General features: G+C 69.2%; 45 protein-coding genes, 3 tRNA genes and 1 pseudogene (1 of these 49 running past the window's edge). 37 read left to right on the forward strand and 12 right to left on the reverse strand.

The window, feature by feature from the left end; genetic code table 11:
• The 4 genes and pseudogenes from HNV26_RS15555 to HNV26_RS15570 form a co-directional block, all read left to right on the forward strand.
• Positions 1-334 (forward strand): annotated as a pseudogene (locus HNV26_RS15555) (hypothetical protein); the annotation flags it as partial.
• A complete protein-coding gene (miaA, locus tag HNV26_RS15560; RefSeq protein WP_171441568.1) occupies positions 327-1,253 on the forward strand; it encodes a tRNA (adenosine(37)-N6)-dimethylallyltransferase MiaA in 927 nt (308 codons plus the stop codon). The pseudogene HNV26_RS15555 and the gene miaA, both read left to right, overlap by 8 nt.
• Before the next feature lie 222 nt (positions 1,254-1,475).
• Positions 1,476-2,048: an HdeD family acid-resistance protein gene (locus HNV26_RS15565; RefSeq protein WP_436410047.1), complete on the forward strand. Its 573-nt coding sequence runs from the start codon at positions 1,476-1,478 to the stop codon at positions 2,046-2,048.
• Between the two features lie 118 nt (positions 2,049-2,166).
• The gene (locus HNV26_RS15570; protein ID WP_171441566.1) at positions 2,167-3,093 is read left to right on the forward strand and encodes a bestrophin family protein; all 927 of its coding nucleotides are present in this window, start codon (positions 2,167-2,169) and stop codon (positions 3,091-3,093) included.
• Here HNV26_RS15570 and HNV26_RS15575 read toward each other — a convergent pair.
• The 3 genes from HNV26_RS15575 to HNV26_RS15585 form a co-directional block, all read right to left on the reverse strand.
• Positions 3,081-4,814 (reverse strand): response regulator, encoded by a 1,734-nt coding sequence (locus HNV26_RS15575; protein ID WP_171441565.1) that lies wholly within the window; start codon positions 4,812-4,814, stop codon positions 3,081-3,083. The genes HNV26_RS15570 and HNV26_RS15575 overlap by 13 nt on opposite strands.
• A gap of 48 nt (positions 4,815-4,862) precedes the next feature.
• Positions 4,863-5,819: a diguanylate cyclase gene (locus tag HNV26_RS15580; protein ID WP_171441564.1), complete on the reverse strand. Its 957-nt coding sequence runs from the start codon at positions 5,817-5,819 to the stop codon at positions 4,863-4,865.
• 399 nt (positions 5,820-6,218) lie between these two features.
• Complete coding sequence (locus HNV26_RS15585; RefSeq protein WP_171441563.1) at positions 6,219-6,962, reverse strand: tetratricopeptide repeat protein; 744 nt, start codon at positions 6,960-6,962, stop codon at positions 6,219-6,221.
• A gap of 96 nt (positions 6,963-7,058) precedes the next feature.
• Here HNV26_RS15585 and HNV26_RS15590 point away from each other — a divergent pair.
• From HNV26_RS15590 to HNV26_RS15615, 6 genes are all read left to right on the forward strand, one after another.
• Positions 7,059-7,144, forward strand: a tRNA-Leu gene (locus HNV26_RS15590).
• A gap of 102 nt (positions 7,145-7,246) precedes the next feature.
• Positions 7,247-7,921, forward strand: coding sequence for a response regulator (locus HNV26_RS15595; RefSeq protein WP_171441562.1), 675 nt, complete (start codon positions 7,247-7,249; stop codon positions 7,919-7,921).
• A 101-nt stretch (positions 7,922-8,022) separates the two neighbouring features.
• A complete protein-coding gene (locus HNV26_RS15600; protein ID WP_171441571.1) occupies positions 8,023-9,309 on the forward strand; it encodes an RsmB/NOP family class I SAM-dependent RNA methyltransferase in 1,287 nt (428 codons plus the stop codon).
• 56 nt (positions 9,310-9,365) lie between these two features.
• Entirely contained in the window at positions 9,366-9,767 is a 402-nt protein-coding gene (locus HNV26_RS15605) for a hypothetical protein (RefSeq protein ID WP_026114128.1), read from the forward strand.
• 56 nt (positions 9,768-9,823) lie between these two features.
• A tRNA-Ala gene (locus HNV26_RS15610) sits at positions 9,824-9,896 on the forward strand.
• Positions 9,897-9,974: 78 nt separating this feature from the next.
• Positions 9,975-10,047: transfer RNA gene (locus HNV26_RS15615), tRNA-Ala, on the forward strand.
• A 62-nt stretch (positions 10,048-10,109) separates the two neighbouring features.
• Here the strand turns inward: HNV26_RS15615 and HNV26_RS15620 are convergent.
• Positions 10,110-11,033 (reverse strand): class I fructose-bisphosphate aldolase, encoded by a 924-nt coding sequence (locus HNV26_RS15620; RefSeq protein ID WP_171441561.1) that lies wholly within the window; start codon positions 11,031-11,033, stop codon positions 10,110-10,112.
• Between the two features lie 247 nt (positions 11,034-11,280).
• On the opposite strand from HNV26_RS15620, the gene HNV26_RS15625 reads away from it, so the two are divergent.
• Both HNV26_RS15625 and HNV26_RS15630 read left to right on the forward strand, forming a co-directional pair.
• The gene (locus tag HNV26_RS15625; protein ID WP_171441560.1) at positions 11,281-13,074 is read left to right on the forward strand and encodes a TolC family protein; all 1,794 of its coding nucleotides are present in this window, start codon (positions 11,281-11,283) and stop codon (positions 13,072-13,074) included.
• A gap of 55 nt (positions 13,075-13,129) precedes the next feature.
• Positions 13,130-13,735 (forward strand): MlaC/ttg2D family ABC transporter substrate-binding protein, encoded by a 606-nt coding sequence (locus tag HNV26_RS15630; RefSeq protein ID WP_171441559.1) that lies wholly within the window; start codon positions 13,130-13,132, stop codon positions 13,733-13,735.
• A 68-nt stretch (positions 13,736-13,803) separates the two neighbouring features.
• Here HNV26_RS15630 and HNV26_RS15635 read toward each other — a convergent pair whose 3' ends face one another.
• From HNV26_RS15635 to HNV26_RS15645, 3 genes are read right to left on the reverse strand one after another with little or no spacing between them, the layout of a single operon-like run.
• On the reverse strand, positions 13,804-14,805 hold the full coding sequence (locus tag HNV26_RS15635; RefSeq protein ID WP_171441558.1) for an NAD-dependent epimerase/dehydratase family protein: 1,002 nt from the start codon (positions 14,803-14,805) through the stop codon (positions 13,804-13,806).
• 28 nt (positions 14,806-14,833) lie between these two features.
• Positions 14,834-16,006 carry a GNAT family N-acetyltransferase gene (locus HNV26_RS15640; protein ID WP_171441557.1) on the reverse strand — a complete coding sequence of 391 codons (1,173 nt, stop codon included), beginning with the start codon at positions 16,004-16,006 and terminating at the stop codon, positions 14,834-14,836.
• Positions 16,007-16,013: 7 nt separating this feature from the next.
• A complete protein-coding gene (locus HNV26_RS15645; RefSeq protein ID WP_171441556.1) occupies positions 16,014-17,552 on the reverse strand; it encodes an aminotransferase class I/II-fold pyridoxal phosphate-dependent enzyme in 1,539 nt (512 codons plus the stop codon).
• Positions 17,553-17,827: 275 nt separating this feature from the next.
• Here HNV26_RS15645 and HNV26_RS15650 point away from each other — a divergent pair, with 275 nt between their 5' ends.
• From HNV26_RS15650 to HNV26_RS15675, 6 genes are all read left to right on the forward strand, one after another.
• Positions 17,828-20,485, forward strand: coding sequence for an efflux RND transporter permease subunit (locus HNV26_RS15650; RefSeq protein ID WP_171441555.1), 2,658 nt, complete (start codon positions 17,828-17,830; stop codon positions 20,483-20,485).
• Positions 20,486-20,520: 35 nt separating this feature from the next.
• Positions 20,521-21,429: a phosphatase PAP2 family protein gene (locus tag HNV26_RS15655; RefSeq protein WP_171441570.1), complete on the forward strand. Its 909-nt coding sequence runs from the start codon at positions 20,521-20,523 to the stop codon at positions 21,427-21,429.
• A gap of 36 nt (positions 21,430-21,465) precedes the next feature.
• Positions 21,466-22,656 (forward strand): aminotransferase class I/II-fold pyridoxal phosphate-dependent enzyme, encoded by a 1,191-nt coding sequence (locus tag HNV26_RS15660; protein WP_171441554.1) that lies wholly within the window; start codon positions 21,466-21,468, stop codon positions 22,654-22,656.
• On the forward strand, positions 22,653-23,381 hold the full coding sequence (locus HNV26_RS15665; protein ID WP_171441553.1) for a class I SAM-dependent methyltransferase: 729 nt from the start codon (positions 22,653-22,655) through the stop codon (positions 23,379-23,381). The genes HNV26_RS15660 and HNV26_RS15665 overlap by 4 nt, the downstream gene beginning before the upstream one ends.
• Positions 23,374-24,351 carry a hydroxymethylglutaryl-CoA lyase gene (locus tag HNV26_RS15670; RefSeq protein ID WP_171441552.1) on the forward strand — a complete coding sequence of 326 codons (978 nt, stop codon included), beginning with the start codon at positions 23,374-23,376 and terminating at the stop codon, positions 24,349-24,351. The genes HNV26_RS15665 and HNV26_RS15670 overlap by 8 nt, the downstream gene beginning before the upstream one ends.
• Before the next feature lie 155 nt (positions 24,352-24,506).
• Positions 24,507-26,066 carry a methyl-accepting chemotaxis protein gene (locus HNV26_RS15675; RefSeq protein ID WP_171441551.1) on the forward strand — a complete coding sequence of 520 codons (1,560 nt, stop codon included), beginning with the start codon at positions 24,507-24,509 and terminating at the stop codon, positions 26,064-26,066.
• 75 nt (positions 26,067-26,141) lie between these two features.
• Here HNV26_RS15675 and HNV26_RS15680 read toward each other — a convergent pair whose 3' ends face one another.
• Complete coding sequence (locus HNV26_RS15680) at positions 26,142-28,106, reverse strand: TIM44-like domain-containing protein (RefSeq protein ID WP_171441550.1); 1,965 nt, start codon at positions 28,104-28,106, stop codon at positions 26,142-26,144.
• Between the two features lie 104 nt (positions 28,107-28,210).
• On the opposite strand from HNV26_RS15680, the gene HNV26_RS15685 reads away from it, so the two are divergent.
• Positions 28,211-28,987, forward strand: a complete 777-nt coding sequence (locus HNV26_RS15685; protein ID WP_011553770.1) for an enoyl-CoA hydratase-related protein — start codon at positions 28,211-28,213, stop codon at positions 28,985-28,987.
• Positions 28,988-29,085: 98 nt separating this feature from the next.
• On the opposite strand, the gene HNV26_RS15690 is transcribed toward HNV26_RS15685, so the two are convergent.
• Complete coding sequence (locus HNV26_RS15690) at positions 29,086-29,445, reverse strand: YtxH domain-containing protein (RefSeq protein WP_171441549.1); 360 nt, start codon at positions 29,443-29,445, stop codon at positions 29,086-29,088.
• A 203-nt stretch (positions 29,446-29,648) separates the two neighbouring features.
• On the opposite strand from HNV26_RS15690, the gene HNV26_RS15695 reads away from it, so the two are divergent.
• From HNV26_RS15695 to HNV26_RS15755, 13 genes are all read left to right on the forward strand, one after another.
• Complete coding sequence (locus HNV26_RS15695) at positions 29,649-31,178, forward strand: acyl-CoA carboxylase subunit beta (RefSeq protein ID WP_090492600.1); 1,530 nt, start codon at positions 29,649-29,651, stop codon at positions 31,176-31,178.
• A 71-nt stretch (positions 31,179-31,249) separates the two neighbouring features.
• Complete coding sequence (locus HNV26_RS15700) at positions 31,250-32,395, forward strand: acyl-CoA dehydrogenase family protein (protein WP_090492602.1); 1,146 nt, start codon at positions 31,250-31,252, stop codon at positions 32,393-32,395.
• Positions 32,395-33,258, forward strand: a complete 864-nt coding sequence (locus HNV26_RS15705; protein ID WP_171441569.1) for a hypothetical protein — start codon at positions 32,395-32,397, stop codon at positions 33,256-33,258. Before HNV26_RS15700 ends, HNV26_RS15705 begins: the two co-directional genes overlap by 1 nt.
• Positions 33,255-34,037 (forward strand): ribonuclease III, encoded by a 783-nt coding sequence (rnc, locus tag HNV26_RS15710; RefSeq protein WP_171441548.1) that lies wholly within the window; start codon positions 33,255-33,257, stop codon positions 34,035-34,037. Before HNV26_RS15705 ends, rnc begins: the two co-directional genes overlap by 4 nt.
• A 47-nt stretch (positions 34,038-34,084) precedes the next feature.
• Positions 34,085-34,792, forward strand: a complete 708-nt coding sequence (locus tag HNV26_RS15715; protein WP_171441547.1) for a peptidylprolyl isomerase — start codon at positions 34,085-34,087, stop codon at positions 34,790-34,792.
• A gap of 3 nt (positions 34,793-34,795) precedes the next feature.
• Entirely contained in the window at positions 34,796-35,392 is a 597-nt protein-coding gene (locus HNV26_RS15720) for a peptidylprolyl isomerase (protein WP_090492608.1), read from the forward strand.
• 121 nt (positions 35,393-35,513) lie between these two features.
• On the forward strand, positions 35,514-36,458 hold the full coding sequence (era, locus tag HNV26_RS15725; RefSeq protein ID WP_090492610.1) for a GTPase Era: 945 nt from the start codon (positions 35,514-35,516) through the stop codon (positions 36,456-36,458).
• Position 36,459: 1 nt separating this feature from the next.
• Positions 36,460-37,839, forward strand: coding sequence for a ribosome biogenesis GTPase Der (der, locus tag HNV26_RS15730; protein ID WP_171441545.1), 1,380 nt, complete (start codon positions 36,460-36,462; stop codon positions 37,837-37,839).
• A gap of 71 nt (positions 37,840-37,910) precedes the next feature.
• Positions 37,911-38,714 carry a tetratricopeptide repeat protein gene (locus HNV26_RS15735; RefSeq protein WP_171441544.1) on the forward strand — a complete coding sequence of 268 codons (804 nt, stop codon included), beginning with the start codon at positions 37,911-37,913 and terminating at the stop codon, positions 38,712-38,714.
• An 11-nt stretch (positions 38,715-38,725) separates the two neighbouring features.
• Positions 38,726-39,889 carry an outer membrane protein assembly factor BamB family protein gene (locus HNV26_RS15740; RefSeq protein WP_171441543.1) on the forward strand — a complete coding sequence of 388 codons (1,164 nt, stop codon included), beginning with the start codon at positions 38,726-38,728 and terminating at the stop codon, positions 39,887-39,889.
• Positions 39,886-40,314 carry a (deoxy)nucleoside triphosphate pyrophosphohydrolase gene (locus tag HNV26_RS15745; protein ID WP_171441542.1) on the forward strand — a complete coding sequence of 143 codons (429 nt, stop codon included), beginning with the start codon at positions 39,886-39,888 and terminating at the stop codon, positions 40,312-40,314. Before HNV26_RS15740 ends, HNV26_RS15745 begins: the two co-directional genes overlap by 4 nt.
• On the forward strand, positions 40,314-41,195 hold the full coding sequence (locus tag HNV26_RS15750; protein ID WP_140862882.1) for a ribonuclease H-like domain-containing protein: 882 nt from the start codon (positions 40,314-40,316) through the stop codon (positions 41,193-41,195). Before HNV26_RS15745 ends, HNV26_RS15750 begins: the two co-directional genes overlap by 1 nt.
• Positions 41,196-41,351: 156 nt before the next feature.
• Complete coding sequence (locus HNV26_RS15755) at positions 41,352-42,164, forward strand: DUF3014 domain-containing protein (RefSeq protein WP_171441541.1); 813 nt, start codon at positions 41,352-41,354, stop codon at positions 42,162-42,164.
• 28 nt (positions 42,165-42,192) lie between these two features.
• Here the strand turns inward: HNV26_RS15755 and HNV26_RS15760 are convergent, their stop codons facing one another.
• The gene (locus tag HNV26_RS15760; protein ID WP_171441540.1) at positions 42,193-42,798 is read right to left on the reverse strand and encodes a PHP domain-containing protein; all 606 of its coding nucleotides are present in this window, start codon (positions 42,796-42,798) and stop codon (positions 42,193-42,195) included.
• Between the two features lie 283 nt (positions 42,799-43,081).
• On the opposite strand from HNV26_RS15760, the gene HNV26_RS15765 reads away from it, so the two are divergent.
• Positions 43,082-45,502 carry an ABC transporter permease gene (locus tag HNV26_RS15765; RefSeq protein WP_171441539.1) on the forward strand — a complete coding sequence of 807 codons (2,421 nt, stop codon included), beginning with the start codon at positions 43,082-43,084 and terminating at the stop codon, positions 45,500-45,502.
• Between the two features lie 304 nt (positions 45,503-45,806).
• Complete coding sequence (locus HNV26_RS15770) at positions 45,807-47,900, forward strand: S46 family peptidase (protein ID WP_171441538.1); 2,094 nt, start codon at positions 45,807-45,809, stop codon at positions 47,898-47,900.
• A 122-nt stretch (positions 47,901-48,022) separates the two neighbouring features.
• Here the strand turns inward: HNV26_RS15770 and guaA are convergent, their stop codons facing one another.
• A complete protein-coding gene (gene guaA, locus HNV26_RS15775) occupies positions 48,023-49,576 on the reverse strand; it encodes a glutamine-hydrolyzing GMP synthase (protein ID WP_171441537.1) in 1,554 nt (517 codons plus the stop codon).
• A gap of 86 nt (positions 49,577-49,662) precedes the next feature.
• Between guaA and HNV26_RS15780 the strand changes: the two genes are divergently transcribed.
• Positions 49,663-50,310 (forward strand): hypothetical protein, encoded by a 648-nt coding sequence (locus HNV26_RS15780; RefSeq protein ID WP_140862888.1) that lies wholly within the window; start codon positions 49,663-49,665, stop codon positions 50,308-50,310.
• A 111-nt stretch (positions 50,311-50,421) separates the two neighbouring features.
• Here HNV26_RS15780 and guaB read toward each other — a convergent pair whose 3' ends face one another.
• Complete coding sequence (gene guaB / locus HNV26_RS15785; RefSeq protein ID WP_171441536.1) at positions 50,422-51,879, reverse strand: IMP dehydrogenase; 1,458 nt, start codon at positions 51,877-51,879, stop codon at positions 50,422-50,424.
• 174 nt (positions 51,880-52,053) lie between these two features.
• Here guaB and HNV26_RS15790 point away from each other — a divergent pair, with 174 nt between their 5' ends.
• Both HNV26_RS15790 and HNV26_RS15795 read left to right on the forward strand, forming a co-directional pair.
• The gene (locus tag HNV26_RS15790) at positions 52,054-54,366 is read left to right on the forward strand and encodes a TIGR02266 family protein (RefSeq protein ID WP_171441535.1); all 2,313 of its coding nucleotides are present in this window, start codon (positions 52,054-52,056) and stop codon (positions 54,364-54,366) included.
• A 142-nt stretch (positions 54,367-54,508) separates the two neighbouring features.
• Positions 54,509-57,671, forward strand: part of the annotated coding region (locus HNV26_RS15795; RefSeq protein WP_171452825.1) for an AMP-binding protein (this coding region is incomplete at its 3' end). Its footprint extends 594 nt past the window's final position; 3,163 of its 3,757 annotated nt are in view.

The following is a 57,671-nucleotide window of genomic DNA, read 5'->3' on the forward strand; positions in this document are numbered from 1 at the left end:
GTCCGATGAGTTGGTGGCCGTGTGGCCGGAGCCCGGCCAGGGCTGGCGGGCGGCGGGGACTCCGTGGAACGTGGGGCAGGCCGCCGAGGCGGCGCTGAGCGCGGTGGGGACGCTGGCATGGGACGGCGTGTCGCGGTGGGAGCCGCAGGCCGCTGGCGACGTCGGACGGATGCTGCTCGTCAACGCCCTGCTGCCCGAGGCGACGCCCGTGGGGCGGGGTGGGTTGCTTGGCGCGGCGGGACGGTTGCTGTCGGAGGTTTCGCCCGTGCGGTTGGTGTTCGCGCGTGATGCGTCCGCGGCGGCGGTGATTCAGGGAGCGTTGGCGAATGGGTGAGGGGGGAGCGCAGCGTCCACTGTTGACGGTGATTGCCGGGCCGACGGCGTCGGGGAAGACGGCGCTGGCGATTGCGCTGGCTCAGCGTGCTGGTGGCGAGATTGTCAGCGCGGACTCGCAGCAGGTGTACCGGCACTTCGATATCGGCACGGCGAAGCCCTCTTCGGAGGAGCTGGCCGCGGTGCCTCATCACCTGGTGTCCGCCGTGGACCCGATGGAGGCGTTCTCCGCTGTCGAGTACCAGCGCCGTGCGGACGCCGTCATCGCGGAGATTGCCGCACGCGGCCGGCCTGTCTTCGTCGTGGGCGGCACCGGGCTGTATTTGCGTGTGTTGCTTCACGGTGTGCTCGAGGCGCCCGGGGCCTCGCCGGAGTTGAGGGCGGAGCTGGAGACGCTGGCGGCCGGCGAGGGGCGCGAGGCGGTGCATCGGAGGCTGGCGGAGGTGGACCCGGAGACGGCGGCGAAGCTCCCTCCGCAGGACCTGGTCCGCGTCATCCGGGCGCTGGAGATTCATGCGCAGACAGGCGTGCCCGCCTCGGCGTTCCGGAAGGCCCATGCCTTCGCGCCGGACCGTTATCCCTTCCACCTGTACGTCCTGTCGCCGCCGCGCGACGTGCTGTACGGGCTCATCAACACGCGCACGCGGATGTTGTTCGAGCGCGGGCTCGTAGAGGAGACCCGCGAGCTGCTGGCGCGGGGGTACGCCGATGCGGCGCCCATGCGCAGCGTGGGCTATGTGCAGGCGCGCGCCGTCGTTGAGGGGCGGATGACGCGCGAAGAGGCCATTCACGACACCGCGCAGGAGACGCGCCGCTACGCCAAGCGGCAGTTGACGTGGTTCCGGAAGGAGCCCGGTGCTGTCTTCCTGGCTCCCCCGTACGAGGCGGCGCTTCCGCTCGGCGGCGGCTGCTCCCCCTGACGGCCCAGAGGTCGGGGCGGGCGGGGGACGGAGCGGCGTGAGCGAGCGTTGTCGGCCCCCGTGCGGGGGCCCATGTTCGGCGATGGATGTGCCGGGTTCCTTTGTCGCCTGCCGACAGGCGGGCGACACGCAAGGCGGCTCGGCCTCCGAAGTGCACTCGCTTCGGGAGCAGTCACCATGGCCTTCACCGATGAACGCAAACCGGAAATCCTGACCCCTGACATGAGGACGAGGGTGAACTCGGCGGCCTGGGGTGGCCCCTTCATCATGGGGATTCTGATGACGCTGCTGGGGATTGTCGCGCTGGGAGCCGCCTTCTTCACCAGCCTGGTGTCGGCCATCCTCTTCGGCGCGATGCTGGCCGTGGCAGGCGTCATGGAAGTCATCTCCGCCTTCCGGACGCGCAAGGAGGGGGGGCCGTTCTGGCTGTACCTGCTCAGCGGCATCCTCTCCGTCGTCGTGGGTCTGTTCGTGCTCGTCTACCCGGCGGCGGGACTGGGGGCCATGACCTTGCTGCTGGCGGGCTACTTCTTCGCCAGCGGGCTCTTTCACGCCGTCACCTCGGTGATGGATCGCTATCCCCGGTGGGGCTGGGACTTCCTCTACGGCGCCGTGTCCATCTTCCTGGGCATCATCGTGATGCGGCAGTGGCCCATCTCCGCCGTCTGGCTGGTGGGCACGCTGGTGGGAGTCGCCATCTTCTTCCGGGGCGTGGCGCTGATGGCGGGCGCCCTCACCGTGCGCAAGGTGCTCCGCTCGGGCGGTCCGACGACGCCTGCCTCCATCTCCCACTGACGGGCTAGCGGCCGAGGGCACCGGCTCCCGTCCAGGGCGGACACATCCCACGTGTCCCCCTGGATTGGCGCTTGCCATGCCCCGCGCAGGCGCGGCAGCGTAGGCGCCCTGCGACAATATGATCGACTACGACCCGCACCGTTGGTGGAGCTACTTCCATTACCTTCGCGGTTCCATGGTCCGCGAGATTGTGGCCCGGGTCCTCGTCTGTGTGTTGTGGGCCGTGGGCGTCACCGCGGTCCATCATCACACCAGGCCCCTGGACATCCCGGCCACGGTGCACACGCTGGCGGGTATCTCGCTCAGCTTGTTGCTCGTCTTCCGGACCAACGCCTCCTATGACCGCTTCTGGGAAGGCCGGAAGCTGTGGGGCGGCATCGTCAACGAGACGCGCAATCTGGCTCGTGCATCCAGCGTCTTCATGCGTCGGGACGCCGCGCTCTACGGCACGTTGCTGCGGTGGATCAGCAGCTTCCCCTATGCCGCCGCCGCGTCACTGCGAGGGGAGCGCGATCTGGGCCCCGTCGCCTCCGAGCTGCCGCGCGACGAAGCGGACGCCGTGCTGGGCAGCCAGCACGTGCCGCTCGCGGTGTCGCAGAAGATGTCCGCCGTGCTCGATGAGGGCCGGCTGCGGGGCTACTACCCCGAATACGTCCAGATGCAGCTCGACCAGAATGTCCAACTGCTCATCGACTACATCGGCGGTTGCGAGCGCATCCACAAGACGCCCATGCCGTTCGCCTACATGATGCACCTGCGGCGAGCGCTGATCGTCTACTGCTACACGCTGCCGTTCGCGCTGGTGGATTCGTTCGGCTGGATAACGGTGCCGGCCACGTTCGTCGTCGCCTACGTCTTCTTCGGCATCGAGGAGATTGGCGTGGAGATCGAGGACCCGTTCGGCCACGACGACAACGACCTGCCGCTGGAGCGGATCTGCGAGACGATCCGCGGCAACCTCAAGGCGCTGATGCCCGGGAGCGCCGAGGCCATCCACGCCCCGGTCTCCGTGGCCGCCATTCCCGGCGGTGCTCAGGACGCGTAGCGGTCCGCGGCCAACTCGCGCGTGTCGTCCGAGGCGTGCGGCGCGGGCGCGGACTCCAGGACGGGGACCCGGCCGGTGAGGATGCGCAGCAGCCGGTCTGGGTCCACGGGCTTGGGCAGGAAGGCCTCGGCCCCCGCGTCCAGGGCCCGCTGCCGGACATGTGGCCGGTTAAGGCCGCTCATCACCAGCACGCGGGTGTTCCGGGTGAGGGGATGCTGCTTCAGGCCCTCGGCCAGCCGCAGGCCATCCACCCAGTGCAGCACCACGTCCAGGAGGATGGCCGTGGGAGGCCGCCGGGCCACCGCGCAGAAGAGGGCCAACTCGTCGGCGAAGGACACCACCGTCGCTCCGGTACTCTCCAGCAGCGCGGTGAGCGCCTCGCGTGCGTCCGGGTCGTCATCCACGACGTAGTAGAGGTCCGGCTCCAACTCCGGCACCACCGAGGGCACCGGCTCCACCGTGGTGCGCAGCCAGGAGCCCACCAGCCCCTTGAGCCCCTGCCAGCGCGCGGCGCCCAGGAGCGTGATGGGCGTGGGGCCGCTCAGGCCCAGCACTCCGCCGCCGAAGGTACCACCCAGCGTTCGTCGCCCCTTCGCCCTGACGAAGGCCTCCGGCGCTCGGGGCCCTGCTCGGCGCAGCCAGGTCATCGTCCGGGCTCCCGCGGCGGCGTCCTCCAGCATTTCGCCCAGGCCTTCGCGCACGTAGCGGCGCTCCAGGAGGCCCGTGTCCAGCCCGCCGTCGAGCAGCGCCACCGCCGCGCGGCTGCACGAAGCCAGGGTCTCCGACAGTCCCACCTGGAGCGGGTGGCCGAAGGCCGCGGGCCCTACCGCGACCTGCCCCGGCGCCACCAGCGTCCGGCCCGGTCCGTAGGGCAGGCGAGTGGTCTCCAGGGCCGCCAGTTCGAAGCCTTCCTCCACCAGCCCGTCACGCGCGGCCATCATCAGCACCTGGCACAGGTCCGCGGGCGTCACCGCCGGCCCGAAGGCCAGCGCGTACATCGAGTTGGCGCCAGGCAGCAGGAACAGGCCATCGACCGATGGCAGGGGTGCAATCCACAGCCGGCCCACCGGAGCCAGCTCCAGCCGAGGCGAAGCGTGGCGCAGGCGGGCCTGCACCGCCGGGATGGTGGGGGCGGGGCGGAAGCCCTTGAAGAAGGCGTCACCCATCAGCGGCCCGGCGCCCGAGGCCAGCGCCACCGCATGAAAGCGATCGCCGCTGCCCTGGGCGCGCACCACCAGCGAGCCCGCGCCACGCACGGAGGCGGGCGCATCCGGCGCGGGGGCCTGCCGCTCCACGCGCTCGACGTGGCGGGGAAGGAAGCGAGCGCCCTGGGCGCTGGCCGCGGTGGCGAGCACATCTCGCACCTGCTCCAGGCCGCCCAGCCCCTGGGGCCAGCCGTCCACCACCCAGAGGCCACCGGGCGTGGAGGACAGCAGCTCGCGCCGGCCCTCGGCGATGATTTCAACGCCGCGCAGCTCATGGGTACGCCATTCGGAGGGAATGCGGCAGCCCAGCGCGGCCAGGCGCGAGCGGCATTCCGGCGTGAGCACCGCCGGCGGGGCGGTGCGCTCCTGTGTTCCTCCGGAGTAGACGCGCACGTCCAGCGCCAGCCCGCGAGCCCTCCCGTTGAAAAGGAGTGAGGCGGCAAGCCCCGCTCCGGCAATGCCGCCTCCCACCACCGCCACCCTCGAACCTGTCGCCAGTCTGTTCCCCAGCATCATCCGCGCCCTCGCTGCTGCCCCGCCGTTGCCTGCCTCACCTCGCCCCGTTCAGTGCCGCTGCGCCGGAGGCGAATTCGCGGGCCGGCCGAACACGACGACCCGATCCCGCCCCTCGCGCTTTGCCTCGTAGAGGGCCGCGTCCGCCGCCTTCATCAGCGACTCGGTGTCCTCGCGGGGCCCTTCGAAGGTATGGTCGGCGATGCCCACGCTCACGCTCAGTCCGAAGGGGGCAGGGCGGCCGTCGCTCTTCTGGACGCCGACGGCGCGCAGCCCGGTGCGGATGCGCTCGGCGAAGACGGCTGCTTCCAACGCCGTCTGGTGCGGCAGCAGCGCGACGAACTCGTCTCCACCGAAGCGGGCCGCGAAATCCGACTCACGCAGCTCGTGCTTCAACTGGGTGGCCAGCGCGAGAATCGCCCGGTTGCCCACGTCATGGCCCATGCCGTCGTTGATGGCCTTGAGGTGGTCCAGGTCGATGATGACGACGCTCAGCGGGTACTGGTAGCGCTGGGCCCGGCGGAACTCTTCTTCCATCCGGATGCTCAGCGCCCGGAAGTTGGCCAGCCCCGTGAGGCCGTCCGTCTGCGCCAGGATCTGCAGCCGGCGCTGCTGCTCGCTCTGGCGCAGCGCCCGGTCGATACGGGCCAGCAGCTCCCGCGCGCTGGCCGGCTTGTGGATGAAGTCCACGGCGCCCATCTCCAGGCAGCGCTCCAGCGTGGCCTCGTTCGCGTCGCCCGTCAGGAAGATGACGGGCACGGCCTCCGTGCGCGACTCGCGCTGGAGCATCTCGAGCACCACGAGCCCGTCCCCGCTGGGAAGGAACCTGTCCAGGAGGATGAGGTCCGGGCGGTGCTCCCGCGCCAGCTCCAGCCCCTCATCCGAATCCGGAGCGGCGAGCACATCGAAGCGTACAGCGAGCAGGTCTACGAGGCTCTCGCGGACCTGTGCGTCATCTTCGATGATGAGCAGAAGGGACCGCTCGGAGGTCCGGCCGCGCCGTTCCATGCACCACTCCGCTTCATTCGGCTGCTGCGAAATGGCAGGCCGAAAGTCTCGGGTGCCACGCCCCGCCGTGTGCTCCCAACGCCCCTGCGCCCCACGCGCACCCGCCGCCGCCCGGTCCAGCAAGCACACCCCAACGCCCACAACCTTCACCCGAGACCTCCGGCTGCCAAGCCTGTCAGGCTCCGCGAGACGAGGCCTTTCCCCGTCATCCGTGAGCACGGTGCGGGAGCAAGCACCATGCCCTGCGGTGGGGGAGGGCAGTCAGAGTGTTTCCGGGCGGTTGCGCACCCTCTGCGTCGCCCTGTTGTACAGGGTCGGAAGACGTTGCAGCGCGCAGAGGGGCAAACCGGTAGATATTCCCGTGCGCGGGCGGACGCTCGATGGCCGCGCGACGGTTCGCTAGCGTCGGGTGCTGAACTGCATGCGGCGGCCGCCCATGGGGGGCATGACCGGCGGCGGAGCCTCGAGCCCGAACTGCCACCAAATGGGCTCGTAGGGCTTCATCTTCAGGCGCTTGTCGTTCTGGAGCTGGGCGAGGCTGCCCTTGAGCTTCTCGTCCTTGGGGTTCTGCTCCACGCCCCGGGCGAGCACGCGCAGCGCGCCGTCCTTGTCCTTGTTCTGCATCAGGCACCAGGCATAGGCCGCCCAGACAATGGACTCCTTCTTGCCGCTCTTCGTGGCGGACTCGAACGCCTTCTTCATGGCGTCAAAGTCCTTGCGCTGGAAGTACAGGGCGCCTTCCATGGCCTTGGCCATGTAGTTGCGGCCGCTGCCCTTGGCGAAGGCGGCCTGGGCGCCCTCATGGTCCTTCACCATGTACTTCAGCATGCCGATCTGGGAGTTCAGCTCCGGACCGACCAGGAACTGCCACTTGTCATAGACGAGCCCCTGTTCCAGCGTCTTCACCGCCCGGTCCACCCGCGACTGGGCGTCCTTCTGGCTGGTGGGCTGGGACTGGAGATCCTTCTGGACCACCGTCATCAGCGACTGGACGCGGCTGGCCACCCGGCGAGCGAGCACGATGTAGGTGCCGACGAGGGCCAGGACTCCGGGGACGAGCCCCGCCCAGATGGAGAAGCCGGCCACCTTCACGAGGAGCGCGACGGCGATTCCCACACCGAGGGAGATGAGAAGGTTGTACATGGGGGGCCCCTCTTAGCGATGTGCGTGGATCACCGCAATCTTCGGATGCACTTGGTTTCAAGTCGCGGTATACGTCTGCTCGTCGCGACAGCAGGGGGCCCTCTGTCGAAATTGGTAGACGAGGCGGACTCAAAATCCGCTGCGGCTGACCCCGCGTCCCGGTTCGAGTCCGGGGAGGGCCATCATCCGAAGGGCAGGACCGGCGAGGTGGTCTTCCGCTGGAAGCGCCCGGTCCTGATAAAGGACAGGCTCCAGCAGGTAGGGGCGGCGGAGGTCCCCCGTTAATGAGGGTGTTGCTGGTCGAGGATGACGCGAGCCTGCGGGAAGGCATGGGCGAGCTCATCTCGGAGCTCGCGCAGGTCCACGCGGTCAGCACCGGGGAGGAAGCGGTCGCGGCTATCGAGGCCGAGCGCTTCGTCCTGGTCATCAGTGATCTGCGCATCTCCGGAGGCGAGCTGGGCGGCCGGACGGTCGTCGAGGCTGCCCGGAAGCGTCATCAGGCGGTGGCCATTGTCAGCGCCGCGACGCCGGACGAGGTGATCCAGGCCGTCCAGCCCCAGGTGGCGGACGCCATGCTCCTCAAGCCGTTCCAGATTGACGACATCTACGCCCTGGTGGAGCGCTTCATCGCGCTGCGTCAGGACGTGGAGCAGTTGGCCACCCAGGGGCAGCGGCCTGCCGCGAGCGCCTGGGCGCCGCAGGGCGTTCATGTCCAGAGCGCGCGGGAAGACGCGCTCAGGGCCATGTGGGTGTCCGTGACAGCCGGCGGCGACTTCGGGTGGACGTTCCACCCGACCCCCTCGGGCGTGGGGGTTCAGGTGGTCGAAGGTGTACTCGAAGTGGATGGCGTGTCGTATTCGGCGCCCGGGTATTTCTTCCTGGGGGCCGGGCAGGCGCCTCGGATGCGCAGCCCGGAAGGCTGCCTGGTCGTGGCCGTGGGACTGAAAGGGCAGGGCTGAGGCACGTGGATTCCGTCTGGCCGGCAACGCCCGTAGACCCGGACCGCCTGGGTCGTCCTTCCCGTCGTGGTGCGACGGCGGCACTCGAAGCGCACATCGCGGTGCTGCGCGGCGAGCCTTTGAAGGCCGCGCTCGCCAACGCCTTGCGAGAGGCCAATGGCCTGGGCGGCCAGGAGCGGCGCTTCGCCGCCATGGCCGTGCGCGAGCTGTCCCGGCACCAGCGCTTGCTGGACCTGGCGGCCCGGTTGCTGGGCCACACCATGGGCAAGGTGGGGCTGACGGAGGACCAGGCGCTGGTGCGCTATGCCCTCTGGCGCCGCATCTTCTGTGGTGAGGGCTGGGCGCGCATCGGTCCCGAGGTCCGGCTGCCGGGGCCCGTGCGTCCGCGCACCATCAAGGACGACCTCCTCCAGCGCGTGGTGGAACAGCCGCTGCCGGAGGCGCCGCTCCCGGAGTCCCAGACGGAGCGGCTGGCCATTCGCTACTCGTTCCCCAACTGGTTGGTGCAGCGCCTGGCCCAGGTGTACCCGGAGGACGTGCTGGAAGGGCTGCTGGCGTCGCTCGATGAGGAGCCGTCGCTGCACTTCCGCGCGCGGCCCCCGGGGACTCGGGACGCGGTGCTGGCGGCGCTGAGGGAGGAGGGCGTCAACGCCGAGCCGGTGGCCGCGGCGCCGGATGCCGTGCGGGTGACGGACTCCAGCCACCGCGTCTTCGAGACCCGGATGATGAAGTCCGGCCGACTCCAGGTGCAGGACGTGGGCAGCCAGCTCATCTCCGAGCTGTGCCGTCCCCGGGAGGGGTCGCTGGAGGGCTTCACCGTGGCGGACGTGTGCGCTGGCGCGGGCGGCAAGACGCTGGCGTTGGCGGACTTCGTCGGGCCCCGGGGCAAGGTGCTGGCCGGGGACCGTTCGCGGCGCCGGCTGGCCGAGGCGCGCGAGCGCGTGCGCCACTTCTCGCTCCGGCAGGTGGCTTTCCCGCATCCGCTTCCGCTGTCCGACGCGGACGTCCTTCTGATTGATGCGCCGTGCAGCGGCACGGGCTCCCTGGCGCGCGAGCCAGATCAGAAGTGGAAGCTCACCGCTCAGGAAATCGCCAAGTACCAGGCCACGCAGTCAGAGTTGCTGGATGAGGTGTCACGCCAGGCGAAGCCGGGTGCACTCATCGTCTATGCGACCTGCTCGGTGATGCCGGAGGAGGACGAGGCGGTGGTGGAGGCATTCCTCGCGAAGCACCCGGACTTCACGCTGGAGCCGGTCGAGGACGTACTCGGCGCGGAGCGGGCGGCGCTCGCCGCGCAGGGGCCCTATTTGAAGGCGTTGCCTCCCAAGGTTCCCGGGGGAGGATTCTTCGCGGCCCGGCTGCGGAGGACAGGGGCGGGGCCGGGTTGACAGGCTCCGAGAGCGCACGCTACGCAATCGTTGATTTCTCAAGGAGTGTGACTGACTTGGCGGCCGACTCGAAGCAGTCCGAGGTGGTGAAGCAGATCAACGAGGCCTTCCAGGCGGCGCAGGACCGGTTGGCGCAGCTTCGCGAGGCCGTGGAGCGCAACACGGACCTGGCCCGGGCGAACGCTCGCACCACCGTGCTGAAGGATCAGAAGGAGAAGGCGCTCAAGGAGCTGGGCGAAGCCGTCTGGCGTCAGGTCCAGAAGGGGCGGCTGGACCTTCCGGCGGGGTTCGGCGTCGCGCTCAAGGCGGTGGAAGCAGCGGAGCAGGCGGTCGAGGCCCACGCGCGTGAGCTCACCGACCTCCTCCGGGAAGGGGAAGAAGTGGCGCAGCGGTTGAATGAACAAAAAAACGCGCCGAGGCCTCAAAGAGTTCTGGTGCCTGGAGCGAAGAAACGGTAGAAGGCACCCACTTCGCCGGTCGGGCCGCTCCCCAAAGCGGCTCAGCAGCAAAAGACGGGGCTATAGCTCAGCTGGGAGAGCGCTTGAATGGCATTCAAGAGGTCATCGGTTCGATCCCGATTAGCTCCACTCTGAAATGAAAAGGCCCGCCAGGGAGACTTGGCGGGCCTTTTGTATTGAAGCGGTAGGTGACACCCAGGAAAAGACGGGGCTATAGCTCAGCTGGGAGAGCGCTTGAATGGCATTCAAGAGGTCATCGGTTCGATCCCGATTAGCTCCACTCTGAAATGAATAAGCCCGCCAGGGAAACCTGGCGGGCTTCTTTGTTTTCCGCCGAGCCGACTACGCCTTGCCGGCGAAGATGGCCATCACGTCCTTGAGGAGCTTGATGGATTCGGCGTGCGGACGCTGGAAGGCGTTGCGGCCCATGATGGAGCCGAAGCCGCCGCCGGCGTTGATCTGCTTGATCTCCTCCAGCAGGGCGTCCGTGCCCTTGGCCTCGCCGCCGGAGAAGATGACGATGCGCTTGCCGTTGAAGGCGGAGCGGACGACCTCGCGGACGCGGTCCGACAGCGTCTTGGTGGGGATGCCGGCCTTCTCGAAGGCCTTCTTCGCCTCGGCCTGCTCGATGTGGTCCTGCGGCGGCTTCACCTTGATGACGTGGGCGCCGAGCTGGGCGCTGATCTGCGCCGCGTAGGCCACCACGTCGATGCCCGTCTCACCCTCCTTGGACAGGTTGCCGCGGGGGTAGGCCCAGAGGACGGTGGGCAGGCCGTAGGACTTGGCCTCGGCGATGATGTCGCGGAGGTCCTCGTACTGCTCGTTGCGCGCCCCGGAGCCCGGGTAGATGGTGTAGCCGACGGCGGTGCAGCCCAGGCGGACGGCGTCCTTCACGGAGCTCGTCACCGCGGACATGGGGTTGGCCACCTTGGCCAGGGTGTCGGAGTTGTTGACCTTGAGGATGAGGGGAATCTCACCCGCGTACCTGCCGGCCACCGCCTCCAGGAAGCCCAGCGGCGCTGCGTAGGCGTTGCAGCCCGACTCGATGGCCAGGTTGATGTGGTAGTCCGGATCATAGCCGGCGGGGTTCGGACCGAAGGAGCGGGCCGGGCCGTGCTCGAAGCCCTGATCCACCGGGAGGATGACGAGCTTGCCCGTGCCGGCCAGCGTGCCGGTGTTCAGCAGCCGGGCCAGGTTGGTCAGGGTGCCGGGGTTGTCGGACGGGTACCACGACAGGATCTGCTTGACGCGATCGGTATGGGGCATGTGTGGGGATCCTCTGTCTCGGGAACAGGCGCAATCTGCTGCATGCGTCACGTCCAACCAACTCCTTTTCGCGCGCGAGTGTCACGGGTTCCACGACAGTGCACATCCCCCGTGTCTTTTGGCGCGGCCGTCCACAATCTCCGGCCGGTGCCGTGGGACGAACAACACCGGTGACGGCCCGCAGCCGAACGGACATGCTGCGCCGCCGTGAGGTTCTCGGCTATGGGGAGCTACACAAGGCGGGTTGATGCGCGGACACCTGGATCATGGCGTGACAGTGGCGCTGATGCTCGCGGCGGGCGTTGCCGGAGCGCAGCTCACCCCCGGCTCGGTCGGGACGGGGAGCAGCCCTTCAACCGGCACCGGGAGCACGCCGGCCCCCTCCACGCCCGGCGCTACGCCAGCGCCGGAGGCGCCGGACCTGGGGACGCCGGGCGCCGACGCACCGACGGCGGTGCCTGGCACTGGGGCGCCGAGCTCCGACGCACCGACGGCGGTGCCTGGCACTGGGGCGCCGGGAGGGATGCGGCCCACGCCGCGCGTGGGGACCGGGGGGCGGGACCTGCCGCCGAGTCCGCCGGGCATCGCGCCCAGCTCGATTGAGGAGACGCCGGGGACCTCGCAGCGGGGGCAGGCCATTTCACCCGCGCCAGCCCTGGAGCCCTCCGCCGAGGCGGAGCAGGTGAAGGAGGGCGTGCCGGGTGCGCCGGACTCGGAGGAGAAGCCCGCGCGGCGGGCGCCGCTGACGCTGACGGAGCTGGTGACGCGGGCTCGCGAAGCGGACTCCCGGGTGGAGGAGGCGACGGCGGAGCTTCGCAAGTTCCAGGCGCTCTACCAACAGGCGCGGTGGGCCTGGTTCCCCAAGTTCGAAATCACCGTGGGGGCGGGAGGCCCCACGCCCGAGGCCCGCAACGACGGCCTGGGGGGACCTCCCACCACGGAGGCCACCTTCAAGGGAGACCTGAACTTCGGCCGCGTTGGCGTGACGATGTTCTCCACCGGCAACGCGGTGTTGCCGCTCTACACTTTCGGCAAGCTGACGGCGCTGGAGAAGGCGGGCGCGCAGGGGCCCGTGCTGGGGGCCGCGCTCCGCGAGCGCACGCGCAACGAGGTCGGCTTCCAGGCCGCGCAGGCATACTTCGGCTACCAGCTGGCGCGGAACGGGCTTCAGCAGATTGAAGAGGTTTCGAAGCGGCTGGAGGACGCTGGCCAGCGCATCGAGCGGCTCCTCAAGGAGGACTCGGCCCAGGTGTCCGCCGTGGACTCGTACAAGGTCCGCTTCTTCCGGCAGATTATCGAAGCGCGCAAGGCAGAGGCCCTGCAGGGGCGTCAGTTCGCGCTCGCCGCCATCGGCCTGCTGGCGAACGTGGGGCCCGAAGACGCCGTGACGGTGGTGGAAGAGGACCTGGAGCTCGATGAGGACGTTCCGGTGCCCAGCCTGGAGCAGGCCCTGGTGCGGGCGGAGCAGTCCCGTCCGGAGTTGACGGCCATCGCCGCCGGCATCGCCGCGCGCGAGCAGGAGGTCTTCATCCGCGAGCGCAGCTACTACCCGGACCTGGGACTGGCCGGCTTCTATGATGTGCGCTTCACCACCAGCGCCACGCGGCAGCGCACGCCCTTCGCGTTTGATCCATACAACGACCGCACCGGGGGCGTGGGCCTGGTGATGCGGGGGACGTTCGACATTCCCATCAAGGACGCCCAGCTCGAGCAGGCCCGCGCGGAGCTGGACAAGCTGCGCGCGCAGGAGAAGCAGATCCGCGCGGGCATCCGCCTGGAGGTCTCCAAGGTGCATGGCGAGCTGGTGGCCGCCTGGAGTCGCGCCCGGGCCTTTGGCGAGGCGGAGCGGAGCGCCCGCCGGTGGGTGACGGCCGCCTTCACCGCGTTCGACCTGGGGACCGGTGACACACGTGACCTGGTGGACGCTTTCACGGCCTATGCCCAGGCTTCAGGTGACAAAGGCAAGAGCTGGCACGACGTTCGGGTAGGTATGGCCGCCCTCGCGCGAGTAACCGGGGCGCCGCTGGCTCCGGGTGAATAACCATGCGCTCACCACAGTCTTTCCTGTCGTCCTTTCATCACTCGGAGCCCATTGAATGATTGCGTCCCTGCTTGCCGCCACCCTGCTTGCCACCGCACCCGGCCCACTGACGGTCGTCCAGTCCGGGAATGCGGACGTGCAGAAGGCCGCCAACGCCCCCGGTGCCACCGCGCAGTCGCTGGCCAGCGTCGTGGAGAAGTTCGTCGACTTCGAGGAGCTGGCGAAGCGTGCGCTGGGTGACAAGACCTGGGCCGGCCTCCAGCCCGCCCAGCGCAAGGAGTTCACCGAGACGATGACGGGCCTCCTGCGCGCGTCCTATGCCCAGAAGGCCTTGGGGCAGGCACAGGCCCAGGTGAAGTACGGCGAGGAGGGCATCGACGGTAACGAGGCCTCGGTGGGCACCACGGTGACGGTGAAGAAGGACGCCATCCCCGTCGAGTACCGCCTGTACCGCACGTCGGCGACCGGGGCGTGGCGCATCTACGACGTCATCACCGACGAAGTGTCCCTGGTGGACACGTACAAGGGGCAGTTCCGCAAGCTGCTCGCCGACAAGGGCTTCGACGGCCTGCTGTCCACGCTGAAGAGCAAGCGGACGCAGTTGGAGAAGGAGAACGCGGCGTCGGCGCAGAAGAGCGCGGGGCAGACCGCGGTCCCCTGACGCCCAGCGCGGTCTGCTTCACGTGTCCAGGCCGAGGTGCCCTCCCGGGTGCCTCGGCCGTCGTCTTTTCAGCGCCCGCCCGCGTCGCGGTATGCGGCCAGGGTGCCGGCCAGGCCCTGGGCCAGGGGGATGGTGGGCAGGAAGCCCAGCTCCCGACTCGCGCGCTCGGTGGAGCATGTCCACGCGGGGCACCGCATCTCCCGCACCTTGTCCCGGTTGAGGATGGGCACCGTGCCGCGCAGGCGGGCCACGGCTTCCGAGCCAAGCCCCACCACGTAGCTGACCGTCTGCGGCACGGGCAGCACGGCGGGCCGGCCCTTGCCGAGCGCCCCGGCCATGGCTGTGCAGACGTCCTCCCAGGAGTGCTCCACGCCGTCAGACACGGCGTACACGCCGCGCGCCGGATCTTCCTTCGACACCGTGGGGCCGCGCTCCGCGGCCGCGAGCAGGGCGGTGCAGAGGTCATCCACGTGGATGAGCGAGTAGCGCTTGGGACCGAAGCCGCTCTTCAGCGCCAGCCCCAGCTTCGCCATGGGCAGCAGCGACGGGAGGAACTCCACGTCACCGGGGCCGTAGACGATGGGCGGCCGGACGATGACGGACGGGACCCGGTCCGCGAGCGCCCGGACCGCCTCCTCGCCGCCCAGCTTGCTGCGGCCGTAGATGGACACGGGCGCGGGCGGGTCCTCCTCGCGGCGCGGGCGCTCCGGCGTGGATGGGCCGGCCGCGGCCAGCGACGAGCAGTACACCAGCCGGGGAGGGTGGGGCAGGGCGGCCATGGCCTCCACCAGGCGGCGGGTCCCCTTCGCGTTGCCCTCGATGTAGCCCTCGGGCTCGCGGGACTTGGTGACACCCGCCAGGTGCAGCACGCAGTCCACGTCGCGCACGGCTTCGGCCAGTCCCGCGCCCGTTGTCAGGTCCGCCACCACGAAGCGGGCGCCCAGCCCCTCCAGGGGGCCACGGCGCGAGCTGGCGCGCACCATGAGGGTCAGCGTGTCACCACGCTCCACGATGCGGCGCGCGAGCCGCTGGCCAATGAACCCGGTGCCGCCAGTGAGCAGGAATCGCAAGGAAGGCTCCTCGGGAGTCGGGCTGTGGTCAGAGCGCGCGCGTGTAGACGCGGTACGTCTTGGAGCGCTGGGCGCCCATGGATTCGATGGCGCGGTTGACCAGGTGGTTGTCCTCGAGCGTCCAGGAGATCTCTCCGCCCACGTAGCCCAGCCGCTTCGCCGTGCGCAGGGTGTCCAGGTACAGGATGGCGTCCAGGCCGCGGCGCCGGTAGCCCTCCTTGATGCCGAGGATGATGAGCCGCAGCCGGTTGATGCGGCGCGAGGCCAGCGCCAGCTTCACCAGGCCGATGGGCAGGCCGAACGTGGTGAGCCGCCCGTTGGCCGCGCGGATGGCCTGGTTGGCGTCCGGCACCGTCAGGGAGAAGGCCACCGGCTCGCCCTGGACCTCCGCCATGAGCGCGAGCTCCGGCCGGACGACCGTCTTGAGCTCCTTGGCCAGGTGGTCGAACTCCGCGTCGGTGAAGGGCACGAAGCCCCAGTTCTTCTCCCACGCCGAGTTGTAGATGTCCCGGATGCGCTTCACCTCGGCGTCCAGGTCCTTCATGTTGACCGGACGCACGACGACGCCGTCGCGCACGCGAATCTTCTCCGCGATGCGCACCACCTTCTCCGGCGGCTGCGCGGACGATGACAGCTCGTAGGCGTACAGGTCCTTGGCCTTCGTCAGGCCGCAGGCCTCCAGCAGCGCCGCGTAGTAGGGCGGGTTGTGCGGCATCATCACCGCGGGAGGCGTATCGAAGCCGTCGATGAGCAGGCCCCAGTCCTGGTTGGAGGACAGGTTGGCCGGCCCCAGCATGGCGTCCATGCCTCGCAGGCGCAGCCACGTCGCGGCGGACTCCAGCAGGGTCCGGGCGACGCCCGCGTCATTCACGCACTCGAAGAGACCGAAGAAGCCCTCCTTCGTGCCGTGAATCTCCATGTGCCGCGGATTGCGGATGGCGGCGATGCGGCCCACGACGTCCGGGCCGCGCCGGGCGAGGAACAGCTCCAGCTCGCCGTACTCGAAGAAGGGGTTCTTCTTCGGGTCCAGGAAGTCCCGGCGCTCCATCTCCAGCGGAGGAACCCAGTGCGGGTCGCTCTTGTAGAGGGCGTAGGGGAGCCGGATGAACTGCATCCGCTCCGCCTCGCCGCGGACAGGGGTCACCTGCACGTCCGAGGGCATGGACGAAGCTGCGTGGGTCGGCTCGGCGTGGAGGGCCATGGGCGGTTCAGTTCCGGTCGGAGTGGGCGCCGTTGCGCATGAAGAAGTGAGCGCCCTTCTCCAGCAACAAGCCCGGCAACTCGCCGCGCTTCTCCCACAGCTTCATCGGCGCGTTGCCCAGCTTCCGCAGGTCCTCCGGCTGGAGGTTGGCCGCGCGCCACGTGAGCTGCTCCACCGCGTCGAACAGGCGTCCGGCCACCTCGCGCGACGACATGCGCGACAACTGGTCCAGGGTGATGCCGCCCTTGTCCGCCAGCAGGCCGTTCGAGCCCGCGGCCCACTTCTCGCTCGCGCGGTTGGACAGGATGCGGGTGCCCGGGCGGGCAATCTGCACTGGCTCGTAGACGGAAGGGCGCGTCTCCGGAATCACGCCCAGCTTCCGGCCAATGGTCTCGAAGGTGTCGAGCACGCGGTCCAGTTGCGCGTCCGTGTGCGTGGCCATGTACGAGGTGCGGATGAGCGCGTGGCCCGGCTCCACCGCCGGCGGAATCACAGGGTTGGCGAAGACGCCGGCCTCATGCAGCGCGCGCCAGAATCGGAAGCACTTCACCTGGTCGCCGATGTGCACGGGCACCACCGGCGTCACCGACACACCCGTGTCGAAGCCCATGGCGCGGAAGCCGTTGTGCATCTTCTCCGCGATGTCCAGCAGGCGGGCGCGGCGCTCCGGCTCCGCTTCGATGATCTCCAGCGCCTTGAGCGCCGCGGCGATGGAGCCCGGCGTCATGGACGCGGAGAAGATGACCGAGCGTGCCTTGTGCCGGATGTAGTTGATGACCTCGAAGGGACCGGCCAGCACGCCGCCCAGCGACGCGAAGCTCTTGGAGAAGGTCCCCATGACGAGGTCCGTCTCCTTCTCCAGGTCGAAGTACTCGGAGGTGCCCCGGCCCAGCGTACCCAGCACGCCCATGGCGTGCGCGTCATCCGTCATCACCCGCGCGTTGTAGTGCTTCGCCAGCTCCACGATGCGGGGCAGGTTGCAGATGTCGCCCTCCATGGAGAAGACGCCGTCGGTGACGATGATCTTGCCCGCGTCCGGATCCGCCTGGGACAGCAGCTGCTCCAGGTGGTCCATGTCGTTGTGGCGGAACTTGCGCTCGGTGGCGAAGGACAGGCGGATGCCGTCCACGAGCGACGCGTGGTTCTGCCGGTCGCTGAAGACGATGTCGTGCCGGCCCAGGATGGACGCCAGCGCCAGGTTCGTCTGGAAGCCCGTGGAGATGACGATGGCGGACTCGCGGTTGAGGAACTTCGCCAGCCGCGCTTCCAGCTCCTCGTGCAGCGCCAGTGTGCCGTTGAGCAGCCGCGAGCCGGAGCTGGTGGTGCCGAACTTCTCCGTCGCCTTGATGGCCGCTTCCTTCACGCGCGGATCGGCGGACAGGCCCAGGTAGTTGTTGGACCCGACCATGATGACGCGCTTGCCTTCGATCTCCACCTCGGTGGCGCCGTGCGACGCTTCGATGGCACGGAAGTACGGATAGAGACCCGTAGCCTTCGCGATACGGTAGTCCTTCCAGTTACGGCACTTGTCGAAGACGTCGCTCATGGGTGATCGGTCTTTCTCTCAGGCTGCGTCGGGAGGCATGGACCGGCCCGGGAGCCTGGGGCTCTCCAGTCGCGACTCCCCCGATTGAAGGAACGTTCCGCTTCGGGGATTTCTGCGTCCGGCGGCCTCCCACGGGGGACGCGGGGCCGTGAATAAAGAGGGAGCGCGGCAGTGTCAAGGCAAGCGCCGCGCCGTCCATCCCGCTGTCGCCACCCGTATCCGGGCTCGCCTTGACAGCACTGAGACTTTGATGGCACCCCGCCGTCTGACACACGGTGTTCTCCAGTCGATACTGGAGCGCAATGTGTGCATCGGGCTGCACACCTGCCGTGGGCGTGACGCGCCTGGAAGCCCTCCGCATCACCCGCTGTTCAAGGACGCCGCTGACTGGCCGGGAATTTGCTCGGTCGCCGGTCCCCGAGGAGTCGACGTTGGCCAGGTCACAACGGTGGTTCGAAGGCTTCATCCAGGCCGCGGTCTCTCGCCCCTGGCAGGTGTTGCTCGTGTTCTCACTGCTCGCGCTGGGCGGTATGTCGCTGGCGTCACGCTTGGAGTTTCGCGGGTCGTTCGTGGAGTTGCTCCCACAGGGATCCCAAGAAGTACGAGATCTGACACGCGTGTCAGAGAAGGCAGGCGGGGACGGCTACCTGGTCCTCGTGGCAAAGGGAGACACTCCGGAACGCCTGGAGGCATATGCGGCCGAATTGCAGACGCAATTGGAAGCGATGCCCGAGGTCCGCTACGTCGAGCACCGCTATGACGTGGACTTCTTCCGCCGAAATGCGCTGCTGCTATTGCCCATCGAGAAGCTCGCCGCGCTGCGCCAGGATCTGACGGCGCGTGTGCGCTACGAGCGGCAACGCGCCAACCCGTTCTTCTTCGATTTGGGGGGCACGCCGGAGCCGCCGGACTTCGAGGCCATCGCGAAGAAGTACGCGCCGGACGCGCCCATGCGCGCGACGTTGGCCAGCGCGGACGGCACCGAAGTCTATTTGATGATCAAGCCGTCCGGGACGGCTGGGGATTTGGGGTTCGCGCGGCGCTTCGTGGAACAGGCCATGGGCACCGGACGCACGCTCGCGGCGCAGCGCTATCCGGACGTGACGCTGCAGGCCACGGGCAACTTCCAGGGGCGCATCGAAGAGGACGCGGTGATGCGCGGCGACCTGTCGCGCGCCGGCACGTTGTCGGCGCTCATCGCGGTGGGGCTCATCCTGCTCGCCACGAGGCGCGTCGCGGCGCTGGCCGTGGTCGGCATCCCCGTCATGGTGGGCGTGGTGTTGACGTTCGCGGCGGCGCAGCTCGCCATTGGCCACCTCAACATCGTGACGGGGTTCCTCGTCGCCATCTTGATTGGCCTGGGAATCGAGTACGGCGTCCACCTGTGCATGCGGTACTGGGAGGAGCGGCGCGCGCGTCCGGCCCGCGAGGCCATCATCACGGCGGTGCGCGGCACCTTCAGCGGCGCGGTGACGTCCGCGGTGACGAACGCGGCGGCGTTCTTCGTGCTGCTGCTGGCCCAGTTCCAGGCCTTCAACCAGTTCGGCCTGCTGGCGGGCCTGGGCGTGCTGTTGGCCGTGCTGGCGACGTATGCGATGGCGCCCTCGCTGCTGGCCATCGCGGAGCGGCTGCGTCCGGCCCGCGTGGACGTGGCGGCCGACGTCACCGCGGCCCAGGTGTCCCAGCCGGAGCGGGCGTGGCGGCGCTGGCCCACGGGCGCCATCGCCGCGCTGGCGCTGTCGGTGGTGGGCTTCGCCGCGTTCTCCGTCTCCGTGGCGCCCCAGTTGGGCTTCGAGACGGACATGCGCAAGCTCAAGGGCGAGTCCCCGGCATCGCGCCTGGATGACCGCGTCACCGAACAGCTGGGTCAGCCCCTCAACCCGGCCATCTTCCTGGTGGATGACGTGGCGCAGGCGGCGCAGGTCGAGGCCGTCATCGCGGAGGTGAAGCAGCGCAACGGCGCGGACTCCGCCATCCTCGACTCCGCGTCCCTCAACGACTTGTTGCCTACCGATGTGGAGCGCCGGGAGGTGGAGCTGGCGGCCTTGCGCGAGGCCTTCCAGGGGCTGGAGGACCTGCCCGCGGAGCTTCGCGAGGACGCGCGGCTCCAGGAGTTCCAGCGGATGCTGGAGGCGAAGCCCTACGGCCTGGAGTCGTTGCCGGTGGAGGTGCGCCGGCGCTTCGAGGCCACGGACGGGAAGGGGACCTTCCTGCTCCTGTTCCCCTCCGTCTCCAACTCCGACACCGAGGAGCTGCGGCGCTGGGCCACGCAGATCGACCAGGTGGTAGAGGGCGTGAAGGCGCGGGGCATCGACATGGCCGTGCTGGACAGCAACCGCATCGCCGCGCGCATCTTCGCGCTGGTGAGCGCGGACGGGCCGCTCATCCTGTGGTCCGCCGCCGCGGTGGTGTTCGTCGTCATCCTGGTGAGCCTGCGCAGCTTCAAGCGCGCGTTGCTCGTCACCGGGCCGTTGTTCCTGGGCATGACGTGCCTGGCGGGCGGCATGTACCTCTTCGACGTCCAGCTCAACTTCATCAACGCGGTGGTCCTGCCGAACCTGCTGGCCATCGCCGTGGACAACTCGGTGCATCTCTTCCACCGGTACGAGGAAGAGGGGCCCGGCTCGCTCGGCAAGGTGGTGCGCCACACGGGGCTGGCGGCCGTGGTGGCCACGCTGTCCAACGCGGCCGGGTATGGCGCGCTGCTGGTCGCCAACCACCAGGGCCTGAGGAGTATCGGTCAGATTGCGCTGCTGGGGGTCATGTGCACCTTCTTGGGGACCACGGTCTTCTTCCCCGCGCTGCTCGCTTTGCTGGAGCGGTGGACGGGGCGTGAGAATGTGGTGGCGGGGAAGGGAGCGGTCGTTCAGAGCCTCGAACTCGGCGGTACTGGCGCGCAAGCCGCGCCGCCGGGGGAGCGTAAGTCGGCGTGAGTTCCTGGGTTTCCCAAAGTGTTCGCGGTGAGCCGGTGCGCGTCCAGCTCACCACCGTGGACCTCATCATCGTCGTGTCGTGCGCGTTGGCTTCGCTGCTCCTGCTGGGGCCGGGCCGGTGGGCGCCGGATGCGCTGCGCTGCGCGGGATTGTTCGCGGCGGTGGGCGTGGGGCCGCTCGTCCTCCGGACGCTGGCCGCGTCGTTCCCGGGGCGCCGGTGGATCCATGTCCTCGCGGACTGGTGGCTGCTGCCCACCGCGGTGATGACGCATGGCTGGCTGGCTCCCGTGGTGGACACGGTGAACCCCTTCCTCAAGGACGCGCAGTTGGTGGCGGCCGACCAGCGGCTCTTCGGCGTGCAGGCGGCGGTGGCGCTTTCGCGCGTCGTCCCGGCCTGGCTCAACGACATCCTGATGGTCTGCTACTACGGCCACTTCGTCTGGGCGCTGGTGCTGGGACTGGTGCTCTACCGCCGCCCGAGTGGCGCGGAGTACGATGAGTACCTCACCGCGTTGGGGCTGCTCTTCTTCCTCAACTACGCGGCCTATGCGCTGGTGCCCGCGGTGGGGCCTCGCTACTTCCTGGTCGATGCGTTCGATGGGCCACTCCAGGGCACGCTGACGCCGTTGCTGGATTCACTCATGCGCAAGCCGCTGTTCGCGCGTGACTGCTTCCCGTCGGGACACACCGGCGCCACGTTGCTGGTGCTGTACTACGCGTGGCGGTTCTCCCGCCGCGTCTTCTGGGTGATGTTGCTGCCGGGCCTGGGGCTCATCGCGGCCACGCTGGTGGGCCGTTTCCACTACGCCACGGACCTGCTCTGCGCGGTGCCCCTGGTCATGGTGGTGACGGGGCTGGCGCTGGGCGTTTCCCGGGCGGCCCGGCAGCGCGAAGTGGCGAAGGACGCGCGTTCCGTGCCGGTGGACGCTATCGTCAGGCCCTGAGCGCCCGGACGTTGGCGGCGCGAGGAGCCGACGTCCATGCCCAGGCCCGTAGCCGCGCAGCGAGTCACCCGGTTCGCCACCACCGTCTTCTCCGAGTTCAGCGCCCTGGCCGCCCGCCACGGCGCGGTGAACCTGGGGCAGGGGTTCCCTGACTTCGACGGACCAGCGGCCATCAAGGAAGCGGCGCAGCGCGCCATCCGCGACGGGGGCAACCAGTACTCCATGGGCGCGGGCGCTCGGGAGCTGCGCGTGGCCATCGCCGAGCACTCGGCGCGCTTCTACGGCCAGGCAGTGGACCCGGACACCATGGTGACGGTGACCAGCGGCGCCACCGAGGCCATCCTCGACACGCTGCTGGGTCTGGTGGACCCGGGCGACGAGGTGGTGGCCTTCGAGCCCTTCTACGACTCCTACGACGCCAACATCACCTTCGTGGGGGCCACCGCGCGCTTCGTGCCGTTGCGCCCGCCGGACGCGGACCACGCGCAGTGGTGGTTCGACCGGGACGAGGTCCGCGCCGCCTTCAACCCGCGCACCCGGTTGCTCATCCTCAACACGCCCCACAACCCGACGGGGAAGGTCTTCACCCGCGACGAGCTGACGTTCCTGGCCGAGCTGTGCGCCGAGTTCGACGTGAAGGTCCTCTCCGACGAGGTGTACGAGCACCTCGTCTTCGAGCCCGCCCGCCACCTGCGTCCGGCCACGCTGCCCGGGCTGGCCGAGCGCACCGTGACGGTGAGCAGCGGCGGGAAGACGTTCAGCCTCACCGGCTGGAAGGTGGGCTGGGTCATCGCGCCGCCGCCGCTGCGAGACGCGGTGCAGCGGGCCCACCAGTTCGTGACCTTCGCCACCGCCGCGCCGCTACAGGCCGCCATGGCGGAGGCGCTGCGGTTGCCGGACGCGTACTTCACGGAGCTGACGGCGTCCTACGCGGCGAAGCGGGAGCGGCTGCTCACCGGGCTGCGTGAGGCCGGGCTGACGGCGTTCGCCCCGGAGGGCAGCTACTTCATCCTCGCGGACATCTCGCGCCAGGGCTTCGCCGATGACGTGGCCTTCTGCCGCCACCTGGTGTCCGAAGTGGGCGTGGCGGCCATTCCGCCCAGCGCCTTCTATGGCCCGGCGCACCGGCACCTGGGGCAGGGACTGGCCCGCTTCGCCTTCTGCAAGACGGAGGCGGTGCTGGACGAAGCCGTGCGCCGTCTGCGCGCGGGCCTGTCGTCGCGATGAGCTTCTTCGGAGAGCTCTACCTTCGCAGCACGCTGCCGTTCCTGTCGGAGGCCGTCACCGCGCGTGAGGTGGACTACCTGGCCCGAGCCTTCGCGGACGTGGCGGGGCCGGCGCCGGTGGTGGACCTGGGGTGCGGCCATGGCCGCCACGCGGCGCGGCTGAACGCGGTGGGTCCTCTGGCGGGGCGCGTCATCGGGCTGGAGCTGGACGCACTGTCGTTGGCCATGCGGCGCCCGGGCTTCCCGGCGATCCAGGGGGACCTGCGGGCCCTGCCGTTTCGCGAGGCGTCCCTGGCGGGGGCCTACGCGTGGTACTCGACGCTGGCCGCCTTCACGGACGGCGAGCACATGCACATCCTCCGCGAGGTCGCGCGCGTGCTGCGGCCAGGAGGACGGTGGGTGTTCCAGACGGTGCCGTTCGAGCGACTGGCGGCGTCCCCCCGGGCGGCCTTCCGCGGGACGCTACCGGATGGAAGCGTCCTGGAGGAGGAGAGCTGCTTCGACGCCTCGACGGGGCGGGACGAGGGCCGTCGGACGCTGACCTCCCCGGAGGGGCGATGCCTGCGCGCATCCTATTCCCTTCGTTACTATCCCCTTGCGGATTGGGTGCGGCTGTTGGAAAGCACGGGATTTTCCGTCGTCTGGGTGCACGGTGGCCTGGCGGGTGGTCCGCTGGACGCGCAGTCAACCGACCTGATCGTGGGAGCGGAGCGGCGCCATGGCTGAGATGCAGGAACACTCCAGGGCGAGGTTGGGCTGGCTGGACCAGTTGCCCAAGCGGGTCGACGTCTACGAAGTCGGTCCCCGGGACGGTTTGCAGAACGAGCTGCGGACGCTGCCCACGCGGGACAAGGCGCGCCTCATCAACGCACTGGTGGCCGCGGGGGAGAAGCGCATCGAGGTGACGTCGTTCGTGTCACCCAAGTGGATTCCCCAGCTCGCGGACGCCGAGGAGCTGCTGCGGCTGGTGGGCCGTCGCGACGGCGTCGTGTTCTCCGCGCTGGTGCCCAACCTCAAGGGCCTGGAGCGCGCGAAGGAGGCGGGCCTGGAGGAGGCCGCTGTCTTCATCTCCGCCTCCGAGGCGCACTCGAAGAAGAACATCAACAAGAGCATCGCCGAGGCCGTGGTGGGCGCGCGCGAGGTGACTGCCTCCGCGCTCCAGGCGGGTATGCGCGTGCGTGGCTACCTGTCCACCGTGTGGGGCTGCCCCTACGAGGGCGACGTCCCGGTGGAGCGCGTGGTGGACATCTGCCGGCGGCTCGTGGACGCGGGCATCTACCAGCTCAGCCTGGGCGACACGATTGGCATCGGCACGCCGCGCCAGACGGAGGGACTGCTGGAGGCGCTGCTGAAGCACATCCCCGTGGAGAAGCTGGCGCTGCACCTGCACGACACGCGCGGCACCGCGCTGGCGAACGCGCTGGTGGGCCTGTCCGCGGGCGTGACGACCTTCGACGCCAGCATTGGCGGCCTGGGCGGGTGCCCCTATGCCCCGGGAGCGGCGGGGAACCTGGCCACCGAGGACGCCGTCTTCATGCTCCACGGCATGGGCGTGGACACCGGCATCAACCTGGACCGGCTGGTGGAGGCCGGGGAGATTGCCCAGGAGCTCATCGGCCGGAAGCTGGCGGGCAAGTACCTCCAGGCCGCGCTGGGCGAGCGTGAGAAGAAGGCCGCCCGCCGGGCCCAGACGTGAGCGGGTCCTCCTCAGTGTCGAAGTCATGAAGCACCCGGCAGCCCTAGAATCCAGGCGTCATTGAAAAATTCTGCTCGGACTTACGTTTCGAGGTGGTGAACGGGTAGGGTTGAGGTCGTTTTGACCCCACCTGCTGCCTCAACGGGAAGTGCCGGATGAACGTCTCGCTCGATGCCGACGTCCTCGCGAGACGTTCGCAATCTCTGTTCGATGCCCACCAGTTGGCGCTGAGTCGTCGCACGGACCGGATGTTCGCCGTGCTGATGGGGCTCCAGTGGGTTGGCGGGCTGGTGGTGGCCCTGGCGCTGTCCCCCCGCACGTGGAGCGGGACGTCCAGTCAGGTCCATCCGCACGTCTGGGCGGCGGCTGGGCTGGGGGGCCTCCTGGCGAGCCTGCCGATGGCCATGGCGTGGGCGTTGCCGGGTCGGGAGGCCACGCGGTTCGTCATCGCCACGGCGCAGGCGTTGGTGTCCGGGCTGCTCATCCATCTGACGGACGGGCGCATCGAGACGCACTTCCATATCTTCGGGACCCTGGCGCTGCTGGCCATGTACCGGGACGCGCGGGTGCTGTTCCTCTACTCGGCGCTGGTGGCGGCGGACCACCTGCTTCGCGGCCACTACTGGCCCTTGTCCATCTTCGGCGTGGAGTCCGCCAGTGCCTGGCGCGCGTGGGAGCACATCGGCTGGGTGGTGTTCGAGAACGTGTTCCTCCTGATTGGCGGGCGAGGCGCGGTGAAGGATGCCCGGGCGCTGGCGGCGCGACAGGCCTGGTTGGAGTTGTCTCAAGGGGAGGTTCGCACGCGCGTGGTGGAGCCGCTGGTGGACTCGGCGCGGGCGCTGACGGAGGCGACCCATTCGCTCGTGTCGAGCACGGATGACCAGCGCGCGATGCTGTCGCGCCAGTCCGCGGCGCTCTCGGATACGCAGGTGGCGACGAATGAGATGCAGCGGGCGTCCTCCACGGCCTCGCGTCAGGCGGATGCCATCCTCGCCTCCACGCTCCAGGCGGGGGACGTGGGGGCTGACGCCGAGGCCATGCTGGGCCAGAGCATGGAGGGCCTGGAGGCCATCCGCGCACAGGTGATGGAGATGGCCGGGCTCCTGCGTGGATTGGACGGCCAGGCGCGGCAGCTCTCGAGCGTCACCCTGGCGGTGAAGGACCTGGCGGACCAGTCCCACATGGTGGCGGTGAACGCGGCCATCGAGGCGGCGCGCGCGGGGGCGCACGGCAAGGGCTTCGCGGTGGTGGCCACGGAGATGCGGCGGCTCGCGCAGCAGTCCGTCCGGGCGGCGGGGCAGGTGAGCGGCATCCTGGACACCGTGCACCGGTCGCTCCAGCACGTCGTGGAGCTCTCGCTGAAGGGGGCGGATCGGATGGCGCGGGACCTCGAGGTGGTGCGCACCTCGGGAGAGCGACTGCGGGGCCTGTCCACCGTGCTGCGCACCAGCACGGAGGGCGTGCAGCAGATTTCAGTGGCGGTGGCGAGCCAGGCCGCGGGTGTGGCGCGGATCTCCAGCGCGGTGGATGAGCTGTCCGCGATGATGAAGCAGACGCTGGGGCGTGTCGAACAGACGACCACCGCCGCCCAGACGCTTCGCGTGGTGACGGGCCGGGTCCATGGCGTCATCGACACCTATCAAGGCACCAGGACGGATGAGCCGCCGCCAGCGAACGAGGCGGGCAGGGTGATTGCGTTCAGGCGGGACGCGTAAGCGGGGCTCCGCCGCGTGTGAGGAGGCCGGCCGGGGCGCGCGGTGTCGCCGCGCCCCGGAGCCCACCCCGTTGCCTCAGCGTCCGCCGAGCATGGACTCCAGCCGGTCCTGAAGTCCGAGGTGGGCGGCTGCGCTCACCAGCATCCGCCGCTCCTTGCGGTCGATGCGGCCGTCCACCAGCGCCATCTCCACGATGTTGCGCAGGAACACCTCCGCTTCGGGGCTGCCCTTCTCCACGAGGCGGTCGAAGAGCTGTGGCCCCATGCTCAGCGCCAGCTCCACGTTGTCCCACACCACGCCCCAGCGCTCCGAGCACAGCTTCAGCAGCTTGCGCTCCGCGGACGTGACCTCGCCGTCGGCGGCGGCGATGGCAGCCATCATGTACAGCAAGCGCTGCCGCTCCTGGACGTCCATCACCGCGTCCTCGGGCCGAGGCGTGTGGCCCTGGTCACCCATGCCCTGTTGCGGCGCGGCCCGGCGTGGGGGGAGGGCCCGGAACCGCGCGTCCTCGTCCGCGTTCCACGCCTCGAACGTGCGCGCCGCCGCGAGCACCCAATCCCGCTCACCGGTGGCCAGCGGCGTGCCGCAGTAGTCGCAGTCCGTGGCGGCGCTGTTCGTCAGCGGCGCGTTGCATTGCGGGCACCGGTTCGTGGACATGCCGTTGGCGGTGTTCGTCTGCGCGCCGTGCTTGCGCGTCAGCGTGAAGATGTAGCGCTGGGGCACGGTGGGCAGGGAGCGGGGCCGCTCGCTGGCGGGCCCCACGCCCATGCGCGCGCTCCAGCGAATCTCCACGTGCGCCACGTCCTGGCCCTGCGGGTCCACCTGGAACGCGCGCACGTCCGCGGAGCCCACGGCGCACTCCAGGAACACGCGGCGGACCCCCTGGCGGCGCAGGCCCTCCAGCTCCGTCTCCAGCCGTTGCACGGTGTCCGTCCGGGCCACCTTGGCCAGGGGCTTCGTGTCGCCGCGGCTCTGCGCGTCAATCCACTTCCAGAACAGCAGCGACGCGCGGTCCTCCAGCATCTCCAGGTTGAGCGCCGGGTCCGACTCGCGTGCCTGCATCAGCCCGTCCACCGTCTTGTGGTACGGCGCGTGCTCGATGCCCTGGGTGATTTCGGACAGCGTCCAGTCGTAGTTACCCGAGTTCACCACCGCGCCGCAGAACTCGCAGCTGTTGGCCGCGCCACCGTTGAACGGCGCGCCGCAGTTGGGGCACTTGCCCTGGAACAGGTCCGCGCCGATGCGCGTCTGCGCCCCCGGCTTGCGCACGAAGGTCCAGACCTCCGTGAAGGCCTCGCTGGGGACCTTGCGCGCGGCCTCGGTGGCCTGCGCGTCGCTGAAGGACACGGGCACGTCGGTGTCCCGCATCCGCGCATGGACACGGACGTGGATGCTGTCGAACCACTGGCTCTGGTCCAGGCCGATGAGCTGGAGGTCCAGCACCTCGAAGTCGGTGATGGCGTCCCGCACGCCCTGCGCGCGCATGAGCTCCAACTGCACGCCGAAGCGCTGGAAGGTGGCGTCCGACAGGAAGGGCCGCACCGGCGTCATGTCCCGGAGGAACCACGCCTGCTGCAGCTCCATGAACAGCCACTTCGTCTTGTCGAGCATCGGCGCCAGCTCGAAGGCGGGGTCCTTCAGCTTCAGGGCGTTCACCCAGCCTTGCACGTCACGCTGGGACACCTGGGTGCGCTGATACGCCTCGCGCTGCTCCAGGGCCTTCCGGGTGGTGGCGTCCGGGTGCAGGTTGCGGCGGTACAGCCAGTACATGATGCCGCCAATGCAGAGCAGCGGCAGCATGACCTTGGGGTAGCGGAAGACCAGGCTGAAGAGCTGATAGACGACCCAGAGCGCGACGCCGTCCCCGTCGCCGCCGCCGCGGCCACCGCCGTTGCCGGACGAGGGGCGGGAGTAGTGCTCGCCGCCCCCCCCGCGTCCCCAGGCTTCGAGCGGGAGCAGGAGCGCCACGTAGGCGATGGCGGGCAGCCAGGGGGCCCACCGGGAGAGTCGGTGCGAGATGGAGCGCAGAGGCGTGGCCATGTCCCCCATGCTAACCGTTTCCGCCTTGCCAGACCCGGCTTATGGCCGCACTCTGCCGCGGCCCAGAGCAGCCCGCCTGCCAGGCCGGGAAAAGGGGAGCGAACATGCCGGAATTCAAGGTCGACGCACGCGGTCCCATCGAAATCTGGACCATCGACGGCGAGAGCCGCCGCAATGCCATCAGCCGCGCCATGTTGAAGGAGCTGGGCGAGCTGGTGACCCGCGTGTCTTCCAGCCGTGACGTGCGCGCCGTCGTCATCACCGGCGCGGGTGACAAGGCCTTCTGCGCAGGCGCCGACCTGAAGGAGCGCGCCACCATGGCCGAGGACGAGGTCCGCGCCTTCCTGGACGGGCTGCGCCGCACCTTCCGCGCGATCGAGAAGAGCGACTGCGTCTTCATCGCCGCCATCAACGGCGCGGCCCTGGGCGGTGGCACGGAGCTGGCGCTCGCGTGCGACTTGCGCGTGGCCGCCCCGGCCGCGGAGCTGGGGCTCACCGAGGTGAAGCTGGGCATCATCCCCGGCGGCGGAGGCACGCAGCGCCTGGCGCGCCTGGTGGGCCCGGGCCGCGCGAAGGACCTCATCCTCACCGCCCGCCGCATCAACGCCGCCGAGGCCTTCAGCGTGGGCCTGGCGAACCGATTGGCGCCGGAGGGCCACCTGCTGGCCGTGGCGTACGGGCTGGCGGAGTCGGTGGTGGAGAACGCGCCCATCGCCGTGGCCACGGCCAAGCACGCCATCGACGAGGGCACGGGCCTGGAGCTGGACGACGCGCTGGCGCTGGAGCTGCGCAAGTACGAGGAGATTCTCAAGACGGAGGACCGCCTGGAGGGCCTGCGCGCCTTCGCGGAGAAGCGCGCGCCCGTCTACAAGGGCCGCTAGCCCGCACGGACGAAATCGGGGACGGAAGGCCCGGTACCCACCGGTGCCCCGTCCCCGAAGTGCGTCACGTCACATGGCGCGAGGGCCGCGCGCGCCGGTCAGGCGTTCGCGGTGCGCTCCTGGCCCAGGTTGACGTTCTGTTTGTTCATGTAGGCCGTGGCCTTGTCCTTCACGGTGGTCCGCAGCTCGGTGCCCGTCTTCGGGGCCAGCAGCAGGGCCGCCACGCCACCCGCGGCCACGCCGAGGAGGAAGATGCCCAGGCCGCCCAGGCCCGCGCGCGCCGGCTTGTAGGTGGTCAATCCGACATGCCGCAGCACGTCATCCGGCTCGAAGTCATCCCAGCGGTTCCGCGCCACCCGCGGCAGGTCATTGATGAGCTTATGGGCCAGCCACTTGCGATACAGCTCGCTCCGGGCGATTCCCTTGGCCATCCACTTGCCTTTCTTCGCTGCGAACATGCGTCCCTCCTGGGCCCAATGGTTGCCGGGTGCGCATCCATCGCGAGCACGCCCCCGTTGAGCACCAAGGTAGGCAGGGGAGCCTGGAGCGGCATCCCCTGCGGGGACCGTTCTGCGCGGTGCGTCGTCTGCCTGTCAGGCCGCGCCGGTTCCCCAGCGAGAAGGCAGCCAGCCGTAGCCCTTTCTGCTATGTGCCACGGGCCATGTCCCAAGACTCGAGACTGCTGGAGAAGATCGCCCAGGTGGAGAAGGGTGGCGCGCAGAAGTACCACGCGAAGAACGCGGAGGCGGGCAAGCTCTTCGCCCGCGAGCGCATCCGCCTGCTGGTGGATGAGGGCTCCTTCGTGGAGGACGCGAAGCTCGCCAACAACCTGGACCCGGACCTGCCCTCGGATGGTGTCGTCATCGGCGTGGGCAAGGTGGCCGGGCGCACCGTGGCCATCATGGCCAACGACTCCACGGTGAAGGCCGGGAGCTGGGGCGCCCGCACGGTGGAGAAGATCCTCCGCATCCAGGAGACGGCCCGCGACCTGCGCTGCCCGCTGTTCTACCTGGTGGACTCCGCCGGTGCCCGCATCACCGACCAGGTGGAGATGTTCCCCGGGCGCCGCGGCGCCGGCCGCATCTTCTACAACGAGGTGCACATGTCCGGCTTCGTGCCGCAGGTGTGCCTGCTCTTCGGCCCGTCCGCCGCCGGTGGCGCGTACATCCCCGCGTTCTGCGACCTGGTCATCATGGTGGAAGGCAATGCCTCCATGTACCTGGGCAGCCCGCGCATGGCGGAGATGGTCATCGGGGAGAAGGTCACCCTGGAGGAGATGGGTGGCGCGAAGATGCACTGCTCCATCTCCGGCGTCGGCGACGTGTTGGTGAAGACGGAGCAGGAGGCCATCGAGGCGGCGAAGAAGTACATCGGCTACTTCCCGGAGAACTTCTCCCAGGCGCCGCCGCGCGCCGAGCCCAAGGCCCCCAAGGCCGGCGGCAAGAAGGTGGAGGAGATCGTCCCCGTCGACCAGAACAAGCCCTTCAACATGCATGAGCTCATCAACGAGCTCATCGACGAGGGCAGCTGGTTCGAGGTGAAGAAGCTCTTCGCCCAGGAGCTCGTCACGGGCCTGGCCCGCATCGACGGCCGCCCGGTGGGCATCGTCGCCAACCAGCCCAAGTACAAGGGCGGCGTGCTGTTCGTGGACAGCGCGGACAAGGCGGCCCGCTTCATCTGGCTGTGTGATGCCTTCAACATCCCGCTGCTCTACCTGGCGGACGTGCCGGGCTTCATGATTGGCACCAAGGTGGAGCGCGCGGGCATCATCCGCGCCGGCGCGAAGATGATCTCCGCCGTGTCCGAGGCCAGCGTGCCGCGCATCTGCGTGGTGGTCCGCAAGGCCTACGGCGCCGGCCTCTACGCCATGAGCGGCCCCGGCTTCGCCCCGGACGCCACCATCGCGCTGCCCGGAGCGATGATCGCCGTCATGGGTCCGGAGGCGGCGGTGAACGCCGTCTACTACAACAAGATCCAGGAGCTGCCGGAGGCCGAGCGGCCCGCCTACGTCCAGAAGCTGCGCGACGAGTACAAGCAGGACGTGGACATCTACAAGCTGGCCAGCGAGCTGGTCATCGACGACATCGTCCCGGGTGACCGGCTGCGTCAAGAGCTCACCCAGCGCTACGGCGTCTACTCCCAGCGGCATCAGCCCCGTGCGGAAAAGAAACACGGTGTCTATCCGGTTTGAGTAGGTAGCGTTACCCCACCTCCAAGGCCCGGGCTGCGCTTGGGCCGTCTGCTATAGATCCTGCTGACACCATGGATTTTGACCTTCCAGAAAGCCATCGCGCCCTCCAGTCCTCCATCCGTGACTTCTGCGAACGGCGGGTGAAGCCGTATGCCCGTGAGTGGGACAAGGACGAGAAGTTCCCCATGGAAGTCGTCCGGGAGCTGGGGCAGCTCGGGGTCATGGGCATGCTCGTCGCCGAGGAGTTCGGCGGAGCGGCCATGGACTCGCTCGCCGTGGCGGTGGCGGTGGAGGAGATCGCCCGCTACGACGGCTCGCTGGCGCTGACGGTGGCCAGCCACAACGGCCTGGGCACCAGCCACCTGCGCGTCTTCGGTTCGGACGCGCAGCGCCAGAAGTACCTGCCCAAGCTGGCCACGGGTGAGTACCTGGGCGCGTGGGGCCTGACGGAGCCGGGGTCCGGCTCGGACGCGTCGAGCATGAAGACCACGGCCGTGCGCAAGGGCGACGGCTGGGTGCTCAACGGCGCCAAGATGTTCATCACCCAGGGCACCGTGGGTGACGTGTTCGTGGTGCTGGCCGTCACCTCGCCGCAGAAGCGGCAGAAGGGCATCACCGCCTTCCTGCTGGAGAAGGGCCTGCCGGGCTTCAGCCAGCGCGCCATCCACGGGAAGCTGGGCATGCGCTCGTCGGACACGGCCGAGCTCGTCCTGGAGAACGTGGAGGTGCCGGACTCGGCGCGCGTGGGGGAGCTGGACCACGGCTTCATCGACACGATGAAGATCCTGGACCGAGGCCGCATCACCATCGGCGCGCTGGCGGTGGGCCTGGGCCGGGGCGCCCTGGAGGAGTCCATTGGCTACTCGCGCGAGCGCACCGCGTTCGGCCAGCCCATCAGCGAGTTCCAGGGACTGCGCTGGATGATGGCGGACATGAAGACGGAGCTGGACGCCGCACGGCTCCTGGTCCACCGCGCCGCGAAGCTGGCCGACGAAGGCAAGCCGTACTCGCGCGAGGCCTCCATGGGGAAGCTGTTCGCCTCCGAGGCCGCCATGCGGGCCTGCAACAAGGCCGTGCAGATCCACGGTGGGTACGGTTACACCCGCGAGTTCCCGGTCGAGCGCTACCTGCGCGACGCCAAGCTGTGTGAGATCGGCGAGGGAACCAGCGAGATCCAGCGTACAATCATCGCCCGGGAAACCTTCAAAGGGGCTTGATGGACACCGCGCGGCTGGAAGGTCTCGGGCTGCAGTTGCGGGAGGACGCGGCCGGCACCGAGGCGGTGCTGGACCTTGAGTCGTCCCCGCTGGTCAATCCCGTCACCCGGGCCTTCATCCCCGAGGTGACCTTCCAGGTGATGGGGGACCGTCTCATCCCCATCGCGCCGCCCGCCGTGGTGGGCCTGGCCCCCATCCTGGTGGGCGCGCTCAGCGACGTCGCCGACATCGAGGCGCTGCTCGCGGACGCATTCAACGAGCACATCTTCCACGTCCAGCGCCGCTCCGCGGAGCTCCAGGTGCTGGGGCTGACGCCGCGCGTGGAGCCGGAGACGCTGGAGCTGTCCACGGAGGTATTGGACGGTGAGCTGGCCGTCACGCTGGTGTCGGACCGGCTGGGCAACTTCCGCGTGGCCCGCGTGGCCCGGGGGAAGGAAGACCTGGCCACCGGCGGCGGCCACACGCTGGAGCTGTCGGAGTTCCGCGAGCGGGCGGCGCTGACGGGCTACCTGGTCGCGCTCTTTGGCGAGCCGGCGGCCCGTCCGCAGGCCGCGCCGGTGGGCGCCGGGCTGGTGCGCTTCTCCGACATCGTGGAGAAGTTCGGCGCGGAGTCGCTGTTGCCTCCCCGCAGCAGCCTGGAGCTGCTGGCGCAGTTGCAGGTGGAGGGCCGCCCGTACCGCTTCGCCGCCGCCAGGGTGGCGGGCCGCACCTTCCGGGGGCTGCTGGCGGGGCCGCAGGGCAAGGAGTGGGCGGGACGGTTCGAGCTGGATGAGTTCCCAGGCATCGTGCGGATGGTGGCGGACCTGTTGAAGGTCCCTCCCGCGGCCGTGAGGCTGGTGGGCCCGGACGCACCTCAGGAGTGATGCGTTTGAGTGGTGCGGACAAGATGAGCCCGTCCGAGCGGGTGCAGTTGCTGGAGTCGCGGTTGGGGTTGAGCTTCTCCCGGATGGAGACGGCGCTGGAGGCCCTGACGCACAAGACGTACGTCAACGAGACGCGGGACAAGGAGCTGAAGGACAACCAGCGCCTGGAGTTCCTGGGCGACTCGGTGGTCAACCTGGCCGTCAGCCACCGGCTGATGGCGCGCTGCCCGGGACTCCCCGAAGGCGACCTGACGAAGATGCGCGCCCGCGTCGTCAACGAGGACGGCCTGGCCCGCGTGGCCCGGACCATCCCGCTGGGCGACCTGCTGCTGCTGGGGCGGGGCGAGCTCCTGTCCGGCGGCCGGGAGAAGAACTCCGTCCTGGCGGACGCGCTGGAGGCCGTCTTCGCCGCGGTGTTCCTCACCAGCGGCCTGGACGCCGCGGTGGCGCTGGTGGACCGGTATTTCGCGGACCTGCTGGACGAGGTCTCCAGCGGCCAGGGGCGGCTCGACTACAAGACGCTGCTCCAGGAGATGGCCCACGAGCGGCTCAAGCTCCAGCCCCGCTATCGCGTCGTCTCCGAGTCGGGTCCGGAACACTCCAAGGTGTTCGAGGTGGAGCTGATGCTGGGGGAGACCGCCTTCGCCCGGGCCACCGGCCGGAGCAAGAAGGAGGCGGAGCAGTCCGCCGCGCAGGCGACGCTGGAGAAGCTGCGGGAAGACGCCGCGTGTCCCACCTCCCCCCCGCCCGGAACGCCGCGACACGACACCCCGGCGTGAAACCCCTTGGATGGGGCAGGGGGCGGCGCGTAAGGTGCCGCGCCGACATGCCCCCCGCCTCCCTCCGAAAGACGCTCGCGCTGGTGACCTGCCTGCTGGCGGGCTCCGTCCTGGCCGCTGACTCCGGCAAGTGGACCCGGAAGGCCGCGGCCGGCAAGGACCTCTACGCCACGCTCCAGACGAGCCAGGGCACCATCGTCGTCCGGCTCTTCGCCAAGGACGCGCCCAAGACGGTGGCCAACTTCGTGGGCCTGGCCGCCGGTGAGAAGGCGTGGCGGGACCCGAAGACGGGGCAGATGTCGAAGAAGCCGCTGTATGACGGCACGGTGTTCCACCGCGTGATTCCGGGCTTCATGATTCAGGGCGGAGACCCCACGGGCACCGGCTTCGGTGACCCGGGCTACCGCTTCGCGGACGAGTTCCAGAGCGGCCGTCAGTTCGACAAGGTGGGCCTGCTGGCCATGGCCAACGCGGGGCCCAACACCAACGGCAGCCAGTTCTTCATCACCACCTCCACGCCTGGGCACCTCGCCGGCAAGCACACCATCTTCGGTGAGGTGCTCGGCGGCTATGACGTGGTGGAGAAGATCAGCAACCTGCCCCGGGACAACCGGGACCGGCCGCGCACCGCGGTGGTGCTCACCCGCGTGGTGCTGGGCGACAAGGCTCCCGCGGGCGTGACGGCCCCCGCGGCGGGCAAGGGAGCGGCGCCCCAGAAGGACGCGGGCGCGAAGACGGTTTCACCAAGGCCGTGACACATGACCGGGTTCGTCCTCGGACGGGCCCCCACACGGGAGGGTAGCATGGGAATGTTGGACGAGGCCCGCGCGGGCAATGACCTTTACGCCACCTTCGACACCACGCAGGGGCAGATCGTGGTGAAGCTGTTCGCGAAGGACGCGCCGAAGACGGTGAGCAGCTTCGTGGGCCTGGCGACGGGCGAGCTGCCCTTCCAGGACCCGAAGACGGGTGAGAAGACGCAGCGCCCGTACTACGACGGCATCATCTTCCACCGCGTGATTCCGGGCTTCATGATTCAGGGCGGTGACCCCACGGGCACCGGCCGCGGCGGCCCGGGCTTCAACGTGGACGACGAGTACCAGAGCGGCCGGACCTTCGACAAAGTGGGTCTGCTGGCCACGGCGAACATCGGCCGCCCCAACACCAACGGCAGCCAGTTCTTCATCACCACGTCCAAGCCGACCTACCTCAACAACAAGCACACCATCTTCGGTGAGGTGCTCAGCGGCTACGACGTGGTGGAGAAGATCGCCGGCGTGCCGCGCGACGGGGATGACCGCCCCCGCCAGCCCGTGGTCATCAACAAGCTGACCATTTCGACGACCCAGCCGTAGCCTGTCCGCTCGCCGCCCGTCCTGGCATGGCCGGGCGGGCGGTAGGGTGTGATAGGCGCTGTCCAGACGTTCCCTTTTCGGGCCTCCGCGGTACGCGGCGTCCCAGATCACCTCCGAAGCAATGGCCCCCCCCAAGACACACCGCAGCGGCTTCGCCGCCCTCATCGGGCGCCCCAACGTGGGCAAGAGCACGCTGCTCAATGCACTGACGGGCGAAAAAATCGCCATCGTCTCCCCCAAGCCGCAGACGACGCGCAACCGCATCCTCGGCGTCGTCACCCGTCCGGAAGGGCAGGTGGCGTTCATCGACACGCCGGGCATCCACCAGGCCAAGGGCGAGCTGAACCGCTACATGGTCGAGGTGGCGCTCCAGGCGGCGGAGGAGGTGGACCTGGTCCTCTTCCTCATCGAGCCGCCGGCGAGCGAGAAGCCCGAGGTGAGCCCGGGCAACCGCGCCATCCTCGACCGGCTGCAGAAGATCGGCAAGCCGACCTTCCTGGTCATCAACAAGATCGACAGCGTCCCCAAGGCGCAGCTCCTGCCGCTCATCGACCTGTACCGCCAGGAGTTCCCCTTCGCGGAGGTGGTCCCCATCTCCGCCCGGGAGAAGGACGGCGTGGAGCGGCTGTTCCACACCGTCCTGGGACACCTGCCGGAAGGCGAGAACGTCTTCGACGAGGACATGCTCACCGACCAGCAGGAGCGCGCGCTGGTGGCCGAGTACATCCGCGAGCAGGTGCTGCGGCACTGCCGCCAGGAGATTCCGTACTCCACGGCCGTGGTGGTGGACATCTTCGACGAATCCGAGCGCGAGCCCCGGCCGGGCACGCCGCCGAACCAACTGGGCGGGCTCATCCGCATCGCCGCGTCCATCTTCGTGGAGCGCGACAGCCAGAAGGCCATCATCATCGGTAAGCAGGGGCAGATGCTGAAGACCATTGGCACCGACGCGCGCAAGTCCGTGCAGCGGTTGCTGGGCGCGCATGTGTACCTGGACCTGCGCGTCCGCGTGGAGCCGCGTTGGAGCGAGCGCCCCGAAGGCCTCAAGAAGCTGGGATACGACTGAAATGAAGCCCCTGGTCGCAATTGTCGGACGCCCCAACGTGGGCAAGAGCACGCTGTTCAATCGGCTCGTGGGCCGGCGCATCGCGCTGGTGCAGGACGAGCCCGGCGTGACGCGGGATCGCCACTACGCGGACGCGGAGTGGGAAGGCCGCCATTTTACCTTCATCGACACCGGCGGCTTCGTGCCCGGTGACGAGGACCAGCTCCTCCAGCAGGTGCGGGAGCAGGCGCAGCTGGCCGTGGACGAGTGTGACGTCATCGTCTTCGTCACCGACGCCCGGGCGGGCCTCACCGCCGCGGACGAGGCCGTGGCCAACTACCTGCGCAAGAGCGGCAAGCCGGTGGTGCTGGCCGCCAACAAGCTGGACAACACGTCCGGGCAGATGCAGGCGCTGGCCGGTGAGTTCTACCGCCTGGGCCTGGGCGACGTGCAGGCCCTGTCCGCCGAGCACGGCCTGGGCATGCAGGAGCTGTTCGACTCGGTCGTCGCCAGGCTGCCGCCCAAGGAAGAGGGCGAGGACGCGGAGGCGCCGCCCGACGACGGCATCATCCGCCTGGCCATCATCGGCCGGCCCAACGTGGGCAAGAGCACCCTGGTCAACGCCATCCTGAAGGAGAAGCGGGTGGTGGCCAGTGACGTGGCGGGGACCACGCGGGACCCGGTGGACTCCGAGCTCACGTACAAGGACCGCAAGCTGCTGCTCACCGACACGGCGGGCATCCGGCGCAAGAAGTCCATTGCCCAGCGCGTGGAGCAGTTCTCCGTCGTGGCCGCGCTCAAGGTGATGGAGCGCAGCGACGTGGCGGTGCTGCTGATGGACGCCACGGAGCCGGCGGTGGACCAGGACGCCAAGCTGGCGGGCCTGGCCGAGGAGCGGGGCCGCGCCCTGGTCATCGTGGTGAACAAGTGGGACCTGGTGGGCGCGGACCAGCGCCGGCAGGAGACCTACCGCGAGTCCCTCAAGCACTCACTCAAGTTCGTGGGCTACGCGCCCATCCTCTTCACCTCCGCGCTGACGGGCTCCAAGGTGGAGAAGGTCGTGGATGTGGCGACGGAGCTCGCCGACCAGTTCCGCTTCCGGGCGCCCACCCCGCAGCTCAACCGGCTGCTGGACCACATGGTGGACAACCACCCGGCGCCCATCGTCCGGGGCAAGCCGCTGCGCATGTACTACATCGCCCAGGTGGCCGCGGCGCCGCCGACCTTCGCCATCACCGTGAACCATCCGGACGGCGTTCCGGACATGTACAAGCGGTACATCACCAACCAGCTGCGCAAGACGTTCGACCTGCGCGTGCCCATCCGGCTCATCTTCAAGGGCCGGCCCGGGCAGGCCAAGCGCGAGGCCCGCAAGCGGCCTCAACGCCAGGGGAAGCGTTGAGGCGTCAGTGCGTTGACACTCGCGGCGCGCGCTCCATACAGTGCGCCGCTCTTTAAAAGAGGTTTCCAGACGTGGCCGGAACCACCAAGACCGAGAAGATTCGCCAGAAAGAGCTCAGCCAGCCGGACTCCTTCCAGAAGGTGGGCACCGAGGCGAGCGACTGGCTTGCGCAGCGCCAGAAGATCATCGGGCTCGCCGCCGGCGTGCTCATCCTGGGCGGCGTGGGCGTGGCCATCGCCAGCGAAGTGTCCAAACGCGGCGAGGCGAAGGCCTCCCAGGCGCTGGGACAGGCGCTGACCGTGCTCGACCGGTCCGTGGAGGGCGTGGAGCCCGCGCAGCCCGGTGACACGGAGCCCCCCTTCAAGTCGGTGAAGGAGCGCGACGAGGCCGTGGTGAAGTCGCTGGGCGAGTTCCGCCAGCAGCACGGTGGCACCGTGGCCGCGGTGACGGCCTCCCTGGCGGAGGGCAAGGCGCAGTTCCGGCTGGGCAACTACGCCGCGGCGCAGACGGCCTTCGGCGAGTTCCTCAAGGGCGCGGCCCAGAACGATCCGCTCCGCGCGGAGGCCTTCGAGGGCCAGGGCTACGCGCTCGAGGCGGACGGCAAGTACGAGGACGCCATCAAGGCCTTCGAGCAGATGGGCGCCGCGGGTGGCCCGTTCCTGGTGGGCATGGGCGACTACCACAAGGCCCGGATGCTCATCCTCCTGGGCAAGAAGGAAGAGGCGGCCCAGGTGCTGTCGAAGCTGACCACGGCGCAGCCGAACACGGCGGCGGCGCGTCAGGCCGGTGAGCGCCTGGCGGTGCTGGCGTCCGAAGGTGTGAAGGTTCCTGCCCCGGAGGCTCCGGCGGCTGCACCCGTTCCGGACGCGGGGTAGAAACACTCTCCATGACGATGCGGCTCGTGAGCTGGAAGCGTTGGCTGGGTGGCGCCGTGGCGGCAGGGCTTCTGGGCGGCTGCAGTGGCGTGCGGTACTACGGCAATCCGGAGTTGCCCCGGCCGCCGTCGAACACGCCGCTGGAGTACTTCTCCGTCAACTGGTGGGCGCCGCTCGCGCCCCCGCAGACGCTGGAGTACGGGCCGCGAGAGACGGCGACGCCGGCCTATGATGCCGTCAGCCGGACGACCATCGCGCTCACGCGGGACGGATTCGCCCGCGGCGTGGGGCCCGGCGGCCAGGTGAAGTGGAAGTACAAGACGGGCAGCCGCTTCAACGCCGGGGCCCGGGTGGTGGACGGCGTGGCCTATGTTCCGGGCGGGGACGGCGTGCTGTACGCGCTGGACGCGGCCTCGGGCGAGGAGAAGTGGAAATACGTCGCGGGCGAGGCCCTGGCCACGGTGCCCGTGGTCGCGAATGGCCTGGTGCTCGTGGCTTCGGAGAGCGACACGCTCTTCGCGGTGAAGATCGCGGATGGGCAGTGGGCCTGGCAGTACCGCCGGGATCCGCCCACCGGCTTCACCGTCCGCGGCGCTTCGCGGCCCCTGGTGCGCGAAGGCGTGGCCTACGTCGGCTTCTCGGACGGCTTCGTGGTGGCGCTCAGCGTCGACGACGGCGGCGTCACCTGGGAGCGCTCGCTGTCCGGCGCCGGCTCCGAGTTCCTGGATGTGGACAGCAGCCCGGTGATGGACGCGAACGGGCAGCTCTACGTCACGTCGTACAAGAGCGGCATCTTCGCGCTCGAGTCCGAGTCCGGCGACCTGGTGTGGAACAACTCCGTGGCTGGCATGACGTCGCTGCTGATCAGCGGACAGGTGCTCTTCGCCGCCGGTGACGGCCGGGTGGATGCCTACCTGGCGGAGACGGGACGGCTCCTCTGGTCGCACTCCCTGGGGGAACGGGCGGCCTTCGCTCCGGTGTTCGCCCAGGGAATGCTGCTCGTGCCCACGTCCAACGCGCTGCTGTTCCTGGAGCCCAAGACGGGGCGCTCGCGCGTGTCGTGGAACCCCGGGAGTGGCATCACCGCGCCGCCTTTCGCGGCGGGCAGGCAGTTGTTCGTGCTGTCGAACAACGGCTACCTGTACTCCCTGGACATGAACGGGATTGACGGGTGACGGCTCCGGCTCGCAGGACGGTCCGCGTGGTGGCGGCGCTGATTCCGCGGCCGGAGGATGGACGCCAGTTCCTGGTTCAGCAGCGGCTCCCCGGTGGAAGCCGCGCCTTGCTGTGGGAGTTCCCCGGCGGCAAGGTGGAGGCCGGGGAGACGGACGAGGCCGCGCTGGCCCGTGAGTGTCGCGAGGAGCTGGACGTGGAGCTCGTCGTGGGCCGGCGGCTCTGGGAGGGCCAGCACACCTATCCGGACCTGACGGTGGAGCTGGTGTTGTTCCTGGCCCGGATCGTCTCGGGCGAGCCCCAGCCCCTGGGCGCCCACGCGCTGGCGTTCCACACGCCGGCGCAGATGCAGTCACTGCCGTTCTGCGAGGCGGACATCCCGCTCCTGGACGACCTGGTGGCGGGAAGGTTGGGCGCGCTCGATTGATGCTGCAGCGGACGTTCCAGCACATCCCAAATGTCGGTCCCTGGCGGGAGAAGGACCTGTGGTCCCGCGGCATCCGCACCTGGGATGACTTTCCGGAAGCTGGCCAGGGGGTTGCGCTCAACCGGAAGTCCGACGACGTGGCCCGGGCGCGCATCGCCGAGGCGAAGGACGCGCTGGCCCGCCGGGACTTGCGCAAGCTCGCGGAGCTGCTTCCGAGCCGGGAGCACTGGCGGCTGTACCCGGAGTTCCAGGACGACGCCGTCTATTTCGATATCGAGACGGATGGCCGGGAGGCCCAGGCGCCCACGGTGGTGAGCCTGTTCGATTCGAAGGGTCTTCATGTCTTCATCCAGGGCCGGAACATGGACGCGCTGCCGGAGGCCATGGCGGCCCGGCGGCTGTGGGTGACGTTCAACGGCTCGTGCTTCGACGTGCCCGTCTTGCGTGACTACTTCGGCCCCGCGCGATTTCCGGTACCGGATGCGCACATTGACTTGCGGTTCGTGACGCGGCGCCTGGGCATGGGCGGCGGCCTGAAGGAAATCGAAGGGAAGATTGGCGCCGAGCGTCCGCCGCACATGAAGGGCGTGAATGGCTACGACGCGGTGCTGCTGTGGCGCGCGTACCAGCGCCGCGGCGATGTAGAGGCCCTCCGGTTCCTCGTCGAGTACAACCTGTACGACGCCTTCCAGCTCCGGACGCTGATGGACGTGGCGTACAACCGCGGCGCCGACGACTTGAACCAGGATGTTCCCCGGCTGCCAGTCTTCGAGCGTGGCGACGTGCTTTACGACGTGAGCCGCATCATCCTGGAGTTGGGGCCCACCGAGCGCGATCTCCAGACCCTTGCTCGCGTCCGGGCCATGGAGCAGGGCGACTGAGCGGGCAGGGTGACTGTGCCCAGTGCACAGTCCTGGCCGCAGCCGTGCATTCGCGACTACCGGACGGTGAACACCTGCGAGTGCGAAGTGTTGCGGTCTGGTGGAATGACCCGGGGAGGCGTTTGTAGGTTGAAGGGTCAACCTACGGAGGAATGAATGAACGACCCGACGAATCCGCCGCCGGCCGAGGTTCCCGAATCCGCTCAGAGCTCCAAGGGCAAGACGCTGGCCGTCGTTTTGGGGCTGGCGGGCCTTGCGTTGGTGGCGTCGTACTTCGGTCTGCGGCGTCAGGAGTCACTGCCCGCGGAGGTGCCCGCAATTCCGATGGAGCCCGCTGGCGAGACGGCTGCGGCGCCCCCGGCGATGCCCGAAACATCGCTGCCGGAGCGGGACGCCGAGGTCCGTAGCCTGGCGAGTCGGCTTTCGCCTGAGCCCGAGCTCGCGCGGTGGATGGGCGAAAAAGACCTGGTTCGTCGCTTCGCAGCCGCGGTGAGCAATATCGCGGAGGGCTCGAGCCCGCGTACGGTGCTCGGGTTCCTGGCGCCCACGGGGGCTTTCCAGGTGACCCAGGTGGACGGCACGACGGTCATCGATCCGGCCAGTTACGCACGCTACGACACCGTGGCCCGCGTGATTGGCTCCGTTGACACGCAGGTCGCGGCCAGCGTGTACCGTGAGCTGAAGCCGCTGATTGACCAGGCCCACGCGGAGATTGCGCCGCCGGGACAGACATTCAGCAGCGCCTTGAGCGCGGCCGTCCAACATCTGCTCAAGGTGCCCGTGCAGGAAGGCCCGGTGGAAGTCGTCTCCGAAGGCGCGCTGTATGCCTATGCGGCGCCGGAGTTCGAGGACCTGAGCCCCGCGCAGAAGCATCTGCTGCGCATGGGGCCTCAGAACATGCAGCTCATTCAGGCCAAGCTGCGGGAGCTGAATAGCTCGCTGGGGCTGCCGCCGGTCGCGGACCGCTGATTCAAAGCCAGTCCCAGGCCGCCCGGTCTCAACGGCGTTTCTTCTTGCCGGCGGGCTTGGGCGGAGGGGCTGGCTTTTCCTTTTCGCCAGCGATTTGAAGGGTTTGGCGGAACTCGTCGACGTCACGGCCCAGGCCGTCGGTGAACGAGGTTCCGGTCTGGGCATCCACGACCAGGGTGTACTTGAAGCCGGACTTGAGCGGCTGCGGCAGCTGGATTCGGTAGATGAGGCCGGTTTCGGATTCCTCGACGTCGTCATCGGACACCATGGCCCGGTCGACTTCGTCGAATAGCCGGACCCGGTAGTTCTTGAGCGGGCTGGACGTCCGGAGCTCCAGGCGTGACGTGGGCTCAATGAGGGTCGCGTCATCAAGAGCCAGGGAGATCTCCGTGAGGCCGGTGGTGGCGATTCCAGCGTCCTCGGCAACGCCCGCGTCGTTGATGGGGGCCGCGGCGGGAGCGCTGGGCGGCGCCTGGTAGCTGAGCGAGAACCGGGTTGGCGGCGGCGTCGCGGGGACCTGGGGGACCTCGGCGACCCCCGAGTCCGGGGTGGCGGCCGGCTTGTCCGGGCAGCCCGAGAGGACGAGAGCGCCACAGCAGGTGGCGGCGACGAGTCCGAATCGAAGAAGACGCATGTGGCGGCCACGGTATGCGCCTGGATGGACGCCGGAAAGCACCGAGTGCCGGGCGGCCAGCCGGGCCGTGGGTTGGCGGCAATGGGCTCGCGGATAACCATCCAGGACGTGACCTCTCCCTCTGAAAGAAGGTCCGATAACATGCGTTATGTAAACTAAGCGGGCGCGGAACCAGGGATCGATTCAGGCCGTTCCCCGCCCTGGTTTCTGGGCTGTCCGGGCCGGTTTCGGGTCCGTCGATTGCAGTCGAATCCGGCAGGAGTTCCACTCCCGACGCCCCGCCATGACCTTCATCGATTCGCTCGCCGCGGATGTTCGCTTCGCGCTCCGCACCTTCCGCCGCTCACCCGGCTTCGTCGCCGCCGCCGTGCTGTGCCTGGCGCTGGGCATTGGCGCCAACGCCGTCATCTTCAGCGTGGTTCACGGGGTCCTCTTCCGGCCGCTGCCGTACGCGGAGCCCGAGCGGCTGGTCAGCCTCGTCGAGCTCCGCCCCCAGGGCTATGGCGGCCCGGTGTCCTGGCCCACGTTCTGGGCCTGGCGCCAACACAGCCCGGCCTTCGAACACATGGCGGCATTCACAGGCGGCGGCGTCACCCTCCAGGCCCAGGATGCGCCTGAGCGCCTCCAGGCTCTTCGCGGAACGGCTGACTTCTTCACGGTTCATGGCGTTCCGCCCTTGCTGGGCCGGACTTTCGCGCCTGACGAGGACCTGCCCGGCCAGGCCCCGGTCGCGGTCCTCAGCGAGCGCCTCTGGCGCGCCCGTCTTGGCGCCGACCCAGGCGTCCTCGGCCGTTCCGTGAGCCTGGATGGCCTGGCCCACACCGTCATTGGCGTGATGCCCGCGTCTTTCGATGCATCCACCGATGTGTGGTTGCCCCTGGTGGCTCCGCCGGACGCCGCCGCTCGGACCCGGTTCACGGTGCTGACCCTCCGGGCCCGGCTGGCGCCAGGCGTTTCGCGGGCCTCCGCCGAGGCCCAGTTGAAGCAAGTCGCCGCGAACTCCGCGGCGGCCCAGGCGGAATCCCACCGGGACCGGAGCGCCCGGGTCATTCCGCTCGAGGAAAGCCAGACGCAGTCCTGGCGGGCGCCGCTCCAGGTCCTGCTGGGGGCCGTCGCCCTGGTGCTCCTCATCGCGTGCATGAACGTCGCGAATCTGCTGCTGGCCCGCGCGGGCACCCGGCGGCGCGAACTGGCCGTTCGTCTGGCCCTGGGCGCTGGCCGGGCCCGGGTCGTCCAGCAGCTCCTGGTCGAAAGCCTCCTGCTGGCGTTCCTGGGCGGCATGCTGGCGGCCTTGCTGGCGCGCTGGGGCCTGGACGCGCTGCTGGCCCTGGCACCGGAGAGCCTGCCCCGGCGTCAGGACATCGCATTGGACGGCACGGCCTTCCTGTTCCTCCTCGGAATCACCAGCGTCAGCGGCCTGGCCTTCGGGCTGCTTCCAGCCCTCCAGGTCTCCCGGCTGGATGTCCGTGGCGGGCTCGCCGCCGCGGGCGATGGCAGCACGGTGCCGGGCTTTGGCCGTCGCCTGGGGGCCTCGCTGGTGGTTGTGGAGATCGCCCTCTCGCTGGTGCTGCTCGTCGGCGCGGGCCTGCTCGGACGCGGCTTCCTGCACCTGCTGGGGACTTCCACCGGACTTGCCCCCGGCCAGGTACTCACGCTGCACCTGTCCATCCCAGACGACCGGTTCTTCAAGGGCGGCGCCCTGGACGCGGAGCTGCCGGGACGGCTCTTGGAGCCGGTGCTGGAGGCGGTTCGCGCGCTCCCGGGCGTCACCGCGGCGGGCATGACATCCGTGCTCCCCATCCAGCGGGCCTGGAACAACGCTCGGTACCAAATCGAAGGAGCTCCTCTGCCAGAGCCCGGCGACGAGCCTCGCGCCGAGCGCCGCGCCACCAGCCCGGGGTACTTCGCCGCCATGGGCATCCCCTTGCGGCAGGGGCGCGATTTCACGGCCCTGGACGCCGCGCCGGACCAGCCCGGCGTGGTCATCGTCAACGAAACCCTGGCCCGCCGGCACTTCCCGGCAGGAGGTGCCCTGGGCCAGCGGCTGCGCATCGGGGCGACGCCGTACACCATCGTCGGCGTCGTGGGCGATGTCCGCCAGGCGGGACTGGAGCGGGAACCGCTCGCCGAGTTCCACCTCCCCCATGGCAGGCCCTGGGGCGATGATGGGCTCGTCCTGGTCGCGCGCACCTCGGTGCAGCCAGAGACGCTGCTGCCGGCCATCCAGGAGGCCATCCGCCGCGTGGATGGCACCGTGCCCGTCTACCGGGCGCTCACCCTGGAGCAGGTCATCTCGCAATCCCTGGCGATGCGCAGGCTCGTCCTGGGGCTGCTCGGCGGTTTTGCCGTCCTTGCCGTCCTGCTCGCCGCCTACGGCCTCTACGGGGTCATCTCGCTCCGGGTCGTGCAGCGCACGCGGGAGCTGGGCGTCCGGATGGCGCTCGGTGCCCGGCCCGCGGACGTGCTTCGGCTCGTCCTGGGCCAGGGCGCGGGCATGACGGCCGTGGGCCTCGGCGTGGGACTTGGGGCGGCGTGGGGCCTGTCCCAGGTGCTCGCAAGCCAGCTTCACGGCGTCAGCGCGCGAGATCCGTGGACGTTCGGGGCCGTGGCCGCGCTGCTGGCAGCCGTGGCGTTGCTCGCCTGCTGGATTCCGGCCCGGCGGGCGATACGGATGGACCCGCTCCAGGCGCTTCGGAAGGAATGAACTCGGGACTTCCGCGTCCCAGAGGCGGGATGCGGAATCCCAGTCATGGAACGCAGCCGGATGACACGTCGCGTTGACGGGAAATCCAGACGCGAATGCGACTTTTTCCTCCGCGTCACGTTGTTCCTTGATGGGCCTGGTTCAAGGTCGGTTTCTCCTCGGAATCCAACCTCTGGCGGCGGGAATCAGAAGCCTGCTTGCATGTTGGGTTCCTCGGGAAATCTTCCCTGTTTTTTACTGGCTTGACCCAGCCAGGAGCTTCCCGCAGAACCGCGACACTCCTGGCCCTGGAAAGGACCGTTTCATGAAGCGTTTGTTCGTGATTGCCACCCTCCTCGGCGCGGCTCCCGCGATGGCCGACGAGGGTATGTGGACCTACAACAACTTTCCCTCCGCGAAGGTGAAGGAGAAGTACGGCTTCGAGCCTTCCCAGCAGTGGCTGGACAACGTGCGCCTGTCCTCGGCGCGTCTGGCGGGTGGATGCTCTGCCAGCTTCGTGTCCGCCAACGGCCTGGTGATGACGAATCACCACTGCGCGCGCGGCTGTATCGACCAGCTCTCCACGGCGAAGAAGGACTACATCGCCAACGGTTTCTACGCGAAGACGCAGGGCGAGGAGACCCAGTGTCCGGCGATGGAGATCAACCAGCTGGTCAAGATCACCGACGTCACGGAGACGCTGAACAAGGCCACGCAGGGCCTGACTGGCAAGAAGTACGCGGACACGCTGAAGGCGAAGATGTCCGAGCTGGAGCAGGCCTGCTCCGCCGGCAACGCCAAGGCGCGCTGTGACGTGGTCACCCTGTACCAGGGCGGCCAGTACAACCTCTACGAGTACAAGCGCTTCCAGGACGTCCGCCTGGTGATGGCGCCCGAGCACGCCATCGCGTTCTTCGGCGGCGACCCGGACAACTTCGAGTTCCCCCGCTACGACCTCGACGTGACGTTCCTGCGCGTCTACGAGGACGGCAAGCCGGCGACGACGAACAACTTCTTCAAGTGGTCCGACAAGGGCGCCCAGGAAGGCGAGCTGACCTTCATCTCCGGCCACCCGGGCCGCACCTCGCGTGGCCTCACCATCGCGGAGCTGGAGTTTCAGCGTGACGTGGTGCTGCCCAAGACGCTGATGACGCTCTCCGAGATGCGCGGCATGCTGACGGAGTTCGGCCGCCGTGGCGCCGAGCAGCGCCGCATCTCCACCAACCTGCTGTTCGGCGTGGAGAACTCGGTGAAGGCGCTCAAGGGCCGTCACGAGGCCCTGCTGGACAAGACGTTCTTCGCGCAGAAGGTCGCCGCGGAGCAGGACCTGCGCAAGAAGGTCGAAGCCAACCCGGAGATGAAGAAGAAGTACGCCGCGGCGTGGGATGAGATCGCCAAGGCCCAGGCGCAGCTGCGCAACATCCGTCAGGACCTGACGTTCATGGAGAACGGCGGCGGCCTGTCCTCCACGCTCTTCCAGGTGGCCCGCACGCTGGTGCGCGGCGCCGAGGAGCTCCCCAAGGCGAACGGCGAGCGCCTGCGTGAGTTCAACCAGGCCAACGTCCCGGCGCTGGAGGCCCAGCTGTTCAGCCCGGCTCCCGTCTACCCGGAGCTGGAGATTGCCCGCCTGACGTTCGGCCTCACCAAGATGCGCGAGGAGCTGGGCTCGGACCACCCCTTCGTGAAGAAGGTGCTGGGCAAGGAGTCCCCGGAGAAGCTGGCCGCCCGGCTGGTGAAGGGCACCAAGCTGCGTGACGTGAAGGTCCGCCAGGCGCTCTACAAGGGCGGCAAGGCGGCCATCGCGGCCTCCAAGGACCCGATGATTCAGCTGGCCGTCGCGGTGGACCCGGACATGCGCGCCATCCGCAAGACGTACGAGGAGAACGTCGAGTCCGTCATCCGCAAGAACAGCGAGCTGGTGGCCAAGTCCAAGTTCGAAATCTACGGCACCAACCAGTACCCGGACGCGACGTTCAGCCTTCGCCTGTCCTACGGCTCGGTGAAGGGCTACTCGGAGAACGGCAAGCAGATCAGCCCCATCACCCAGATGGCGGGCACCTTCGAGCACGCCACGGGTGAGGAGCCCTTCGCGCTGCCGAAGTCCTGGCTGAAGAACGAGAAGTCGCTGGACGGCACCACGCCGATGAACTTCGTCTCCACCAACGACATCATCGGTGGCAACTCCGGCTCGCCGGTCATCAACAAGGACGCGGAGATCGTCGGCATCGTGTTCGACGGCAACATCCAGTCCCTGGGCGGCGAGTACGGCTTCGACGAGAGCGTCAACCGCTCGGTCAGCGTCCACAGCCAGGCCATCATCGAGTCGCTGACGAAGATCTACGGCGCCACGCGGCTGCTCGAGGAGCTGCGTCCCGGCAGCACCAAGCTCCCGTCCGTGAAGGCCAGCCCGGCGAAGTAGAGCCTTCGGGCGAAGATGGGGGCCCCGGCGCGGTCGGCCAGGGCCCCTGAAACACGAAGAGGCTGCCCGGCACATGAACCGGGCAGCCTCTTTCGCGTCAGGGCGTCAAACGCCCTGCCGCCCTACTCCCATTCGATGGTCGCGGGGGGCTTGGACGAGATGTCGTAGGCGACGCGGTTGATGCCGCGCACCTCGTTGGTGATGCGCGTGGAGATGCGCTCCAGCACGGGGAACGGCAGCCGGGCCCAGTCCGCCGTCATGCCGTCCACGCTGGTGACGGCGCGCAGCACGCAGGTGGACTCGTAGGTGCGCTCGTCGCCCATGACGCCCACGCTCTGCACCGGCAGCAGCACCGCGAAGGCCTGCCACACCTCCTTGTAGAGGCCGGCGCTGCGAATCTCCTCCTGGACGATGGCATCCGCGCGCCGCACCAGCTCCAGGCGCTGCTCGGTGACTTCACCCAGGACGCGGATGGCCAGCCCCGGGCCGGGGAATGGCTGGCGGGACACCATCTCATCCGGCAGCCCCAGCTCGCGGCCCAGGGCGCGGACCTCGTCCTTGAAGAGCTCGCGCAGCGGCTCCACCAGCTTGAGCTTCATCGTCTCCGGCAGGCCGCCCACGTTGTGGTGGCTCTTGATGGTGACGGAGGGGCCCTTGTACGACACGGACTCGATGACGTCCGGGTACAGCGTGCCCTGGGCCAGGAACTCCGCGTCCTGCACGTCGCGCGAGGCCTCCTCGAACACGGCGATGAACTCGCGGCCGATGATCTTCCGCTTCTTCTCCGGGTCCGTCACCCCGGCCAGCTTGTCCAGGAAGCGCTGGCGGGCATCCACCGTCTTCAGCGGGACGTGGAAGCGGTCCACGAAGAGCGCCTCCACCTGGGCGCGCTCGTTCTGCCGCAGCACCCCGTTGTCCACGAAGATGCACTGGAGCCGGGGGCCAATGGCCCGGTGCAGCAGCAGCGCGGCCACGGAGCTGTCCACGCCGCCGGACAGCGCGCAGATGACCCGGCCGTGCTCACCCACCTGGCGGCGGATGGTGCCCACGGCCTCGTCGATGAAGCCCTTCATCGTCCACGAGCCGCTGACCTTGCACTCGTTGAAGACGAAGGCGCGCAGCATGGCCTTGCCCTGCGGCGTGTGGACCACCTCCGGGTGGAACTGGACGCCGAACCAGGGCTTCGTCGTGTGGGCGGTGGCGGCGAAGGGCGAATTGCCGCTGCGGCCGATGGCCTCGAAGCCGGGGGGCAGCGCCTCCACCCGGTCGCCGTGGCTCATCCAGACCTGGACCTTGTCCCCAGGGGTGAACTCGGCGAAGGGGCCGCGGCGGGCCAGCACCTCCACCTCCGCGTTGCCGAACTCGCGGTGGGCGCTCCGGTCAATCTTGCCGCCCAGCAGCTTGGCGGTGAGCTGGAGGCCGTAGCAGATGCCCAGCACGGGGACGCCGGCTTCGAAGACGAACGGGTCGCACCGGGGGGAGTCCGGGGCCTCCACGGACGCCGGGCCTCCAGAGAGGATGATGCCGCGGGGAGCGTACTTGCGGATGTCCTCCTCCGGGAGGTCCGGGCGGTGGATTTCGCAGTAGACGCCCAGCTCCCGGACGCGCCGGGCGATGAGCTGGGTGTACTGGCTCCCGAAATCGAGGATCAGGATTTTTTCGGCGTGCAGGTCCACCTGGGGGTCTCCAAGAGGGGCGTCGTTGACGGCTGGGGGCCCTTATCGCTACAAACTTCCGGAATACAACGCCCAAGTACCTTCAATTGTTCGAGGCCTGGATGCTCCGCCGCCTGTCCGCCCCTACCGCTGCTGCGACCCTACTCCTGCTGTCCGCCACCGGATGCGTGAAGGAGATCTCCTCGGATGAGCGGCTGGACCGCGAAACCCAGAATCTCTCCGCGAAGGAGATGCCGGGTGCGGCCGAGCTGGAGAAGCTCACCTGTGAGGACTCCACCGAGGCGCTCATCAAGGCACGCAATGTGAACCGGCCAGAGACGGACCGGCTGGTGGACTACATCGAGCTGTACTCCTCCCTCCGCAAGCGGACCGCCACGTTCGAGGATGCGATGAACCGCAACCCGGACCTGAGCTACCGAGAGGGCACCCAGCACCTGGTCAACGCCAAGGACAACTGCATCCAGCAGACGGCCGACGTCCGGGTGGAGTTCGAGACCTACATGCGGGAGCTGGTGGGCGTGCCCACCGTCCAGGAAATCAAGGGCGGCAACACCGTCACCATCGCCCGGCTCGACTTCAACACCCTGCGCCAGGCCATTGAGACGCTGGAGCCGGATGACAAGGACACGCTGCTCAACCAGGTGAACGCCGCGGAGAAGCGCGTGGCCCCGTCGACCCCCGCGGCCGATGAGTCCGCCCCCGCGTCGGGTGGTGGCCGCAAGCGCGGCCGGTAAGGCCGTTCCTGGCTGGACACCCAGGGCCCCGCCGAGCGGCGCGGGCCCTTTTTCATGACCTCGGGACGCGGCGCGGGAGGACGGGCCCCCGCGCCCCTGGCGCCCTCCGGACTACCCGACGCGGTAGTTCGGCGCCTCCTCGGTGATGATGACGTCGTGCACGTGGCTCTCCTTGAGCCCGGCCGAGGTGATGCGGACGAAGGTGGCCCGGGTGCGCAGCTCGTCGATGGTGCGGCAGCCCACGTAGCCCATGCCGCTGCGGATGCCGCCCAGCATCTGGTGGACGTTCATCGCCAGGGTGCCCTTGTACGGCACGCGGCCCTCGATGCCCTCGGGCACCAGCTTCACGGCCTCCACGTCCGCCTGGAAGTAGCGGTCCTTGGCGCCCTGCTTCATGGCGCCCAGGCTGCCCATGCCGCGGTAGCTCTTGTAGCTGCGGCCCTGGTACAGGATGACGTCGCCCGGGGACTCCTCGGTGCCTGCGAAGAGCGAGCCGACCATCACCGTGTTGGCGCCCGCGGCCAGCGCCTTGACGATGTCGCCCGAGTACTTGATGCCGCCGTCGGAGATGACGGGCACGTCGTGCTTCTGGGCCTCGCGGACGCAGTCATCCACGGCCGTGACCTGGGGCACGCCCACGCCGGCCACCACGCGGGTGGTGCAGATGGAGCCGGGGCCGATGCCCACCTTCACCGCGTCCACGCCGGCCTGGATGAGCGCGCGGGTGGCCTCGGCGGTGGCGACGTTGCCGGCGATGAGCTCGAAGCCCTGGAAGTTCTTCCGGGTGTCACGCACGCCATCCAGCACCGCGGTGGAGTGACCGTGCGCGGTGTCCACGACGATGACGTCCACGCCGGCCTTGATGAGCGCCTCCACGCGGGCCTCGCGGTCCGCGGACACACCCACGGCGGCGGCGCACAGCAGGCGGCCCATGCTGTCCTTGGCCGCGTTGGGGTGCGTGCGGCGCTTCTCGATGTCCTTGATGGTGATGAGGCCCTTGAGCTCGAAGGCGTCGTTGACGACGAGGAGCTTCTCGATGCGGTGCTCGTGCAGCAGCTTCTGCGCATCTTCCTGCGTGATGCCTTCGCGGCCGGTGACGAGCTTGCGCGTCATCATCGACTCCACCTTCTGGGTGAAGTTGGTCTCGAAGCGCACGTCGCGGCTGGTGACGATGCCTACCAGCCGCTGGCCCTTCACCACCGGGATGCCGGACACGCCGTGAATGCGCATCAGCTCCAGCGCGCGGCCCAGGGGGGCCTCCGGTTCGATGGTGACCGGGTCCACCACCATGCCGCTTTCGAACTTCTTGACCTTGAGGACCTCGAGCGCCTGCTGCTCGGGCGTCATGTTCTTGTGGATGACACCAATCCCGCCCTCCTGGGCCATGGCGATGGCGGTCCGGGACTCCGTGACGGTGTCCATGGCCGCCGACAGGAGGGGGATGTTGAGACGGAGATTGCGAGTGAGCCGGGTCGTCAGGTCGACGTCCTTGGGGACGACCGAGCTCTCGCCCGGGACCAGCAGGACGTCGTCGAAAGTGAGGGCGAGCCGGATATCGGGGTTGAGCATGAGCGGCGCTCCCGTGGGCAGGTGCCCGCGGGGCACCACAGCCCGCGGGTGCGGTTCCATACGAGGTACGCTGCCCCGGCGCAACGGGGAAGGGCTCAGATTTTGACGCCCGTTCCCTCGGAGTTCGGGCGATAATCGCAACCCAGTATCCCCTCTCGTCTCAGGAACCGGGCATTGACGGAATCGAATCAGGCGGCGGTCGGGCTCGTCGTGAAGCTGCCCTTCGCGACGCCCGAGGAGTTCCTGGCGAAGTACGGCCCGAATGTGACCCGGGGTGGCATCTACCTGCGCGCACGCGCGGTGAAGCCACCGGGGACGGCCGTCACCCTGGACCTCAAGCTGGCGGGCGGGGAGCGCATCATCCACGCGGCGGCCGTCGTTCACTACGTCACAGGTCAGGGCGGCCAGGGCGTGCTCGGCATGGGCCTGCGCTTCCTGAGCGCGGATCCGCCCACCCGCCGGTTCCTGGATTCGCTGGTCGTCACCCTGCCCCACGCCCAGTCGGATGTCCCCCCGGTCCCCCCCAATGTAGGGCCGCCGGACTACACCGTCACACCCGCGGAGCAGGCGCCCGTCGCCCTCGCCTCCGAGCTTTACGCGTCGGCCCCCGTGCCAGGCAGCGCCTCAGCCGAGGCCGCCGCCGCGCCGCCGCGGATGATCTCCAACGCGGCGTTGAACCTCAGCTCGGAGGAGCCGAAGCGCGCCGGTGTCGTCATCGGCATCGACCTGGGGACGACGAACTCGTGCGCGGCCTACGTCCGCAACGGCAAGCCGGGCGTGCTGCCCAGCCGCGAGGGCCACAACACGGTGCCCTCCATCATCGCCGTCAACACGCGCGGCAAGCTGGTGGTGGGCCACCCCGCCAAGGGGCAGATGCTCACCAATCCGCGCCAGACGGTGTACGGCGCCAAGCGGCTGATGGGCCGGCCCTTCGCGTCCCCGGTGGTGGAGCAGCTCAAGGACCGCTTCCACTATGAGATCGCCGCCAGTGAGAACGGCGACGCGGGCGTGAAGCTGGGCGAGCACGTCTACACGCTCCAACAGATCTCCGCGCTCATCCTCCGGGAGGTCCGGGAGGTGGCGCAGAACCAGCTGGGCCACTCGGTGTCCCGCGCGGTCGTCACCGTCCCCGCCTACTACAACGACAACCAGCGCCAGGCGGTGCGCGAGGCCGGGAAGCTGGCGGGCCTGTACATCGAGCGCATCCTCAATGAGCCCACCTCGGCGGCGCTGGCCTATGGCTACGGCCGCAAGTTGAACCAGCGCGTGCTCGTCTATGACCTGGGCGGTGGCACCTTCGACGCGTCGGTGCTGGAGCTGAACGACAACGTCTACGAGGTCATCTCCACCGGCGGCGACACGTTCCTGGGCGGCATCGACTTCGACTCCTCCCTCGTCACGTACCTCCTGGACGAGTTCCAGAAGACCACGGGCCGCGCCTTCCAGGGGGACCGGGTGGCCCTGCAGCGCATCAACGACGCGGCCGAGCGCGCCAAGTGCGCGCTGTCGGAGCGCTCGGAGGTGCGGGTGCACGTCGCGTTCGTGACGATGATCGACAACAAGCCGTGCGACCTGGACGTCATGCTCTCGCGGCAGAAGCTGGTGGAGCTGACGGAGGGGTTGGTGGATCGCACCCTCCAGGTCTGCGAGGAGGTCCTCCGCGCGAAGAAGGTGACGCCGCAGGACATCGACGAGGTCATCCTCGTCGGCGGACAGAGCCGCTTCCCGCTGGTGCACGAGAAGATCACGAAGTTCTTCGGCAAGCCGCCCAGCAAGGGCGTGCACCCGGACGAGGCCGTGGCGCTGGGCGCGGCGCTGCTGGCGCACAGCCTGGGGCAGTTGGAAGGCGTGGTGCTCATCGACGTGCTGCCCATGGCCATTGGCGTGGGGCTGCCCGGTGGCCGCTTCAAGGCGGTGATGGAGCGCAACACGTCGCTGCCGTCCACCAAGAGCTACACCCTGGCCACGCACCGCGACGGCCAGACGGAGCTGGAGCTCACGGTGTTCCAGGGCGACTCCGACAAGGCCGCTGACAACGAGTACCTGGGCACGCTGAAGCTGGAGGGCCTGCCGAAGCTCCCGCGTGGCGCCGTGCAGGTGAACGTCACTTTCGAGGTCAGCAACGAATCGCTGCTGAAGGTCACCGCGCGCGAGGCCTCGTCAGGCCGCGAGGTGACGAGCACCTTCACCACGCGCGACACCCCGGAGGCCGTGAAGGCGCGGCTGGCACAGCTCGAGTCGGAGATGGCGTCGGGTCCGGCAGCCGCGGCACGGAGCGCGGGCCACGCGGGCGCCACGGCCACGGGGCCATCCGCTCCGGTGAAGGTGCCCATCGCCACGGCGGCCGCCGCGTCGGCCGCGCGGCCCGTGCTCGTTCGGCCCGCTTCGTCGGCGCCTGTGTCTTCGATTTCCGCTGCCAGTGTGGCTGTTGCACCCAAGCAGAGGGGTTTCATGGAGTGGCTCAAGGGGCTGTTCGGAAGAGCCTGAAAGCGTGTGCTACACGCCCTGCTCGCACTCCATGTCATGTGTGGTTTCGAGAATTTTCCGGTGAATCTGGCAAGCTCCTAGATGGTCGGATTTGCCTGCTATGTAGCGCCTCGCTTCCTTCCGGACAGACGAGCGCGCTCCCATGCACGAGACTCCGCGAACCCTCCTCGAAGTCCTGACCCAACGCGCCTTCAGCGAGACGGCGCACCGGAAACAGTACGCCTTTCTCGGCGATTCAGACGGTGAGGAAGCCTCGCTGAGCGCGAGGGAGCTTCACGTGCAGGCGGCGCGCATTGGCGCGCTGTTACAGGCACAGGGCGCGCAGGGCCAGCGTGTGTTGCTGTTGTACCCGCCGGGGCTGGACTATGTGGCGGGCTTCTTCGGCTGCCTCTACGCGGGTGCGGTGGCGGTGCCCGCCTATCCGCCGGACCCGGTGCGGCTGGAGCGCACCCTGCCCCGCCTTCGCGCCATCATCCAGGACGCCGAGGCCACGGTGGTGCTCACCACGTCCGGCATCCTCTCGCTCGCGGACTTCGTCTTCGAACAGGCGCCGGACTTCCGGGCGCTGAAGTGGCTGGCGACGGATGAGCTGCCCGCGGGCGGTGAGTCGTCGTGGATTGAGCCCCAGGTGAGCCCGGACACGCTGGCGTTCCTCCAGTACACGTCTGGCTCCACGGGCACGCCCAAGGGCGTGATGCTCAGCCACGCCAACCTGATTCACAACCTGGGGCTGATTGCCGGCGCCTTCCAGACGGGGCCGCGAAGCTCGGGCGTCATCTGGCTGCCGCCGTACCACGACATGGGCCTCATCGGAGGCATCCTCCAGCCGCTGTTCGCGGGCTTCCCCGTGACGCTCATGTCGCCCATGTCCTTCCTCCAGCGGCCCATGCGCTGGCTGGAGGCCGTGTCCCGGTTTGGCGGCACCATCAGCGGTGGACCCAACTTCGCGTTCGAGCTGTGTGCGCGGCGGGCCACGCCCGAGGACATCCAGGCGCTCGACCTGCGGGCCTGGGACGTGGCCTTCTGCGGCGCGGAGCCGATTCGCGCCGCCACGTTGGATCGCTTCGCGGAGGTGTTCGCGCCCAGTGGGTTCCGCCGCGAAGCCTTCTACCCCTGCTACGGACTGGCCGAAGGCACGCTCATCGTCACGGGTGAGGAGAAGGGCCGCGTGCCGCGGGTGCACGTCCTGCAGGACGCCGCGCTGGGCCGCGGGCAGGCGGTCCGCGTCGAGCCCGGCTCCGAGGGGTCGAGGACCCATATCGGTTGCGGCTCCACGTTGGCCGAGCAGCGGCTGCTGATCGTGGACCCGGAGTCGCGCGTGCCACGCGCGCCGGGCCAGGTAGGCGAAATCTGGGTCTCCGGTGGAAGTGTCGCGCAGGGCTACTGGCGCAAGCCCGAGGACAGCGTGGACATCTTCCAGGCGGTCCCGGTGGGCGCGGAGGCCGGTCCGAAGTACCTGCGCACCGGCGACCTGGGGCTGCTGCTGGAGGACGGGCAGCTCATCGTCACCGGCCGGCGCAAGGACCTCATCATCCTGCGGGGCCGGAACCTGTATCCGCAGGACGTGGAGAGCATCGTGGAGCGGGCACACCGCAAGGTGCGTCCCGGCTGCATCGCGGCGTTCGCCATCGAGACTCCGGAGGGCGAGGCCCTGGCGGTGGTCGCGGAGGTGTCGCGAGACCTGGCGGAGGGCTCGGACCCGGCCGCGCTGGGCGCCGTGGCGGACACGCTGCGGAAGGCCATTGTCGCGGAGCTTCAGGTCCAGCCGCACACGCTGGCGCTGCTGCCGCCTGGCTCGGTGATGAAGACGTCGAGCGGGAAGATCCAGCGCTTCGCCTGCCGTGCCGCCCTGGTGTCCGGCGAGCTGCCCATCGTGTGGCGCAGCGGGACGGGGGGCATCTCAGGGCCCGCGTCCCTGCCCGCGCCGGCTCCGGCCATCCAGCCCGCGCTCTCCCAGGAGGCGCTGGAGACGGCGCTGCGTGAGGAACTGGTGGCGGTGCTCGGCGCCGAGGCCGTTGGACAGGACGCCAGCACGCCGCTGACGTTGCTGGGCCTGGACTCGCTGGGGGCCGCCGACCTCCAGGGCCGCGTGGAGAAGCGGCTGGGGGTGCGCGTCTCCATCGCCGCGCTGTTGCAGGACCTGAGTCTGCGGTCGCTGGCGGAGTCGGTGTCCGCGGAGGGCACGGGGCGCCGGTTGCCCCCGCTCCAGCGCCGTCCCGCTGGTGACGCGCCCACCCCCGCCTCCTTCACACAGGAGCGGCTGTGGTACCTCCTCCAACTGGACCCAACCTGGACGTCGAACCAGATTCCGGTGGCGCTGACGCTGCGCGGGACGCTCGACGTGGCGGCGCTGGAACGGGCCCTGTCGGAGGTGCTGCGCCGGCACGAAGTGCTGCGCACCCGCTTCGCGTCCCGTGATGGCGCGCTGCTTCAGCGCGTGCAGGCGGCGGGCCCCGTCTCCCTGCCGTGCCTGGACTTCACGGGCGTGAGCGGTGACGCGCGGCAGGCGACGCTCGAAGCCCAGGCAGTGCTCGACGCGCAACGCCCCATGGACCTGGAGGCAGGCCCGCTGGTGCGGTGCTCCCTGCTGCGCTTCGGGCCGGAGGACCACGTCCTGCTGGCCGTCCTGCACCACCTGGTGGTGGACGGCACGTCCGTCGCGCTGTTCATGCGCGAGCTGGCGGCCCTCTACGGCGCGTTCGTGGAGGGCCGGCCGTCGCCGTTGGCGGAGCCGGAGTTCCAGTACGGAGACTTCGCCGCGTGGCAGCGCGCGTACTTCACGCCGGATGCGCTCACCACGGAGCTGACGTGGTGGAAGGAGACGCTGTCCGGCGCGCCCCAGTTGTTGGCCCTGCCCACCGACCGAGCCCGGCCGCAGCGTTTGTCCGTCCACGGTGCTCGTCGCCTGCGCCTGCTCCCCGCGTCGCTCATGGCCCGGCTGCATGCGCTGGGACGGCGCCAGGGCGCCACGCCGTTCATGAGCGTGATGTCCGCGCTGGCCACGGTACTGCACCGCTGGAGCGGCCAGTCCGACTTCGTCGTGGGCACCGTCATCTCCGGCCGTGACGTGGCGGGCACTCGCGAGCTGATGGGCGACTGCACCAACTTCATCCCGTTGCGGGTCCGCCTGCCCGAAGCCGCGACGTCCGCGGACATGCTCTCCGAGGTGAAGTCGCGGATGCTGGGGGCGCTCGCGCATGGGTACGTGCCGTTCGAGCAGATTCTCGCGGCCGTGCAACAGCCTGGCGCGGAGCGGCGCGAGCTGTACAACGTGGGGTTCATCCTCGACGACTACGAGCTGCCGC

Origin of the sequence: Myxococcus xanthus (assembly GCF_013116825.1) — a bacterium.
Classification (GTDB): Bacteria; Myxococcota; Myxococcia; order Myxococcales; family Myxococcaceae; genus Myxococcus; species Myxococcus xanthus_B.

What these genes read in the sequence shown, in the direction of transcription:
- HNV26_RS15675 (WP_171441551.1), top strand. Translation starts at nt 24,507, where the DNA reads ATGAACGTCTCGCTCGATGCCGACGTCCTCGCGAGACGTTCGCAATCT.
- HNV26_RS15755 (WP_171441541.1), top strand. Translation starts at nt 41,352, where the DNA reads ATGAACGACCCGACGAATCCGCCGCCGGCCGAGGTTCCCGAATCCGCT.
- HNV26_RS15740 (WP_171441543.1), top strand. Translation starts at nt 38,726, where the DNA reads ATGACGATGCGGCTCGTGAGCTGGAAGCGTTGGCTGGGTGGCGCCGTG.
- HNV26_RS15705 (WP_171441569.1), top strand. Translation starts at nt 32,395, where the DNA reads ATGGACACCGCGCGGCTGGAAGGTCTCGGGCTGCAGTTGCGGGAGGAC.
- HNV26_RS15720 (WP_090492608.1), top strand. Translation starts at nt 34,796, where the DNA reads ATGACCGGGTTCGTCCTCGGACGGGCCCCCACACGGGAGGGTAGCATG.
- HNV26_RS15680 (WP_171441550.1), bottom strand. Translation starts at nt 28,106, where the DNA reads ATGGCCACGCCTCTGCGCTCCATCTCGCACCGACTCTCCCGGTGGGCC.
- HNV26_RS15565 (WP_436410047.1), top strand. Translation starts at nt 1,476, where the DNA reads ATGAGGACGAGGGTGAACTCGGCGGCCTGGGGTGGCCCCTTCATCATG.
- HNV26_RS15620 (WP_171441561.1), bottom strand. Translation starts at nt 11,033, where the DNA reads ATGCCCCATACCGATCGCGTCAAGCAGATCCTGTCGTGGTACCCGTCC.
- HNV26_RS15570 (WP_171441566.1), top strand. Translation starts at nt 2,167, where the DNA reads ATGATCGACTACGACCCGCACCGTTGGTGGAGCTACTTCCATTACCTT.
- era (WP_090492610.1), top strand. Translation starts at nt 35,514, where the DNA reads ATGGCCCCCCCCAAGACACACCGCAGCGGCTTCGCCGCCCTCATCGGG.
- HNV26_RS15660 (WP_171441554.1), top strand. Translation starts at nt 21,466, where the DNA reads ATGCCCAGGCCCGTAGCCGCGCAGCGAGTCACCCGGTTCGCCACCACC.
- guaB (WP_171441536.1), bottom strand. Translation starts at nt 51,879, where the DNA reads ATGCTCAACCCCGATATCCGGCTCGCCCTCACTTTCGACGACGTCCTG.
- HNV26_RS15575 (WP_171441565.1), bottom strand. Translation starts at nt 4,814, where the DNA reads ATGATGCTGGGGAACAGACTGGCGACAGGTTCGAGGGTGGCGGTGGTG.
- HNV26_RS15585 (WP_171441563.1), bottom strand. Translation starts at nt 6,962, where the DNA reads ATGTACAACCTTCTCATCTCCCTCGGTGTGGGAATCGCCGTCGCGCTC.
- HNV26_RS15715 (WP_171441547.1), top strand. Translation starts at nt 34,085, where the DNA reads ATGCCCCCCGCCTCCCTCCGAAAGACGCTCGCGCTGGTGACCTGCCTG.
- HNV26_RS15770 (WP_171441538.1), top strand. Translation starts at nt 45,807, where the DNA reads ATGAAGCGTTTGTTCGTGATTGCCACCCTCCTCGGCGCGGCTCCCGCG.
- HNV26_RS15670 (WP_171441552.1), top strand. Translation starts at nt 23,374, where the DNA reads ATGGCTGAGATGCAGGAACACTCCAGGGCGAGGTTGGGCTGGCTGGAC.
- HNV26_RS15690 (WP_171441549.1), bottom strand. Translation starts at nt 29,445, where the DNA reads ATGTTCGCAGCGAAGAAAGGCAAGTGGATGGCCAAGGGAATCGCCCGG.
- miaA (WP_171441568.1), top strand. Translation starts at nt 327, where the DNA reads ATGGGTGAGGGGGGAGCGCAGCGTCCACTGTTGACGGTGATTGCCGGG.
- HNV26_RS15630 (WP_171441559.1), top strand. Translation starts at nt 13,130, where the DNA reads ATGATTGCGTCCCTGCTTGCCGCCACCCTGCTTGCCACCGCACCCGGC.
- HNV26_RS15640 (WP_171441557.1), bottom strand. Translation starts at nt 16,006, where the DNA reads ATGGCCCTCCACGCCGAGCCGACCCACGCAGCTTCGTCCATGCCCTCG.
- HNV26_RS15695 (WP_090492600.1), top strand. Translation starts at nt 29,649, where the DNA reads ATGTCCCAAGACTCGAGACTGCTGGAGAAGATCGCCCAGGTGGAGAAG.
- HNV26_RS15625 (WP_171441560.1), top strand. Translation starts at nt 11,281, where the DNA reads ATGCGCGGACACCTGGATCATGGCGTGACAGTGGCGCTGATGCTCGCG.
- HNV26_RS15580 (WP_171441564.1), bottom strand. Translation starts at nt 5,819, where the DNA reads ATGGAACGGCGCGGCCGGACCTCCGAGCGGTCCCTTCTGCTCATCATC.
- HNV26_RS15765 (WP_171441539.1), top strand. Translation starts at nt 43,082, where the DNA reads ATGACCTTCATCGATTCGCTCGCCGCGGATGTTCGCTTCGCGCTCCGC.
- der (WP_171441545.1), top strand. Translation starts at nt 36,460, where the DNA reads ATGAAGCCCCTGGTCGCAATTGTCGGACGCCCCAACGTGGGCAAGAGC.
- HNV26_RS15595 (WP_171441562.1), top strand. Translation starts at nt 7,247, where the DNA reads ATGAGGGTGTTGCTGGTCGAGGATGACGCGAGCCTGCGGGAAGGCATG.
- HNV26_RS15700 (WP_090492602.1), top strand. Translation starts at nt 31,250, where the DNA reads ATGGATTTTGACCTTCCAGAAAGCCATCGCGCCCTCCAGTCCTCCATC.
- HNV26_RS15645 (WP_171441556.1), bottom strand. Translation starts at nt 17,552, where the DNA reads ATGAGCGACGTCTTCGACAAGTGCCGTAACTGGAAGGACTACCGTATC.
- HNV26_RS15760 (WP_171441540.1), bottom strand. Translation starts at nt 42,798, where the DNA reads ATGCGTCTTCTTCGATTCGGACTCGTCGCCGCCACCTGCTGTGGCGCT.
- HNV26_RS15750 (WP_140862882.1), top strand. Translation starts at nt 40,314, where the DNA reads ATGCTGCAGCGGACGTTCCAGCACATCCCAAATGTCGGTCCCTGGCGG.
- HNV26_RS15685 (WP_011553770.1), top strand. Translation starts at nt 28,211, where the DNA reads ATGCCGGAATTCAAGGTCGACGCACGCGGTCCCATCGAAATCTGGACC.
- HNV26_RS15665 (WP_171441553.1), top strand. Translation starts at nt 22,653, where the DNA reads ATGAGCTTCTTCGGAGAGCTCTACCTTCGCAGCACGCTGCCGTTCCTG.